At 67.6% G+C, this 54,329-nt stretch carries 49 protein-coding genes; 26 read left to right on the top strand and 23 right to left on the bottom strand.

Annotation, left to right across the window (positions count from 1 at the left end):
- Positions 1-122: 122 nt before the first annotated feature.
- Complete coding sequence (locus ACJH7A_RS22850; RefSeq protein ID WP_346415702.1) at positions 123-1,694, bottom strand: MFS transporter; 1,572 nt, start codon at positions 1,692-1,694, stop codon at positions 123-125.
- Between the two features lie 63 nt (positions 1,695-1,757).
- Between ACJH7A_RS22850 and ACJH7A_RS22855 the strand changes: the two genes are divergently transcribed.
- The gene (locus ACJH7A_RS22855) at positions 1,758-2,408 is read left to right on the top strand and encodes a helix-turn-helix domain-containing protein (RefSeq protein WP_212814862.1); all 651 of its coding nucleotides are present in this window, start codon (positions 1,758-1,760) and stop codon (positions 2,406-2,408) included.
- A gap of 7 nt (positions 2,409-2,415) precedes the next feature.
- On the opposite strand, the gene ACJH7A_RS22860 is transcribed toward ACJH7A_RS22855, so the two are convergent.
- Both ACJH7A_RS22860 and ACJH7A_RS22865 read right to left on the bottom strand, forming a co-directional pair.
- Positions 2,416-3,207, bottom strand: coding sequence for a thioesterase family protein (locus ACJH7A_RS22860; RefSeq protein ID WP_212811999.1), 792 nt, complete (start codon positions 3,205-3,207; stop codon positions 2,416-2,418).
- Entirely contained in the window at positions 3,204-4,040 is an 837-nt protein-coding gene (locus ACJH7A_RS22865; protein WP_406802759.1) for a RecB family exonuclease, read from the bottom strand. Before ACJH7A_RS22865 ends, ACJH7A_RS22860 begins: the two co-directional genes overlap by 4 nt.
- Positions 4,041-4,122: 82 nt before the next feature.
- On the opposite strand from ACJH7A_RS22865, the gene ACJH7A_RS22870 reads away from it, so the two are divergent.
- Positions 4,123-4,950: a tRNA (adenine-N1)-methyltransferase gene (locus ACJH7A_RS22870; RefSeq protein ID WP_406775945.1), complete on the top strand. Its 828-nt coding sequence runs from the start codon at positions 4,123-4,125 to the stop codon at positions 4,948-4,950.
- Here ACJH7A_RS22870 and ACJH7A_RS22875 read toward each other — a convergent pair.
- The 3 genes from ACJH7A_RS22875 to ACJH7A_RS22885 are packed head-to-tail and all read right to left on the bottom strand — an operon-like array spanning position 4,947 to position 6,309.
- Positions 4,947-5,240, bottom strand: a complete 294-nt coding sequence (locus ACJH7A_RS22875; protein ID WP_138248709.1) for a DUF503 domain-containing protein — start codon at positions 5,238-5,240, stop codon at positions 4,947-4,949. The genes ACJH7A_RS22870 and ACJH7A_RS22875 overlap by 4 nt on opposite strands.
- Before the next feature lie 8 nt (positions 5,241-5,248).
- Positions 5,249-5,785 (bottom strand): hypothetical protein, encoded by a 537-nt coding sequence (locus ACJH7A_RS22880; protein ID WP_061001619.1) that lies wholly within the window; start codon positions 5,783-5,785, stop codon positions 5,249-5,251.
- A gap of 17 nt (positions 5,786-5,802) precedes the next feature.
- Complete coding sequence (locus ACJH7A_RS22885) at positions 5,803-6,309, bottom strand: hypothetical protein (RefSeq protein ID WP_406802760.1); 507 nt, start codon at positions 6,307-6,309, stop codon at positions 5,803-5,805.
- 168 nt (positions 6,310-6,477) lie between these two features.
- On the opposite strand from ACJH7A_RS22885, the gene arc reads away from it, so the two are divergent.
- Positions 6,478-8,316, top strand: coding sequence for a proteasome ATPase (gene arc / locus ACJH7A_RS22890; protein ID WP_374704280.1), 1,839 nt, complete (start codon positions 6,478-6,480; stop codon positions 8,314-8,316).
- 57 nt (positions 8,317-8,373) lie between these two features.
- On the opposite strand, the gene ACJH7A_RS22895 is transcribed toward arc, so the two are convergent.
- Entirely contained in the window at positions 8,374-9,528 is a 1,155-nt protein-coding gene (locus tag ACJH7A_RS22895; RefSeq protein ID WP_061001616.1) for a hypothetical protein, read from the bottom strand.
- 43 nt (positions 9,529-9,571) lie between these two features.
- Here ACJH7A_RS22895 and dop point away from each other — a divergent pair, with 43 nt between their 5' ends.
- The 4 genes from dop (at position 9,572) to prcA (ending at position 12,953) form a co-directional block, all read left to right on the top strand.
- A complete protein-coding gene (gene dop / locus ACJH7A_RS22900) occupies positions 9,572-11,080 on the top strand; it encodes a depupylase/deamidase Dop (protein ID WP_061001615.1) in 1,509 nt (502 codons plus the stop codon).
- Between the two features lie 75 nt (positions 11,081-11,155).
- The gene (locus tag ACJH7A_RS22905) at positions 11,156-11,350 is read left to right on the top strand and encodes a ubiquitin-like protein Pup (RefSeq protein WP_064986355.1); all 195 of its coding nucleotides are present in this window, start codon (positions 11,156-11,158) and stop codon (positions 11,348-11,350) included.
- Positions 11,347-12,189: a proteasome subunit beta gene (prcB, locus tag ACJH7A_RS22910; RefSeq protein WP_244872592.1), complete on the top strand. Its 843-nt coding sequence runs from the start codon at positions 11,347-11,349 to the stop codon at positions 12,187-12,189. The genes ACJH7A_RS22905 and prcB overlap by 4 nt, the downstream gene beginning before the upstream one ends.
- Positions 12,189-12,953 (top strand): proteasome subunit alpha, encoded by a 765-nt coding sequence (gene prcA, locus ACJH7A_RS22915; protein ID WP_212811990.1) that lies wholly within the window; start codon positions 12,189-12,191, stop codon positions 12,951-12,953. The genes prcB and prcA overlap by 1 nt, the downstream gene beginning before the upstream one ends.
- Here the strand turns inward: prcA and ACJH7A_RS22920 are convergent, their stop codons facing one another.
- Positions 12,954-13,568, bottom strand: coding sequence for a TetR/AcrR family transcriptional regulator C-terminal domain-containing protein (locus ACJH7A_RS22920; RefSeq protein WP_212811989.1), 615 nt, complete (start codon positions 13,566-13,568; stop codon positions 12,954-12,956).
- Between the two features lie 83 nt (positions 13,569-13,651).
- On the opposite strand from ACJH7A_RS22920, the gene ACJH7A_RS22925 reads away from it, so the two are divergent.
- From ACJH7A_RS22925 to ACJH7A_RS22940, 4 genes are all read left to right on the top strand, one after another.
- Positions 13,652-14,635, top strand: coding sequence for a nitrilase-related carbon-nitrogen hydrolase (locus ACJH7A_RS22925; protein ID WP_053853861.1), 984 nt, complete (start codon positions 13,652-13,654; stop codon positions 14,633-14,635).
- A complete protein-coding gene (locus ACJH7A_RS22930) occupies positions 14,632-15,657 on the top strand; it encodes an agmatine/peptidylarginine deiminase (protein ID WP_406802761.1) in 1,026 nt (341 codons plus the stop codon). Before ACJH7A_RS22925 ends, ACJH7A_RS22930 begins: the two co-directional genes overlap by 4 nt.
- A gap of 153 nt (positions 15,658-15,810) precedes the next feature.
- On the top strand, positions 15,811-16,086 hold the full coding sequence (locus ACJH7A_RS22935; RefSeq protein ID WP_212811987.1) for a DUF3303 domain-containing protein: 276 nt from the start codon (positions 15,811-15,813) through the stop codon (positions 16,084-16,086).
- A gap of 65 nt (positions 16,087-16,151) precedes the next feature.
- Complete coding sequence (locus ACJH7A_RS22940) at positions 16,152-16,589, top strand: VOC family protein (RefSeq protein ID WP_061001608.1); 438 nt, start codon at positions 16,152-16,154, stop codon at positions 16,587-16,589.
- Here the strand turns inward: ACJH7A_RS22940 and ACJH7A_RS22945 are convergent.
- The 4 genes from ACJH7A_RS22945 to ACJH7A_RS22960 form a co-directional block, all read right to left on the bottom strand.
- Positions 16,576-19,158 carry an NAD-glutamate dehydrogenase domain-containing protein gene (locus tag ACJH7A_RS22945; protein WP_406802762.1) on the bottom strand — a complete coding sequence of 861 codons (2,583 nt, stop codon included), beginning with the start codon at positions 19,156-19,158 and terminating at the stop codon, positions 16,576-16,578. The genes ACJH7A_RS22940 and ACJH7A_RS22945 overlap by 14 nt on opposite strands.
- A 72-nt stretch (positions 19,159-19,230) precedes the next feature.
- Entirely contained in the window at positions 19,231-20,685 is a 1,455-nt protein-coding gene (locus ACJH7A_RS22950) for an NAD-dependent succinate-semialdehyde dehydrogenase (protein ID WP_293021221.1), read from the bottom strand.
- Positions 20,682-22,022: a 4-aminobutyrate--2-oxoglutarate transaminase gene (gabT, locus tag ACJH7A_RS22955; RefSeq protein WP_293021223.1), complete on the bottom strand. Its 1,341-nt coding sequence runs from the start codon at positions 22,020-22,022 to the stop codon at positions 20,682-20,684. The genes ACJH7A_RS22950 and gabT overlap by 4 nt, the downstream gene beginning before the upstream one ends.
- Positions 22,023-22,173: 151 nt before the next feature.
- Positions 22,174-23,187, bottom strand: a complete 1,014-nt coding sequence (locus tag ACJH7A_RS22960; protein WP_212814860.1) for an AraC family transcriptional regulator — start codon at positions 23,185-23,187, stop codon at positions 22,174-22,176.
- A gap of 120 nt (positions 23,188-23,307) precedes the next feature.
- Here ACJH7A_RS22960 and ACJH7A_RS22965 point away from each other — a divergent pair, with 120 nt between their 5' ends.
- A complete protein-coding gene (locus tag ACJH7A_RS22965) occupies positions 23,308-25,329 on the top strand; it encodes a fatty acid desaturase (RefSeq protein ID WP_212811983.1) in 2,022 nt (673 codons plus the stop codon).
- A 414-nt stretch (positions 25,330-25,743) separates the two neighbouring features.
- On the opposite strand, the gene ACJH7A_RS22970 is transcribed toward ACJH7A_RS22965, so the two are convergent.
- The 4 genes from ACJH7A_RS22970 to ACJH7A_RS22985 are packed head-to-tail and all read right to left on the bottom strand — an operon-like array spanning position 25,744 to position 31,566.
- Complete coding sequence (locus tag ACJH7A_RS22970) at positions 25,744-27,285, bottom strand: APC family permease (RefSeq protein WP_318985922.1); 1,542 nt, start codon at positions 27,283-27,285, stop codon at positions 25,744-25,746.
- Positions 27,278-28,129, bottom strand: a complete 852-nt coding sequence (locus ACJH7A_RS22975) for a universal stress protein (protein WP_406802763.1) — start codon at positions 28,127-28,129, stop codon at positions 27,278-27,280. The genes ACJH7A_RS22970 and ACJH7A_RS22975 overlap by 8 nt, the downstream gene beginning before the upstream one ends.
- Positions 28,130-28,132: 3 nt before the next feature.
- Positions 28,133-30,076, bottom strand: coding sequence for a primary-amine oxidase (locus ACJH7A_RS22980; RefSeq protein ID WP_318985924.1), 1,944 nt, complete (start codon positions 30,074-30,076; stop codon positions 28,133-28,135).
- A 59-nt stretch (positions 30,077-30,135) separates the two neighbouring features.
- Positions 30,136-31,566: an aminobutyraldehyde dehydrogenase gene (locus tag ACJH7A_RS22985; protein ID WP_406802764.1), complete on the bottom strand. Its 1,431-nt coding sequence runs from the start codon at positions 31,564-31,566 to the stop codon at positions 30,136-30,138.
- A 142-nt stretch (positions 31,567-31,708) separates the two neighbouring features.
- Here ACJH7A_RS22985 and ACJH7A_RS22990 point away from each other — a divergent pair, with 142 nt between their 5' ends.
- Positions 31,709-33,244 (top strand): PucR family transcriptional regulator, encoded by a 1,536-nt coding sequence (locus ACJH7A_RS22990; RefSeq protein ID WP_212814859.1) that lies wholly within the window; start codon positions 31,709-31,711, stop codon positions 33,242-33,244.
- Here ACJH7A_RS22990 and ACJH7A_RS22995 read toward each other — a convergent pair whose 3' ends face one another.
- Both ACJH7A_RS22995 and ACJH7A_RS23000 read right to left on the bottom strand, forming a co-directional pair.
- Complete coding sequence (locus ACJH7A_RS22995; RefSeq protein WP_406802765.1) at positions 33,245-36,091, bottom strand: RND family transporter; 2,847 nt, start codon at positions 36,089-36,091, stop codon at positions 33,245-33,247.
- Complete coding sequence (locus ACJH7A_RS23000; protein WP_212811977.1) at positions 36,088-36,519, bottom strand: MmpS family transport accessory protein; 432 nt, start codon at positions 36,517-36,519, stop codon at positions 36,088-36,090. Before ACJH7A_RS23000 ends, ACJH7A_RS22995 begins: the two co-directional genes overlap by 4 nt.
- A 438-nt stretch (positions 36,520-36,957) precedes the next feature.
- Between ACJH7A_RS23000 and ACJH7A_RS23005 the strand changes: the two genes are divergently transcribed.
- Positions 36,958-38,139, top strand: a complete 1,182-nt coding sequence (locus ACJH7A_RS23005) for an NAD(P)/FAD-dependent oxidoreductase (RefSeq protein ID WP_212811976.1) — start codon at positions 36,958-36,960, stop codon at positions 38,137-38,139.
- Positions 38,140-38,194: 55 nt separating this feature from the next.
- Positions 38,195-38,464: a metal-sensitive transcriptional regulator gene (locus ACJH7A_RS23010; RefSeq protein ID WP_212811975.1), complete on the top strand. Its 270-nt coding sequence runs from the start codon at positions 38,195-38,197 to the stop codon at positions 38,462-38,464.
- A 7-nt stretch (positions 38,465-38,471) separates the two neighbouring features.
- Here the strand turns inward: ACJH7A_RS23010 and ACJH7A_RS23015 are convergent, their stop codons facing one another.
- Positions 38,472-39,164: a cupin domain-containing protein gene (locus ACJH7A_RS23015; RefSeq protein WP_212811974.1), complete on the bottom strand. Its 693-nt coding sequence runs from the start codon at positions 39,162-39,164 to the stop codon at positions 38,472-38,474.
- A gap of 174 nt (positions 39,165-39,338) precedes the next feature.
- Here ACJH7A_RS23015 and ACJH7A_RS23020 point away from each other — a divergent pair, with 174 nt between their 5' ends.
- On the top strand, positions 39,339-39,545 hold the full coding sequence (locus ACJH7A_RS23020; protein ID WP_212811973.1) for a hypothetical protein: 207 nt from the start codon (positions 39,339-39,341) through the stop codon (positions 39,543-39,545).
- 70 nt (positions 39,546-39,615) lie between these two features.
- Here ACJH7A_RS23020 and ACJH7A_RS23025 read toward each other — a convergent pair whose 3' ends face one another.
- Positions 39,616-40,452, bottom strand: coding sequence for an alpha/beta hydrolase (locus ACJH7A_RS23025; protein WP_212811972.1), 837 nt, complete (start codon positions 40,450-40,452; stop codon positions 39,616-39,618).
- Between the two features lie 111 nt (positions 40,453-40,563).
- Here ACJH7A_RS23025 and ACJH7A_RS23030 point away from each other — a divergent pair, with 111 nt between their 5' ends.
- The 7 genes from ACJH7A_RS23030 (at position 40,564) to ACJH7A_RS23060 (ending at position 48,667) form a co-directional block, all read left to right on the top strand.
- Positions 40,564-41,130, top strand: a complete 567-nt coding sequence (locus ACJH7A_RS23030) for a TetR/AcrR family transcriptional regulator (RefSeq protein WP_212811971.1) — start codon at positions 40,564-40,566, stop codon at positions 41,128-41,130.
- 53 nt (positions 41,131-41,183) lie between these two features.
- Entirely contained in the window at positions 41,184-42,542 is a 1,359-nt protein-coding gene (pafA, locus tag ACJH7A_RS23035; RefSeq protein ID WP_212811970.1) for a Pup--protein ligase, read from the top strand.
- Between the two features lie 69 nt (positions 42,543-42,611).
- Positions 42,612-43,607 carry a YafY family protein gene (locus ACJH7A_RS23040; RefSeq protein ID WP_212811969.1) on the top strand — a complete coding sequence of 332 codons (996 nt, stop codon included), beginning with the start codon at positions 42,612-42,614 and terminating at the stop codon, positions 43,605-43,607.
- On the top strand, positions 43,604-44,584 hold the full coding sequence (locus ACJH7A_RS23045; RefSeq protein WP_212811968.1) for a YafY family protein: 981 nt from the start codon (positions 43,604-43,606) through the stop codon (positions 44,582-44,584). The genes ACJH7A_RS23040 and ACJH7A_RS23045 overlap by 4 nt, the downstream gene beginning before the upstream one ends.
- Before the next feature lie 31 nt (positions 44,585-44,615).
- Entirely contained in the window at positions 44,616-44,873 is a 258-nt protein-coding gene (gene tatA / locus ACJH7A_RS23050) for a Sec-independent protein translocase subunit TatA (protein ID WP_020100720.1), read from the top strand.
- Positions 44,874-45,006: 133 nt separating this feature from the next.
- Positions 45,007-45,894: a twin-arginine translocase subunit TatC gene (tatC, locus tag ACJH7A_RS23055; protein ID WP_244872591.1), complete on the top strand. Its 888-nt coding sequence runs from the start codon at positions 45,007-45,009 to the stop codon at positions 45,892-45,894.
- The gene (locus tag ACJH7A_RS23060; protein ID WP_346415711.1) at positions 45,878-48,667 is read left to right on the top strand and encodes an RNA helicase; all 2,790 of its coding nucleotides are present in this window, start codon (positions 45,878-45,880) and stop codon (positions 48,665-48,667) included. The genes tatC and ACJH7A_RS23060 overlap by 17 nt, the downstream gene beginning before the upstream one ends.
- A gap of 11 nt (positions 48,668-48,678) precedes the next feature.
- Here the strand turns inward: ACJH7A_RS23060 and ACJH7A_RS23065 are convergent, their stop codons facing one another.
- Entirely contained in the window at positions 48,679-49,557 is an 879-nt protein-coding gene (locus ACJH7A_RS23065; protein WP_318985930.1) for an MBL fold metallo-hydrolase, read from the bottom strand.
- 142 nt (positions 49,558-49,699) lie between these two features.
- Here ACJH7A_RS23065 and ACJH7A_RS23070 point away from each other — a divergent pair, with 142 nt between their 5' ends.
- On the top strand, positions 49,700-50,443 hold the full coding sequence (locus ACJH7A_RS23070) for a DUF4333 domain-containing protein (RefSeq protein WP_212811964.1): 744 nt from the start codon (positions 49,700-49,702) through the stop codon (positions 50,441-50,443).
- Between the two features lie 157 nt (positions 50,444-50,600).
- On the opposite strand, the gene ACJH7A_RS23075 is transcribed toward ACJH7A_RS23070, so the two are convergent.
- A complete protein-coding gene (locus ACJH7A_RS23075) occupies positions 50,601-51,551 on the bottom strand; it encodes a 5'-3' exonuclease (protein WP_212811963.1) in 951 nt (316 codons plus the stop codon).
- A gap of 52 nt (positions 51,552-51,603) precedes the next feature.
- Here ACJH7A_RS23075 and ACJH7A_RS23080 point away from each other — a divergent pair, with 52 nt between their 5' ends.
- Both ACJH7A_RS23080 and ACJH7A_RS23085 read left to right on the top strand, forming a co-directional pair.
- Positions 51,604-52,755 (top strand): M24 family metallopeptidase, encoded by a 1,152-nt coding sequence (locus ACJH7A_RS23080; protein WP_406775933.1) that lies wholly within the window; start codon positions 51,604-51,606, stop codon positions 52,753-52,755.
- A 43-nt stretch (positions 52,756-52,798) separates the two neighbouring features.
- Positions 52,799-54,124, top strand: coding sequence for an AarF/ABC1/UbiB kinase family protein (locus ACJH7A_RS23085; RefSeq protein ID WP_212811962.1), 1,326 nt, complete (start codon positions 52,799-52,801; stop codon positions 54,122-54,124).
- Here the strand turns inward: ACJH7A_RS23085 and ACJH7A_RS23090 are convergent.
- Positions 54,112-54,329, bottom strand: a 218-nt coding sequence (locus ACJH7A_RS23090; RefSeq protein WP_406802766.1) for a hypothetical protein, incomplete at its 5' end; no start/stop codon positions are given. The genes ACJH7A_RS23085 and ACJH7A_RS23090 overlap by 13 nt on opposite strands.

Below are 54,329 nucleotides of genomic sequence, written 5' to 3' on the forward strand. Positions count from 1 at the left end.
CGACAAGCCACACCTCACCCGGAGGTTCTCCCCACATCAAGCCAACACGCCCGCTACCAACGTCATGGCCGAGTACATCTAGCGCACAACAAACGGCGGCGCCGGCGCACGAACGCCAGGAGTCAAGCTTGCTGGGCCACCGGTGTGGTCGGCCCCGGTTGGTGTGACGCGCTCGGCGCGACGACCGGAGGCTGAAACCGTCGTCCGGGTAGCGCAAAGACGCCGGCGGCAGCCGCGGCGTAGCACAGCGCCGCGACGACGGCGCACGCCGCGGTGATGCCGCTGAGGAATGAATGTTGCACGGCGGCAAGGAGTTCGGGGTGTGCGGTGGCGATCCCGAACGCGGTCGGCACGGAGTCGCCGGCCTCCTCGGCTCTCCCGGTCGCCGCGAAGGCGCTGTCGGCGAGACGGGCGCTGAAGATCGACGAGAAGAGCGAACCGACGATGGCCACGCCGAGTGTGGCGCCCAGCTCGCGCGTGGCGTCGTTGACCGCCGAACCGATACCGGCGCGGGCCGGCGGCAGCACCAGCATGATGGATTCTGTTGCGGGAGTGGAGACCAGACCGATGCCCAGGCCCATGAGCACCATCTGCGCAACGATGGTGGCCCAGTAGGGGGTGTCGGTGTCGATGGTGCCGGCAATCCAGGCCATCGCGGTGCCGAAGGACGCCAGCCCGCTGACCACGACGACACGAGTACCGATACGCGGTGCGAGCAGCCCGCCGGCGATGGAGCCGATGGCGATGGACCCGGCGACGGGCAGGATGCGGGCACCGGTCGAGAACGGGCTGAATCCGCGCAGCACCTGGAAGTACTGCGTGATCAGGAAGATGAAGCCGGACAGTGCGAAGAAGGTGACGGCCACCGACGCACTGGCGGCGCTGAACCTGCGGTCGGTGAAGAGCCTGACGTCGAGCATGGGGTGCTCTGCGGCCTGCTCGATCGTCACGAAGGCCGGGGTCAGCGCCGCGGCAGCGACAAATCCGGACAGCGTCGCGGGGCTGTGCCAGCCGCGGGCGGGGGCTTCGATGATGGTGTAGACGAGCACCCCGAGGAGCGCGGTCGACGTGATCAGGCCCCGGATGTCGAGCGGTGGCACACCCGGGTCGCGCGATTCTGGCACCAGGAAGAACCCGAGAACCGCGGCCAGCAGCGCCAGCGGGATGAGCGCCCAGAAGACGCTGCTCCACGAAAAGTGTTCGAGCAGAAGGCCTCCGGTGACCGGTCCGGCGGCGACGCCGACGCCGACCACGGCGCCCCAACCGCCGAGTGCCGCCGCGCGTTGGCGGCGGTCGTCGAACGTGTTGGTGATGATCGACAGGGTGGTGGGGAAGATCAGCGCGGCGAAGACGCCCGTGCCGAACCGCGCCGCGACGAGGGCTTCGGTGCTGGTGGACGCCGCGCCGATGCCGCTGGTGACGGCGAATCCGAGCAATCCGATGAGGAGCGCCGGGCGGCGGCCGTAGCGGTCAGACAGGCCGCCTGCGGCCAAGACGAGGGCCGCGAAGGTCAGGGTGTAACCGTCGACGACCCATTGCAGGCCGCGGGTGTCGGCGTGCAGTTGGGTCGCGATGCTGGGCAGGGCGACGTTGACGATCGTCACGTCGAGGTTGATGGCCAGCACGGCGACGTAGACGGCGGCCAGGATGCCCGCCTTGCGGCGCGCAGGCCGAGTTGGTTGTTCGATGGTCATGGCCGCCGTCCCTCGAGATGGTTGATATAGTGAACTGTACTTTAAATTAGCAAGTGGGTGATGATGAGTCGAGACTACGGCCAGTACTGCGGTCTTGCCAGGGCGCTGGATGTGGTGGGTGACAGGTGGAATCTGCTGGTCGTCCGCCAGCTCCTGATCGGGCCGGCACGCTTCGGTGAGCTGCGGGAGGGGCTGCCGGGGATCGCGACGAACCTATTGACCGACCGGCTCCGCGATCTCGAATCCGCCGGCGTGGTGGAACGGCGCCTGTCCGGGGAGGCCAACGCGATCACGTACGCCCTCACCGACTGGGGTGCTCGGCTGCGGGAGCCGATCTACGCCATGATCCGATGGTCGACGCCGCTGATGATCCGCGGCCCGGAGGGCGATTCCTTCCGCGCCGACGGACTGCTCCTGGCGCTGCCGGCCTTGTTGTCCACGCGTGTGCCCGGCGATCGGCCGACCACGGTGGGAATCGTGGTGGACGGCGTCACCGTCCAACTGAGTGCGACCGAGTCCGGCATCGACGTCGGCTGGCCCGATGGCCGCCAGCTCGAAGCCGTGCTGACGGCCGAGGCTCAGATTGTGCTCGGGCTCGCGGCAGGCCTGCTCGCCCTCGATGACGTCGCGCCACTCGTGGACATCAGCGGCGACCTCGCGGCGTTGCGCGTTTTCTTCGACGCGCCCACGTCGGCGGTCGACGTCGGCAAGTGATCCCGACTCAGCGTCGCTGCACCAGCAGCGTCTGCGCTGACGTCCCGATGAAGCCCTGTTCGTCGAACAGCTCGGCGGTGGTCGACCCGAGACCGTCGGGCCCGATCGAACCACGCGCCCGCAGGCAGAACTCCGAGCCGACGGGCGCGCGGTGCAGGTGCACCGTGGTGTCGGTGTTCATGAACATGAACTCGTTCGGATCCAGCGCGGCGCCAACGCCATTCGCGGAGTCGACGACCATCGCCAGCCGTTGCAGGTCGGTCGGTTTCTCGTCGTCGACCAACGAGACCAGCGGCTGCATCCACACGACGGCCGCGCCCGCGTCGTCAGGCTGCGGAACCCAGGTGACCGTCTCCAGGTAGCCGGGCCGGCCCTGCCAGTGATGCCGGAAACCGGTGTCGGGCAACCGCTTCATCGGCGGGTAGCGGTCCAGGGCGGCGTCTCTCGTATCAGTTGTTGCCAACAACCAGGCCGACATCCGCGCGACCGCACGTTCGGAACCGTCGCGCTGCGCGGCCGTCATCTCCGCGGTCATCATGCAGATCCGCGAACCGGGCCGCGACACCCACGCCCGAACCGCAACCGGCGCAACCGGAATGGCGCCGAGGATGTCGAGAGTCAGCCGGCCGACCTGCATGCCGGTACCGGCGGCGAGCTCCTCGATCGACTTGGTCAGCAGCGCCAAGGGCGGTGATCCGTGCTGAATGCTCGAATCCCAGTTGCTGCCGGTGCCTTCGGTCGATTCGAAGCGTTGAACATCACCGTCGGCGTCGAGCCGACGGTAGTAGCAGTCGATCATGCGATTCCGAAACCGTCGGGCCAGCCCGGATAGGGCGGGGGAGTGCCGCCGAACGCGGGGCACAGGTCTTGGTGCGTGCACCAGGAACATAGCTTGGACGGGTTGGGCCGGAAGTCGCCGGTCTCGCCCGACTTCTGGATGGCGTGCCAGATGGCCATCAGGGTCTTCTCGAACCGCTCCAACTCGGCCAGGTCGGGGCTGTAGTCGAGGACCTGGCCGTCGGCGAGGTACAGCAGCCGCAGCCGCGCCGGCACCACGCCCCGCAGCCGGAGCAGCGCCACCGCGTAGAACTTCATCTGGAACATGGCCTTGAACTCGGCCAGTGCCCGCGCTTCCGGAGGGGCCTTCCCGGTCTTGTAGTCGACCACGCGGAGCTCGCCGGTCGGCGCGACGTCGATCCGGTCGACGAAACCGCGCAGCAGGGTGCCGTCGGACAACTCGACCTCGACGCGTTGTTCGCAGCTCTGCGGGTCGAAGCGCGTCGGATCCTCGAGCCGGTAGTAACCCGACAGCAGGGCCCGCGCTTCCTTCAGCAGCGTCTCCCGCAGCTCGGGCGCGATCTCCTCGGCCAACTCGGGCTTCTCTGCCACCACGGCGTCCCACGCCGGTGTCACCAGGGACAACGCGGTCTCCGGCACGCGGTCGGTGGCAGGCAGCGCGTACAGCTGCTCCAACGCGGCGTGCACCACCGAGCCGCGCAACTGCGCGGTCGACGGCGGCTCCGGCAGCCGGTCGATGGCCCGGAACCGGTACAGCAGCGGGCACTGTTTGAAGTCACCGGCCCGCGACGGCGACAGCGCCGGCCGCCGGGTGGGCGCAGTGGGGGTGGTCATGCCAGCAGCTTAAGTGGGGGCAACGACAAAGTTGCCGAACCCCGGCCGTCCGCCCGGGCGGGTCGGCTGGCAGGCTGGCCCGGTGAGAATCACCGGACCCTTCACCGTCGGCGACCGCGTCCAACTGACCGACGCCAAAGGCCGGCACTACACGATGGTGCTGGCGACAGGTGGGGAATTCCACACCCATCGCGGCATCATCGCCCACGATTCGGTGATCGACCAGCCCGAGGGCAGCGTCGTGAAATCCACCAACGGCGACCCGTTCCTGGTGCTGCGTCCGCTGCTGATCGACTACGTCCTCTCGATGCCGCGCGGCGCGCAGGTGATCTACCCCAAGGACGCCGCGCAGATCGTGCACGAGGGCGACATCTTCCCGGGTGCAAGGGTTTTGGAAGCCGGCGCGGGTTCCGGCGCGTTGACGTGTTCGCTGCTGCGCGCCGTCGGCCCGGGCGGCTCTGTGACGTCCTACGAAGTGCGCGACGACCATGCGGTGCACGCGGTGCGCAACGTCGAGACCTTCTTCGGCGAACGGCCGGAGAACTGGAACCTGGTCATCGCCGACCTCAATGACCACGACGGTGGCGAGGTCGATCGGGTGGTGCTCGACATGCTCGCGCCGTGGGACGTGCTGGAGACGGTGTCGAAGGCGCTGGTCCCGGGCGGCGTCCTGATCGTCTACGTCGCGACCGTCACGCAGCTGTCGAAGACGGTCGAGGCGCTGCGTGAGCAGCAGTGCTGGACCGAGCCGCGGTCGTGGGAGTCGCTGCAGCGCGGCTGGGACGTCGTCGGACTCGCGGTGCGCCCGCAGCATTCGATGCGGGGCCACACCGCGTTCCTGATCAGCGCGCGCCGCCTCGCGCCGGGGGCGGTGACGCCGCAGCCGCTGCGGCGCAAGCGCAACATCTAGTCCTCGCTGCTGACGAGGCCGCGCCGCGCGGACAGCAGCTCGATCTCCGGGCGTCCCGCAACCTGACGTTCGGCGGCATCGAGCACCTCGACGACGTGATGGCGGTCAGCCGCCACGACCGACACCCCGATGGCCGCCCGGCGGTGCAGATCCTGATTTCCGCTCTCGGCTGCGGACACGTAGAACTTGCGCTGCAGTTCGGCGATGATCGGCCGGATCACCGAGCGCTTCTCTTTGAGTGAGTGCACATCGCCCAGCAACAGGTCGAATTCCAGCCACCCGACCCACATTCGACAGCTCAGCGACCAGGCGTCGGTGCCGCGCCCGACGCGCCCGGTCCGCCGGGTTGTCCCAGCTTGAGCAGCAGGTTGGCGGTTTGCCGGTTCAGCTGCCAGGCGTCCCGGATGGGGCTGAATTCCATGGGGAACGTGAACTTGTTGTCCGGCGCGGCGACCGAACTGATGGTGATCGTGGCGATGATGTCGCCCGGCTGCCCGGCCGACCACAGCAGGTCGGTCGCCGTGACGTTCATCGGGTTGAAGCCGTTGTCGCGAAGCGCCCTGGTGAAGTTGTCGAGCCCGGCCTGGTCCTCGGCGGTGCCGTATTGGATCAGCCCGATCTTTTGTGCCGACGGCACCGCGGGGTCCGCGATCTTGTACAGCACCGCGGTGATCGCGTCGGGTGACGGCAGCGGCGCCGCCTCGGGCGCCTTGGCGTCGGTGGTCAGCAGTGAACGGGGCATCGGGTCGGCCGGCGGCTCGACATGCTCACTGCACCCGGCCAACCCGATCGCCGCCGCGACGACGGCGATCAAGGTCCCTCGGGTCGGATTCACCGGGCTGGTCCTGGCGCCTACTTAACCGACGACAGCAGGGCCATGGCCGAGCCCTTGGACAGTTGCCAGCCGGTGGGGCTGGAGCCGGCGACGAAGGTCAGCGGCTGGGCTGCGGTGGCGCCGGTGGCCGCGGTGGCGGTGACGTTGGCCGTCGCGGTGCCGTCTCCGAGGTCATCGATGTCGGCAACGGCGAAGCTCATGGGGAACACGCCCTGCTTCACGGCGTTGCTGTAGGCCCGGTCGGCGGTGATGGCCTCGAGCCGCCCCACGCCGCCCTGGATGTAGCTGCCCTTGGACCCGGCGAAGCTCCCGGCGGCGGTCAGCCCGTTGAGCGTCGAGACCAGCGACGACTGCAGGCCCGGCGCGGGCGCCTGCGGCAGCGGGACCTGGCGGACGACCGGCGCGACCGCGGTCGACGTGCCGGTGGTCGGGATGGCCGTCTGCGAAGCCACGGTCGTACCGACTGCTGCGGCGCCGACGAGGGCGGTGGCTGCGATGCCGGTGACGAGGGATTTGACGATCACTGCGGTCCTTTCGATGAGCCCGACTCGGGTATGAGGTTAACAGCGCGGTCAGAGGGACACCCGTGTGTCGCAATTCCTTCGACGCCCACGATCGGCAGATCGCCGGTAGCGTTGAGGTATCCGCCGCACCAACTTCCGGTGTGGGAAAGGAGCAGCAAGATGTCTGAAATGGATCGCCCGGACGCCTTCGGCAGCCCGGGCACATCTCGTCAGAACCCCATGTCCAGCACCGATGCCGCCGAGTTGGCGCGGCTTCGCAGCGAGACGGCGGCGCTGCGAGAGCAGCTCACGAACGCGGCCGCGACGCATCGCGGACCGCGTGACGTGCAGCAACTCGAAGCCCGCATCGATTCGCTGACGACCCGCAACGGCAAGTTGATGGACACGCTCAAAGAGGCGCGGCAGCAGTTGCTGGCGCTCCGTGAGGAAGTCGATCGGCTGGGGCAGCCGCCCAGCGGGTACGGCGTCCTGCTGCTCACCCACGACGACGACACCGTCGACGTCTTCACCTCCGGCCGCAAGATGCGGCTGTCGGTGTCGCCGAACATCGAGGTGTCCGAACTCAAGCAGGGCCAGACCGTCCGCCTCAACGAGGCGCTGACAGTGGTCGAGGCCGGGTCGTTCGAGTCGGTCGGCGAGATCAGCACCCTGCGCGAAATCCTGAACGACGGGAAGCGTGCCCTCGTCGTCGGCCATGCCGACGAGGAGCGCATCGTCTGGCTCGCCGAGCCGCTGATCGCGCTCGAATTCCTCGACCCCGAGGTCGCCGAGGTGCTCGAGGGCGTCGACGACCTGGCCGACGAGCGGGCGCGCAAGCTCCGCCCGGGCGACTCGCTGCTGGTCGACAGCAAGGCCGGGTACGCCTTCGAGCGCATCCCCAAGGCCGAGGTCGAGGACCTGGTCCTCGAAGAGGTGCCCGACGTCGCCTACAGCGACATCGGTGGCCTGACGCGGCAGATCGAGTTGATCCGCGACGCCGTCGAGCTGCCGTTCCTGCACAAGGACCTGTACCGGGAGTACGCGCTGCGGCCGCCGAAGGGCGTGCTGCTGTACGGCCCTCCTGGTTGCGGCAAGACGCTCATCGCAAAGGCCGTCGCCAACTCGCTGGCGAAGAAGATGGCCGAGCTGCGCGGCGACGACGCCCGGGAAGCGAAGAGTTACTTCCTGAACATCAAGGGTCCCGAGCTGCTCAACAAGTTCGTCGGCGAGACCGAGCGGCACATCCGCCTGATCTTCCAGCGCGCTCGCGAGAAGGCCTCCGAGGGCACCCCGGTGATCGTGTTCTTCGACGAGATGGACTCGATCTTCCGTACCCGTGGCACCGGCGTCAGCTCCGACGTCGAAACCACCGTGGTGCCACAGCTTCTCAGTGAGATCGACGGTGTCGAAGGCCTGGAGAACGTCATCGTCATCGGCGCCTCCAACCGCGAGGACATGATCGACCCGGCCATCCTGCGGCCCGGCCGCCTGGACGTGAAGATCAAGATCGAGCGGCCGGACGCCGAAGCGGCGCAGGACATCTTCAGCAAGTACCTCACCGAGGAACTGCCGGTGCACGCCGACGACCTCGCCGAGTTCAACGGCGATCGCGCGCTGACCATCAAGGCCATGATCGAGAAGATCGTGGACCGGATGTACGCGGAGATCGACGACAACCGCTTCCTCGAGGTCACCTACGCCAACGGCGACAAGGAGGTCATGTACTTCAAGGACTTCAACTCCGGTGCCATGATCCAGAACGTCGTGGACCGGGCCAAGAAGTACGCCATCAAGTCGGTGCTGGAAACCGGGCAGCGCGGTCTGCGGGTGCAGCATCTGCTGGACTCCATCGTCGACGAGTTCGCCGAGAACGAGGACCTGCCCAACACCACCAATCCCGATGACTGGGCACGGATTTCGGGCAAGAAGGGCGAGCGGATCGTCTACATCCGCACGCTGGTCACCGGCAAGAGTTCGTCGGCCAGCCGGGCCATCGATACCGAGAGCAACCTGGGGCAGTACCTGTAACAGGACAGCAGGTGTGGGGGCCGTGCGCGCAATACTCCGGAATTGCGCACATGGCCCTCACTCATGTCTGAGGTCGGCGAGGTAGCGGTCCCGTGCGTCGAGCCGGCGGCGCAGGCTGTCGACCTGTGGGTCGACGAACTCGGCGCGGTACTCGGCATCGGTCGTGGTGCGCGCCGTGATGTACATGAAGGTCAGGGCGCCCAGGAAGAGCGTCGTCTGGATCAGTGACTCCGGAATGGGCAGTGTCATGCCGAAGATGGTGCCGTCGGGCGAGCCGTTGCCCCGCGTCCATTCCGCCAGCAGCTTCGGGCTGATCAGGATCAGGCCGAGCACCAGGAAGATGAAGGCCGTCACCAGCGCGACGATCAGCAGTTGCAGCACCTGCGACATGGCCAGGACGAACACGACGTTGACACGTTCGATGCGCGACAACGGGATTCGGTGCGCGGGCGCGGGCAGGTGCACGAACGGGGTGTCGGCCAGTACCGCGTCCTGGGCCTCGGGTGCGTCAGGCGCCGACGCCGTCAGGATCGGCCGGACCCGGTCGATGGTGGTCGCGATGACGAACGCCACGGCGATCAGCGCCAGGAAGCCCAGCGCGGACCACAGCCGGGCCCGGCTGACGATGGCCGCCATCAGCCAGACGTAGGTGTTGAAGAACACCAGCACCGTCAGCAGCATGATCGGCAGGGCCCGCACGAAGAGGCTGCCCACGAGCGTCAGGTTGTGCGCCGTGGTGTCCAGGGCCCAGCCGAGAATCGAGCCGATTCCGGTCGCGGTACAGACCAGGATGACGGCGACGATCACGCCGACGTAGATCAGGTTGCCGCCGACTTTCGGACCGGGACCGCCGAGCACCGTGCCGACGGCACACACGGCCACCGATACCGCGGCCACGCCGGCACGATTGCGCCACGACGCGATGCGCGACACCAGCCAGCCCGCCAGCGCGGCCACCGGCGCCACCAGCAGGAGTAACGCCAGGACGAACCACTCGGTCCGGGTGGGCTGCCCCTCGATGTTGATGGTGTGTTTGCCGGTGACGGCGGTGACGAGGATCGAGTTGGCCATGAACACCGCGAACGCGGCCAGCGCCGGGGCCGAGCGTTGCCACAGCCGCCGTACCAGCGCCCCCGGACGCAGTACCGCGGGCAGCCCGCGGCGCAGAAACCAGGTCTCGGCGGCGACCCGGTCTGCCGGTGATGTGGTCATGCGGCTAATCGTCGCGTATCGACAGCCGTCTAGTCTTGGCGGCATGCAACGGATCATCGGAACTGAGGTCGAATACGGCATTTCGTCGCCGTCTGATCCGACCGCGAACCCGATCCTCACGTCCACCCAGGCGGTGCTGGCGTACGCGGCGGCCAGCGGCATCCAGCGGGCCAAGCGCACGCGGTGGGACTACGAGGTGGAGTCCCCGCTGCGCGACGCGCGTGGCTTCGACCTGAGCCGCTCCACGGGCCCGGCTCCGATCGTCGACGCCGACGAGATCGGCGCGGCGAACATGATCCTCACCAACGGCGCGCGCCTGTACGTCGACCATGCCCACCCGGAGTACTCCGCTCCCGAGGTCACCGACCCGATGGACGCGGTCATCTGGGACAAGGCCGGCGAACGCGTCATGGAGGCCGCTGCGCGCTACGTCGCCAGCGTCCCGGGTGCGGCCCGGCTGCAGCTGTACAAGAACAACGTCGACGGCAAGGGCGCGTCGTACGGCACGCACGAGAACTATCTGATGAGCCGGCAGACGCCGTTCAACTCGGTGATCGCCGGCCTGACGCCGTTCTTCGTGTCCCGCCAGGTCGTGACGGGTTCCGGCCGGGTCGGCATCGGGCAGTCGGGGGACGAGCCGGGGTTCCAGCTGACGCAGCGCGCCGACTACATCGAGGTCGAGGTGGGGCTCGAGACGACGCTCAAGCGCGGCATCATCAACACCCGCGACGAGCCACACGCCGACGCCGACAAGTACCGCCGGCTGCACGTCATCATCGGTGACGCCAACCTGGCCGAGACGTCGACGTACCTCAAGGTGGGCACCACGTCGCTGGTGCTCGATCTGATCGAGTTCGGGCCGGCCGAGGGCATCGAGCTGTCCGACCTGGCGCTGGCGCGCCCGGTGCACGCGGTGCACGTCATCAGCCGGGACCCGTCGCTGCGCGCGACCGTGGCCCTGGCCGACGGCCGCGAGCTGACCGGCCTTGCGCTGCAACGCATCTACCTGGACCGGGTGGCCAAGCTGCAGGAACGCCGCGATCCGGACCCGCGCGCGGACCACGTCCTGGAGACCTGGGCCCACGTGCTGGACCTGCTGGAACGCGATCCGATGGAATGCGCCGACCTCCTGGACTGGCCGGCCAAGCTGCGCCTGCTGGAGGGCTTCCGGCAGCGGGAGAACCTGAGTTGGAACGCGCCGCGCCTGCACCTGGTGGACCTGCAGTACTCCGATGTGCGGCTGGACAAGGGTCTGTACAACCGCCTGGTGGCGCGCGGCTCGATGAAGCGGCTGGTCACCGAGCAGCAGGTGCTCGACGCGGTGGAGAATCCGCCCACCGATACCCGCGCCTACTTCCGTGGTGAGTGCCTGCGCCGGTTCGGCGCGGACATCGCCGCGGCCAGCTGGGACTCGGTGATTTTCGATCTCGGCGGCGAGTCGCTGGTGCGGATTCCGACGCTGGAACCGCTGCGTGGAAGCAAGGCTCACGTCGGTGCGTTGCTCGATTCGGTGGACAGTGCGGTCGAGTTGGTGGAGCAGCTCACGACGTAACTGGTTGTGTTCCCGGGGAACCCGGGCGCGGACCGGTAGTGTGAAGTCAGAGAATCGAGCAATCAGGAGGCGGCGATGGCTCAGGAACAGACCAAGCGCGGCGGTGGCGGCGGCGAGGACGACGACCTCTCCGGCCCGTCCGCAGCAGGTCAGGAACGTCGCGAGAAGCTCGCTGAGGACACCGACGACCTGCTCGACGAGATCGACGACGTGCTGGAAGAGAACGCTGAGGACTTCGTGCGCGCGTACGTCCAAAAGGGCGGCCAGTGACGGCAGCGTTCGGGCCTTTCTCTGATCGACTGGATGTCAACTCACCCCACCTGAACCTGTCCTCGTTTTCGGACTTCCTCAGCCGGCAGGCGCCCCACCTGCTGCCGGTGGTGGGTGATTCTGTGACCAGCGGTGCCGACTTGCCCCACGGCACGACGATCGTCGCGATCAAGTTCCCCGGTGGCGTGCTGATCGCGGGTGACCGCCGCGCCACCCAGGGCAACATGATCGCCAGCCGCGACGTGCAGAAGGTGCACATCGCCGACGATTACACCGCGACCGGTATCGCCGGCACCGCGGCCATCGCCGTGGAGTTCGCACGGCTGTACGCCGTCGAACTCGAGCATTACGAGAAGCTCGAGGGCGTGCCGCTGACGTTCCGCGGCAAGGTCAACCGGCTCGCCATCATGGTGCGCGGCAATCTCGGTGCGGCCCTGCAGGGCTTCGTCGCGCTGCCGCTGCTGGTGGGCTACGACCTGGACGACTCCGACCCGGGCAATGCCGGTCGCATCGTCTCGTTCGACGCCGCGGGTGGCTGGAACATCGAGGAAGAGGGCTACCAGTCGGTGGGCTCGGGTTCGCTGTTCGCCAAGTCATCGATCAAGAAGCTGTATTCGCATGTGACCGACGCCGATTCGGCGCTGAAGGTCGCCATCGAGTCGCTGTACGACGCGGCCGACGACGATTCGGCCACCGGCGGACCGGATCTGACGCGTGGCATCTATCCGACCGCGGTACTGATCGGTGCCGAGGGCGCCGAAGAGGTCACCGAGGAGCGCATCGCCGCGCTGGCCCGGGAAGTCATCGCCAACCGGACGCGCGCGAGAGGTAATGCCTGATGAGCTTTCCGTATTTCATCTCGCCCGAACAGGCGATGCGGGAACGGTCCGAGCTTGCGCGCAAAGGTATTTCGCGGGGTCGCAGCGTTGTCGTGCTGGCCTACGACGGGGGCGTGCTGTTCGTGGCGGAGAACCCGTCGCGGTCACTGCAGAAGGTCAGCGAGCTGTATGACCGCGTCGGTTTCGCCGCGGTCGGCCGGTTCAACGAGTTCGACAACCTGCGTCGTGGCGGCATCCAGTTCGCCGACACCCGGGGCTACGCCTACGACCGGCGCGACGTCACCGGCCGCCAGTTGGCCAACGTGTACGCCCAGACCCTCGGCACCATCTTCACCGAGCAGGCCAAGCCCTACGAGGTCGAACTGTGCGTCGCCGAGGTGGCGCACTACGGCGAGACGAAAGCCCCTGAGCTGTACCGGATCACGTACGACGGGTCCATCGCCGACGAGCCGCATTTCGTCGTCATGGGTGGTACCACCGAGCCGATCATTGCCGCACTCAACGACTCCTACCAGGAGAACGCGAGCCTGGCCGACGCGGTGAAGATCGCCGTCGACGCGCTGCACGCCGGGGCCGGCGACCGCGTGTTGGGGGCCGCGACGCTCGAGGTGGCGATCCTCGATGCCAAGAAGCCGCGCCGCGCGTTCCGCCGGATCACCGGGGCGGCGCTGGACGCGGTTCTGCCGAAGGTTGAGGTGGAGGCCAAGGACGGCGACAAGGCCGCCGAGGGCGAGGGCAAGCCCGAGGGCGACGCCGCCGAGTAGTCACTCGGCCGAGGGGACCGCCGCCAGTCCGCGCAGTAGCACCGTGATGCCGAATTCGAAGGCATCGTCGGCGCGTTCGGGTTTGGTGCTGCCGGTGGCCAGTGCGGCCGCGAACTCCGGACCGACATCGGCACCGGCCTGCCAGGGTTCGTCGGGCGCGGCCACGTCGAGTGCCGAGCCCAGCACGAACGAGTCGATCAGGGTGATGGCCCGTAGCGTGTCCGCGGGATCGAACCCGGCCCGGTCGAACGCCACAGCCAGCACGTTGTACATGGTGAGGGCGTGGTCGCTGTTCACCGCGTGCGACGTCAGCAGGGGGATGAGCCGCGGGTAGCGGGCGTAGCTCTGGCGGTAGGACCGCATGATGTCGGCGACGACGTCGGTCCACGGGCGCTGCGGGTCGTCGGCGGGCAGTGCGACCCCGGACATCGCCCGTTCACGCAGCAGCTCGACGATCTGTTCACGTCCTGCGACGTGGTTGTACAGCGATGACGGGCTGACCTTGAGGGCCCGGGCCAGTTCCGGCACGGTGAAGCCGCCGGTCTTGTTGACCAAATCCATTGCTGCGCCGGCGATGCGATCCGTGGAAAGCAGCGGTTTGGAGGGGCGGCCCATGGCATATGTCTACTACCTCTTTACAAGCGGGGGTAAGTGGGGCCAGAATAAAACGAATCTAATTCGTTTTAGGAGTCGAGCTGATGATCACCCTGACCGCCACCGCACCCGAGTCGCTGTCCCGCAGCACCGAGTCGACGCGCCCGCCGGTGCGGGTCGGCCTGGTGCAGCACCGCTGGCGTCCCGATGCCGATGAGCTCGCCAAGGTGCTGCGTGACGGCATCGACCGCGCGGCCGGAGAGGGCGCCGCGCTGGTCTGCCTGCCGGAGATCACCCTGCTGCGGTATCCCGCCGACACCCCGGCCGGCCCGAACCCGGGGGATACCGCCGAAGATCTCCTCGACGGACCGACGTTCGCACTCGCCGCCGAGGCGGCCCGCGCCAACGGCATCTTCGTGCACGCGTCGCTTTACGAAAAGTCGCCGGCGGCAGACGGTTTGGGCTTCAACACGGCGATCCTGGTCTCCCCGTCGGGCGAGCTCGCCGGCCGGACCCGCAAGATGCACATCCCGATCTCGGCGGGCTACTACGAGGACACCTACTTCCGGGCCGGTCCTGCCGAGGGCAACCCGTACCCGGTCTACGAGCCGGAGGGACTCGGCGCCAAGCTCGGAATGCCGACGTGCTGGGACGAATGGTTCCCCGAGGTGGCTCGCAACTACTCGCTCGGCGGTGCGGAGATCGTCGTCTACCCGACGGCCATCGGATCCGAACCGGTCTTCCCGGCGTTCGACACGCAGCCGCTGTGGCAGCAGGTCATCGTCGCCAACGGCATCAACAGCGGCCTTTTCATGGTGGTGCCCAACCGAATTGGCGACGAGGGCACCGTGACCTTCTACGGCTCGTCGTTCATCTCCGACCCCTATGGCCGGGTGCTGGTGCAGGCGCCGCGCGACGAGGAGGCGGTGCTGGTCGCCGATCTGGACCTCGACCAGCGCCGCGACTGGCTGGAGCTGTTCCCGTTCCTGCTGACCCGCCGGCCCGAGAGCTACGGCGCGCTGACCGCACCGGTCGACGCGCAACGTCCGTACGGCGCCGGCCACGAGGCCACCGCGGTGGTGAAATGACGAACTACGTGATGCCTGCGGAGAGCGCACCACAGGACCGGGTGTGGATGGCGTTCCCGTCCGAAGGATATTCCTTGGGGGACAACGAAACCGAACACCACGAGGCGCGCTCGACATGGGCTGCCGTGGCCCACGCGGTGCTGGAGTTCGAGCCGGTGACCGTCGTGGTTGACCCCGCGGAGACGGCTGCCGCGCGGCGGTATCTGTCCGCCGAGGTCGACATCGTCGAGGCGCCGCTCAACGACGCCTGGATGCGCGACATCGGCCCGACCTTCGTGCACGCCGCCGACGGTTCGGTGGCCGCGGTGGACTGGGTGTTCAACGGCTGGGGCGGCCAGGACTGGGCACGCTGGGATCGTGACGCGAAAATCGGTGCCGCCGTGGCTGGTTGGGCCGGCGTTCCGGTGATCAGTTCGGCGTTGGTCAACGAGGGCGGCGGTATCCAGGTCGACGGGCAGGGCACGGTGCTGGTCACCGAGACCGTCCAACTCGACCCCGGCCGCAATCCCGGCGCCACCAAGGCCGACATCGAGGCCGAACTGGCCCGCACCCTCGGCGCCACCCACGCCGTGTGGTTGCCGCGTGGTCTGACACGCGACTCGGAGCGCTTCGGCACCCGCGGACACGTCGACATCGTCGCGGCCATCACGTCACCGGGGCGCCTGCTGCTGCATGCGCAGCGCTCCGATGTGCATCCGGACCACCTGGTGTGCAAGGAGATTCGCGAGGCCCTCGCCGAGACCTGTGACGCCGCGGGCCGGCCGTGGGAGATCATCGAACTTCCCGCACCGGACCTGCTGACCGATGCCGAGGGCTACGTCGACTACAGCTACATCAACCACCTGGTGGTCAACGGCGGCGTCATCGCGTGCGCGTTCGGTGATCCGCGCGACGCCGACGCGGCGGCGATCCTGGCCGAGCAGTATCCCGGCCGGCGCGTGGTCAGCGTCGATGCCCGGCCGCTGTTCGAGCGCGGCGGTGGCATCCACTGCATCACGCAGCACCAGCCGTCGGCGCAGTGATCTGATCTCAGCCATTTGGCTGATGACCCAGCTGCCCGGGTGGTGCTTTATTGAAGTCATCGCCCCATGGACGCCGCTGATGTTCGGGAGGTCGCGACGGCTCCTCGGCCGCGACCCGCAGTGCCCGACAACTGACTTCAAAGGCGGCTTCTCATGAAATATCTGGTGCAATGGCATGCCATCGATCCGGCTCGGATGCGGGCGACGGCCGAACACTTCCTGCAGACGGGTGCGAAACCGCCCGACGGAGCGACCCAACTCGGCAGGTGGTTCGGCCTCAACGGCAGCGGCTGCTCGGTGATCGAGGCTGCTGACGCCAAGCCGGTGTTCGAGCTCATCTCCGAATGGCAGGAGTATCTCCAGATCGAAGCCACCCCGGTACTCGAAGACGACGAGTTCGGCGCGATCGTCGCCAAGCTGTACAGCTAGCGGCGGTGTCACGGCGACCGACGGTCCCGGGTTTGGTCAGTGCCCTGCTGGGTAGCATCCGGGATATGGCCATCAAACTCGAGAACGTCGGCATCGCCGTGCGCGATCTCGACGCGACCATCGCGTTCTTTACCGACCTGGGGCTGACGGTGGTCGGCCGTGCCACGGTCAGCGGCGAATGGACCGAAACCGCGGTGGGTCTCGACGGTAACCACGCCAACATCGCGATGCTCGAGACGCCGGGCGGTCACGGCCGCATCGAGCTCTTCGAGTACATCCATCCCGAGGCCATCGAGTCGGAGCCCATTCTGCCCAACGTCATCGGCATGCACCGCGTCGCGTTCTCGGTCGACGACATCGACGCTGCCCTCGAGATCGCCGCGCGGCACGGCTGCCATCCGCTGCGCGGCGTGGCGACCTACGAAGACATCTACAAGCTCACGTATGTCCGTGGGCCCAGCGGCATCATCGTGATGCTCGCCGAGGAGCTCAAGAAGAGCTGACCGCCATCAACCGGCTGACCGCGGCGCTCACCCGGTCGCGGTTGCCCGCGCCGTTGCGCACCACCCACGACGTCAGGTGCTCAAGCAGTTCCCGGATCTCCAGCAGCGCCTGGATGCGCCCGCTCTCATCGGTCTTACCGGTCAGCACCTCGGACCACAGGTTGTCGAGATCGAGGATGTCGCGCACCGTCGCGTATGCCATCGCCACGTCGGCCGTACTCACCGATAGTCGCTCCTGCATGCGGTAGATGGTGCCGGGACCGACGCGGTTGATCAGCTCACCGGCGACCGAGGTCGCGACGATCTCGCGCCGCAGCGGGTGGTTCGCGATCTCTGCCCGGACGTGCTCGGCGATGCCGGCCGGGAAGTACTGCACCAGGCGGCCGACGAACATCTCGTGATCCGGCACGTCGGAGGCCAACAGCTCCTGCGACACCAGATTCTTGGATTGTGCCAGTAGCACGGCGATTTCGGGACGGGTGAGCCCGAGTCCGACGAGACGGCGGCGATCCAGTTCCTGCTTCGACGGCAGTCCCTCGACATCGGGGTCGACGCCGGCCACGTCCTGTAGGTTGCCGATGAGCCGGACGTGCCGCTCCAACAGTGAGCCGGCCTCGGCGGCAGCCATGCTGATCGCGAGGATCTGGTCGGCGTTGTCGGCCAGGACCCGTGCGGCGACGTCGTCGGTGGCACCGGCGAGCAGCGCATTGCGTCGGGCGGTGGCGATGGTGCCGGAGTCCAGTGCGATCTTGAGGTTGACCTCGAGGTCGGAGGTGGCGACCCCGGCGGCGTTGTCGATGAAGTCGGCGTTGACCCGGCCGCCGCGAAGCGCGAACGCGATCCGGGCCTGTTGCGTCAGCCCGAGGTTGCCGCCCTCGCCGATCACCTTGCAGCGCAACTGCGATGCGGTGACCCGTACACGGTCGTTCGCCTTGTCCTGGGCGTCGGCGTCGGTCTCGTCATCGGCGCGAACATACGTGCCGACGCCGCCGTTCCACAGCAGATCGACCGGTGCCCGCAGCACCGCGCTGATCAGCTCGTCGGGCGTGCATTCGGCGGCTGTGATGCCCAGGCGGGCCCGGACCTGATCCGACAGCGGAATCGACTTGGCGGTGCGTGACCACACGCCGCCGCCCGACGAGATCAGCGCCGGGTCGTAGTCCTGCCAGCTGGATCGGGGGAGCCGGAAGAGGCGGTCGCGCTCGGCGTACGAGGTCTCCGTATCCGGATTCGGATCCAGGAAGATGTGCCGGTGGTCGAACGCGGCGACCAGTTTGATGTTGCGGGACAACAGCATTCCGTTGCCGAACACATCACCCGACATGTCGCCGATGCCGGCCACGGTGAACGGTTCGACGTCGATGTCATGGCCGGCCTCGGCGAAGTGCCGCCGCACCGACAACCACGCACCGCGGGCGGTGATGCCCATGGCCTTGTGGTCGTACCCGGCCGACCCGCCCGAGGCGAAGGCGTCGCCCAGCCAGAAGTCGTATTCGGCGGCAATGGAATTGGCCAGGTCCGAGAACGTGGCGGTGCCCTTGTCGGCGGCCACGACGAGGTAGGCGTCGTCGCCGTCGGGGCACACGGTGCAGTCGGGATGGCGGACGGTGCCGTCGACGATGTTGTCGGTGACGTCGAGCAGGCCGCGGATGAAGGTGCGGTAGCCCGCTGCAGGATCAACGGAAGTGGGATCGGCCGCAGTCGACCGCAAGACGAAGGCGCCCTTGGCGCCGGTCGGCACGATCGGGGCGTTCTTCACGGCCTGCGTCTTCATCAGGCCCATGACCTCGGTACGGAAGTCCTCGGCCCGGTTGGACCAGCGCAGGCCGCCGCGGGCGATCGCGCCGCTGCGCAGATGCACACCCTCGACGGTGTCGGAGTGCACGAAGATTTCGCGGTAGGGCACAACAGGTCCGGTGATCGACAGGCGCGCCGAGTCGATCTTGAACGACACGTAGTCCTTGGGTAGGCCGTCGGCGCCGACCTGGAACCAGTTGGTGCGCAGTGTCGCCGCCACGAAGGCGTGCAGTGCCCGCCGGATCCGGTCGTCGTCCAGCGAGGTGGCGGCATCCACGAGACCGGCGACCTCTCGATCCGCCTGCTCGACGTCAGCGGTGGCGTCCGGGTTGAACCGGGCGTCGAACAGCGCCAGCAATGCGTTCACGAAACCGGTTGCGGCGACCAGGGATTCGATGATGTAGTCCTCGGAGAATCCCAGGCCCGTCTGCCGGAGGAACCGGCACGCCGCGCGGATCAGCACCGCGCGGCGCCAGTCGATGCCGGCCGCGACGATGAGCATCGCGTACCGGTCGACGCTCCAGCGCCCCGCGATGGCGGCCTCACAGGCCTGCGCGACCAGGTCACGTGTCGCCTCGGACAGCGAGAGATCGCCGAACTCGTAGCAGTGCCCGGCATCGTCGGAGTGGTGGTACGAGGCGACGCGCAGGCCGAAGGACTCGAACATCGCGCAGACGTCGGCCAGGAACGGCGGATGCCCGGGCCACTGGATTTGGGCGTGGTTGTTCAGCCCGTCGGCGTCGAAAGACACCCGGGCAGCGGAATTCTGCATGGGAGGACTACTCCGGTCTATTTAATTGGATGTCTGTGTGTGGAGGGAGAGGGGAAAGTTGTTGCGGCGCAACTACTGAAGGGCGATGTACTTGGTCTCGAGGTACTCCTCGATGCCCTCGCTGCCGGCTTCACGGCCGATGCCGGATTCCTTGATACCGCCGAACGGCGCGGCCACGTCGGAGATGACGCCGCGGTTGACGCCCACCATGCCGGCCTCGACTGCCTCGGCGACCCGCAGTGCCCGGTCCAGGCCCTGCGTGTAGACGTACGCGGCCAGGCCGTATTCGGTGTCGTTGGCGGCATCGATGCCGGCCTGTTCGCCGTCGAATCCGATGATCGCGGCGACCGGTCCGAAAATCTCCTCGCGCAGGAGGCGGGCGTCGGTCGACACGTCGGCGAGCACCGTCGGCGGATAGAAGAAGCCTTCGCCTTCAACGGGTTTGCCGCCGGTGGCCACCGTCGCGCCCTTGTTGACGGCGTCCTGCACCAGCTCGTCGACCGTCGCCCGCTGCTTGGCGGTGATCAGCGGACCGACCTGGCTGCCCGCCTGGTCGCCCGGGCCGGTGGCCAGTGCCGCCATGCGGGCGGCGAGCTTCTCGGTGAACTCGGCACGGACCGCGTTGTCGACGTGGATGCGGTTGGCGGCGGTACATGCCTCACCCATGTTGCGCATCTTGGCGGCCATGGCACCGTCGATCGCGGCGTCCAGGTCGGCGTCGTCGAACACCACGAACGGGGCGTTGCCGCCGAGTTCCATCGAGGTGCGCAGCACCCGGTCTGCGGACTGTGCCAACAGCTTTCGTCCGACACCGGTCGAGCCGGTGAACGTCAGCTTGCGCAGCCGCGGGTCCGTCAGCAGCGGGCCGGTCAGACCGGCGGCATCGGTGGTCGGCAGGATCGACAGCACGCCGGCGGGCAGGCCGGCGTCGGCGAACACCTGGCCCAGCAGCAGCATGGTCAGCGGGGTCTCGGCCGCGGGCTTGACGATCATGGTGCAACCGGCAGCCAGCGCCGGGCCGATCTTGCGGGTACCCATGGCCAGCGGGAAGTTCCACGGTGTGATGGCGAGGGTCGGGCCGACGGGCTGCTTGGTGACCAGGATGCGGCCGGTGCCGGTGGGCGACTGCGTGTAGCGGCCGTTGATCCGCACCGCTTCTTCGGCGAACCAGCGCAGGAACTCGCAGCCGTAGTTGACCTCACCCTGGCTCTCGGCCAGGGGCTTGCCCATCTCGAGGGTCATGGTCAGGGCGAAGTCGTCGCGACGCTCCATGACCAGTTCCCAAGCGCGGCGCAGGATTTCGGCGCGTTCCCGGGCCGGGGTGGCGGCCCACGATGCCTGCGCGGCGACCGCGTCGTCGAGGGCGCGGGCACCGTCGGCGGGCGAGGCGTCGGCGACCTCGATGAGCACGGCGTCCGTAGCCGGGTCGTGCACGGCGAACCGCGCTCCAGTGGAAGCGGGGACCTGCAGGCCGCCGAGCCACAGCTCGGTGGGCATGGACTCCAGCAGCGTGGTGCGGTCGATCATCGGGCTGCCGCCATTTCGCGCACGATGTCTACCAGGACGGCGATGCCCTCGTCGAGCAGCTCGTCGCTGATGACCAGCGGCGGGAGCAGGCGGATGATGTTTCCGTACGAGCCGCAGGTCAGAAGGATGACGCCGCGCTTGAAGGCCTCTGCCGCAATGGCTTTCGTGAGAACCGGATCCGGCTCATTGGTACCCGGTTTGACGATCTCGATGGCCAGCATGGCGCCGCGGCCACGGACGTCACCGATCACTCCGGTGTCGGTCAGGGCCTGCAGCTTGGGCACGACCGCGGTTTCGATGGCGCGGGCGCGGGCAGGCAGGTCCATCTCGGCCATGGCGTCGAGCGTGGCGAGCGCCGCGGCACAGGCGACAGGGTTACCGCCGTACGTGCCACCCAGGCCACCGGGGTGCACGGCGTCCAGCAGGTCGGCGCGGCCGGTGATGGCGGCCAGCGGCATGCCGCCGGCGATGCCCTTGGCCATGGTGATGATGTCGGGGACGATGCCCTCGTGGTCGGAGGCGAACCAGGATCCGGTGCGGGCGAAGCCCGTCTGCACCTCGTCGGCGATGAACACGACGCCGTTGGCCTTGCACCAATCGACAATGGTGGCAAGGAATCCCGGCGCGGGCACGATGAAGCCGCCCTCACCCTGGATGGGCTCGATGATGACCGCGGCGAGCGACGCGGCGCCGATCTGGGTCTCGATGCGGCTGATGGCGGCCTTGGCGGCGGCCTCGCCGGTCAGGCCATCGCGGTACGGGTACGACGCGGGCATGCGGTAGATCTCGGGCGCGAACGGACCGAACTGCGTCTTGTAGGGCATGGCCTTGGCGGTCAGGGCCATGGTCATGTTGGTGCGGCCGTGGTAGGCGTGGTCGAAGGCGACGACGGCCTGCCGGCCGGTGGCCAGCCGCGCGACCTTGACCGCGTTCTCGACGGCTTCGGAGCCCGAGTTGAAGAATGCGGTGCGCTTCTCGTGATCGCCGGGGGTCATGGCGTTGAGCCGCTCGGCGAGCTCCACGTAGCCCTCGTACGGGGTGATCATGAAACAGGTGTGCGTGAAGCGGGCGGCCTGCTGGGCCACTGCCGCGGCGACACCGGGGTGCGATGCGCCGACGCTGGTGACGGCGATGCCCGAACCCAGGTCGATCAGCGAATTGCCGTCGATGTCGACGATGACGCCGCCGTCGGCGTCCGCGGCGTAGACCGGGGCCGAGGAGCTGACGCCGCCGGCCACGGCGGCCTGGCGGCGCGCCGACATCTCGGCCGATCGCGGACCGGGCAGCGCGGTGACGATGTTGCGCTTCTGCGCCAGTCGATAGGTGATGTCGGTCATCGGTTGCTCCTGGTGATCGAACGGCTTGTGTACTGCTGATTCTCTGCGGTTGTGGCGCGGATAACTATGTCCACTTTGTCGATTTCGAGCGCATCAAGCACGCCATTTTGTCGTGGGGTACGAGCGCTTGCGGAAGCCGACCAGAGCGGGGCTAACGCGGCCTGCGGAAGTAGCTCGGTGCCGTGCCTTCCCAGCGCTTGAAAGCGTGGGTGAAATTGGCCGTTTCGGCGTACCCCAGGTGCCGGGAGATCTCCTCGACCGAAAGGTCCTGTTGGAGCAGCTCGAGGGCCAGCTGGCGGCGGACCTCGTCGAGCAACGCGCGGTAGGAGGTGCCCTCGGCAGCGAGCCGACGGCGCAGCGTGCGCTGGTCGATGTGCAATTCGTCGGCGATGGTCGGCATCGACGGCAGTTCGCCGGGGTTGTGCAGCAGCCGGCTGCGGACCTGGCCCGCCACGCCGACGCGAGAGAGCCTGCGCTCGAGCAGGTCCCGGCATTGCTGCTCGATCTTGCGTGCCGTATTGGCGTCGGCGAGCGGCGACGGCATCTCCAGTACTTCGTGTGTGGCGGCGATTCGGTTGGTGCACTGGCCGGAACGTACAGCCGATACCGGAAGCCCCCACAGTTCGGCGAGCTTTTCGGCGCGATCGGCGTCGAGTGTCGTGTCCGCCCAGGCCGGTGTCAGCGCCAAATTTGCGCCCTGTGTCGCGGCGACGAATCCGGCCAGGTCCCGCTCGACGATGAATGACCTGACGTCCGTGGGCAATTCGCTGTCATCGGCGACGAGGTATCCGTACTGGTCGTCGGTCTCCACCGAGAACCGCAGGTGCGTGGGGGACAGCGCGAGATAAGGCAGGATCAGTTCCACCCCCTGCCGCAGATTGGGGCTGGCCAGGATCAGGAAGCCGAGCAAGCCGGCCCGTCCCAGAGTGGAGTGCACTCCCACCTCGATGCCGACACCCGGTCTGTCGCCAAGTTCCGCAATGAGATTGCGGATGACGTCGAATTCCTGATGCGCCCAGATTTCGGCGTTCTCGTCGTCCAGGTCGGCTTCGGTCAGTCCGCTACCTGCCAGACATTCGGCGGCTGTCATCCCATGCGCGATGGCGCCCTGCACCATGATGCGGACGCCTTCGGTGCCCCGCGGCACCGCCCAGACCGGGGCCATTCCCACTGTCCGAAAATACCAAATCGACGTCCCGTTGGAACATTCAGTCGCGTCGGCCCCGTCCGTAGCGTTTTTCGGCAGACGCAACCAACGAGGGTTGCCCGAAAGACGGAGTGTCGAATGTCGTCAGTCGAAGTGGCCGACCGGGCAGAAAGCCAACCCGCCGCGCGAACGGCGTTGCCCGATCCGGGCGAGCAGGTGCCGAAGTTGGCATGGCCGACTGTCGCGCTGTTTCTCGCGGGAGCCGCGGCATTCGTCACGTCGACCGTCGCTTATCTGGGCGGCGCCGCTCCGATGTGGGTGCCCATCGTGGTCAACGCGGTGGTGACCTTCACGATGTTCACCGTCGTCCACGACGCCGTGCACTATGCCATCAGCTCGACGCGCTGGGTCAACGGCTTGTTCGGACGGCTGGCTGTGCCGTTCGTCCAGCCGCTGATCTCGTTCCCCTCTTTCGGGTTCATTCACATTGAGCACCACCGGCATTCGAACGACGACGAGAACGATCCGGACACCTTCGCCTCCCATGGGCCGGCGTGGCAACTGCCGTTCCGCTGGGCCGTACTCGACGTTTCGTACGGCACTTATCTGATCCGCAAGGTTCGCGGTCGTCCCAAGGCCGAGGTCGCTGAAACCCTGGCATGCGTGGCCATTTCGGTGGCCGGGTTGATCGTCGCGATCATGTCGGGCCACTTCTGGACGCTGGCCGTCGTCTTCGTCATTCCGCAGCGCATCGCGGTGGTCGTCTTGGCGTGGTGGTTCGACTGGATGCCGCACCACGGGTTGGCGGACACTCAACGCAGTGACCGCTACCGGGCGACCAGAACCCGCGTGGGGATGGAGTGGCTCTACACCCCGTTGATGCTGTCGCAGAACTACCACCTGGTGCACCACCTGCACCCGTCGGTGCCGTTCTACCGCTATACCAAGACCTGGCGCCGCAACGAGGAGGCCTACCTGGACCGGAACGCCGCGATCTCCACGGTGTTCGGGCAGGGGCTCGACTCCGGCGAATTCCGGGAGTGGAAGCAACTGAACGGCAAGCTCGGTCGGCTGCTGCCGGTGCGGATGCCGGCGCGCTCGAGTTCATCGCACGCGGTGTTCCACCGGATCCCGGTGGCCGCGGTCGACCCGATCACCGCAGACAGCACATTGGTGACCTTCGCCGTTCCCGAGGCACTGCAGGACCAGTTCCGGTTCGAACCCGGCCAGCACGTCTCGGTGCGCACCGACCTGGGGGGCGAGGGCGTGCGCCGCAGCTATTCGATCTGCGCGCCGGCCACGCGGGCCCAGCTGCGGATCGCGGTGAAACACATTCCGGGAGGGACATTCTCGGGATTCGTGGCCGAGCACCTCAGGGCCGGCGACGTCCTGGAGGTGATGACTCCGGCCGGCAGCTTCAGCTCTGCCCTGCATCCGCTGCACCGCAAGCATTACGTCGGGCTGGTGGCCGGCAGCGGCATCACCCCGGTGCTGTCGATCCTGGCGACCGTCATGGAGCTCGAAACCGAGAGCCGGTTCACGCTCATCTACGGCAACCGCACCAAAGAGTCGACGATGTTCCGCGCCGAACTCGACCGTCTCGAATCCCGCTATGCCGACCGCCTCGAAATCCGGCACGTGTTGTCGGCCGAGCCGCGGCATACCCCGGAGCTGTCCGGCCGCATCGATGCGCAACGCTTGGCCCACTGGCTCACGGGCGACCTTCATCCCGAGAGCGTGGACGAGTGGTTCCTGTGCGGCCCGGCCGCGATGTCCACCGGTGCGCGCGAGACGCTGATCGAGGGTGGCGTCGAACCCGAGCGGATCCATCTGGAATTGTTCACCGGCTTCGACCGCGGCGACGCGCCTGCGCGCGACCACCAGTCGGCCACCGTCACCGTCCAATTGTCCGGAAAGAAGCAGACTTTCGGTCTCGCCGCCGGCGACACGATCCTGGAAAGCGCACTGCAGGCGGGAATCGGCGCGCCCTACTCGTGCATGGGTGGTGCGTGCGGCACCTGCCGGGCCAAACTGCTTGGCGGCACGGTCGAGATGGACCAGAACTTCGCCCTCGGGCGCGACGACCTCGACGCCGGCTACATCCTCACCTGCCAGTCACATCCGACCAGCCCGACGGTGTCGGTCGACTACGACGGCTGACCGGGTACTTGTCTGGCCGGTTTCGCGCCGGCCTGGGCGTTGATCCTGCGCCTACGTACATGGTTACTCGGCAATTCGCGCCCAGGTTGCAGGGTCAACAGGGGCATGCTCGGCCTGGGCGTCGACTCTGCACCCTGGCACATGGTTACTCGACAATTCGCGCCCAGGTTGCAGGGTGAACGTCGGATGGCGTTGATCCCGCGCCTACGTACACGCTTACTCGGCAATTCGCGCCCAGGTTGCAGGGTCAACAGGGGCATGCTCGGCCCGGGCGTTGACTCTGCGTCTACGCACATGGCTACTCGACAATCCCCGCCCAGACCGCAGAGTCAACCGGCACAGGGCAATTGGCCGGCCAAAAGAGAAGCGCCCCGCCACGCCGAAGCGTGACGGGGCGCGTCAGATCGAGCCGCCTCAGGGCAGCGGGGGTGTGTCCATCGTCAGCGTCTCACCGCGGAAGAACGCCGGCTGGGACGCGCGCATCACGAGCATCAGCACCGCGCCGAAGATCAGGATGCCGAAGCCCAGATAGAACACGAGGCCGATGCCGCCGATCTCCGCGCCGCTGCCGCTGGCCGTCGGATCCATGCTGACGAGCACCGATTTGACGAACACGGACAGCAGCATGATGCCACCGAGCAGGGGGAACACCAGCTTGTAGATGACGTTGTGCGCGTTGAGGAACAGTTCCTTGCGGAAGAACCAGACACAGGCGAACGCCGTGATGCCGTAGTACCAGCAGATCATGATGCCAAGGGCGGCAATGGTATCCAGCAGCGTGCGTTCGGACAGCAGCGTCACGATGGTGTAGAACGCGGCGGTCACCACGCCGGCGACGACGGTGCTGTACACCGGTGACAGGGTGCGCGGGCTGACGCTGGCGAACCGCTTGGGGAAGGCCCCGTAGGTGCCCATGGCCAGCATGGTGCGGGCGGCCGGCAGCACGGTGGTCTGCAGGCTGGCGATCGACGAGGCGAACACCGCCAGCAGGAGCAGCGGCCCGCCCCATTCGCCGAGGACCGGATAGGCCAGCGCGCCGAAGACGTTGGCCGCGTTGTCCTTGTTGCCCAGCCCGAGGCCGGTGTCGCCGATCCCGGCATACATCATCACGGCGACGGCGACCAGGAGGTACGTCAGCAGGATCGACAGGACGCAGAGCAATCCGGCACGACCGGGCACCTTGGTGGGGTCCTTGCATTCCTCACCGAGGGTCAGACAGGTGTCCCAGCCCCAGAACGCGAAGATGGAGCCGATGAGCCCGATCACGAAGGCGCTCATGGTGAGTCCGGTGAACGGGTCGAACCAATCGATGTCGAAGCTCAGGTGCCCTTCGGCCCCGCCGGACCGCACGATCGCGACGATCGAGAACGTGATGAGCACGATCATCTGGAAGCCGACCAGCACGTACTGCACCTTCTCGCTGGTCGTGATGCCGCGACACGAGATGTAGGTGGCGATGGCCAGCAGCGCGACGGTCGAGCCGATGTTGACCCAGACGTTGTCGGCGGAGAGCGTGGCGAGACTCTCGTTGTGGAGCACCTTGCCCAGGAACTCGTAGCCGAACTGGACGCCGATCGACGCGAGATTGGACAGCACGATGATGGTGGCGATCACCATGCCCCACCCGCACATCCAGCCGACGTACGGGCCGAAAGCCTTGGTGGACCACGTGAATGACGCGCCGCAGTCGGGTGCCCGCGAGTTCAGTTCGCGGTATGCGTAGGCGGTCAGGAACATGGGGATGAAGCCGGCGATCAGGATGGCGGGCATCTTCAGCCCGACCGCCGCGACGATCAGCCCGATGCTGGCGGTGAGCGTGTAGCCCGGTGCCACGGTCGAGATACCGAGGATGGCCCCGGTGAAGGTGCCGATTCTGCCTGCGGCGAGGCCCTTGGCGACGAGGCCTTCTTCCCGCTCTACGCGAGCGAGGTCGGAATCGGCCAGTTGTTCAGTCATTATCAGCCCCTTCATCTTTCGGAACCACGATCATGGGGACCTGCAGGACGCGCAGCATTTTTGCTGCGGTTGATCCCAGGAAGAGCCGGCGGGGCTGTGCGAGCCGGCTGGACCCGACCATGATCACGTCGCCGTCATGCCAGCCGAGCTTGTTGACGGCGTCCTCGACGCCGGCGCCGGTGGCCACGCGCGAGCTGACCGGAATACCTTCCGGCAGAAATGCTTTCGCTTGGTCGAGGGCCTTCTGTGCGTGCTGCTGTGCCAGCTCCAGATCATCGGCGTCGTCGACGGCGACCAGCGACACCAGACGCAGGGGCGTCCCGGTGTCCCGGCAGAGCCGCAGCGCGCTGTCCAGGAGCGCCTTGGCGCCCGGCCGGGTGCCGACGGCGCACGTGACTTCCCGAATCCGGTCATTGTGCTTCAGACGGGCGCCGCGCGGCGCGATGACCACGGGAATCGGCGACGCGTGGACCAGGTCGTTGACCACCGAGCCGAGGGACAACGAGCCGGCGATACCGCCGCCCGCGCCGCCGACCACGAGGGCCTCGGCCCCGGCGGCTTCTGCCGCGGCGATCAGGCCCGCGGTGCTGGACTCGTCGAAGCTCAGGTGGGTCGTCACCTTGAGGTCGCTGGGGACGCCGGCCGCGGCTGCGGCGAGCCAACTTTCGGCTTCGCGCTGCAGGATGCCGCCGGGCGTGGTGGCCAGCGCCGACCGGTCGCTGGGCAGCACCATGCACAGGTCGATCTCGGCGCCGAGGGTGCGGGCGATCTGCTCGCCGACGGCGACGGCGTCGTCACCGCCGGGTGTCGCGAGATACGCGACGGCGATTCGCGGAGTGGTCACGGCTCAGCCTTCTTCACAGTTGGAGGACATGTGGCAGGCCTTCGGCGGCGTCGGTGCGACGTCGATCGACGGGTTGCGATCGAAGAAGCCGACGGGCTTGAGCCAGAAGTTGACGGTGTCGACCGGCATGATCGGCCAGTCTTCCGGCCGGGTGATGTGGTGGATGCCGAACACGTACCACAGCACCACGTCGGTGTTCTCGATCGAGCGGTTCGCCTCGGTCCACATCGGCAGGCCGGTGTCTTCCTTACTCTGTGTGACGAATTCACCCGCGGGCCAACGCTCTTCGGGAGAGTTGGGGGTGACCCACACGGTGTGCTCGATGGCGCGGCAGCGTGCCAGAACCGGGGAGTTCGGATCGAACATGGCGGGGAAGGCGCCACCGGGCACCAGCTTGTACGCCGGTGGGGTTCCGATGCCGTTGCGGACGTTGTCGTTGACGACCTTCCATGCCCGCTGGGTCTGGAAGTTCATGTCCTGCTTGCCCTCGGCCTCGGTGCGCAGCGGGGTGTTGCGCTGCCGCAGCGACAGTCCGTAGGGATTGTCCGGTCCCATCGGTTCGATCTCGGTCTCGCTGGCGTACACCGTGTTCTCGGTGCCGTCGATGTCGAGGTCGAGCCGGGCGACGAGGAAGTGCTGGTGGTACGGCGCATAGGTGCGGTTGTCGACCAGCGTGCCGTGCGGGTGGGCCTGGCCCTCCGGGAAGTTGCTCACCACCATGATTCCCGTTGCGCGGACCTCACATTCGATGTTGCCGTCCTGGTAGAACCGCCAGTAGGTGAGGTACTCGTAGTTGGCGACGGTGACGTGGAACGACACCGTGAGCCGGCGCATGCGGCGCACCTCGGCGCCGTGGTGGTGGTCGACGTGCTTCCACAGCACGGCGTTGTCTTCTTCGTGGATGCAGATGGCGTTCTTGATGGTGTAGGGCTCGCCCTTGCTGTTGTGCAGCACGGCGTCCAGGTACCGGATCTCGCCGAGACAGTCACAGCCCAGCTCCAACGAGGTGGTCATGAAGCCGATGCCCCACTCGCCGATGTCGAAAGCCGTTCGGCGGTAATGGTCGGTGCAGTGGTCGCGGTAGGGGACCATCATCTCGGCGAACGACATCCGGTTGGCCACCGACCGCACGTTGCCGTTGTCGTTGTAGCTCACCGCGTGCAGCGTCATGCCCTCGCGGTAGTTGAACCCGACGCGCAGCGACCAGTTCTGCCACTTCAGCAGATTGCCCTCGAGGGTGAACGAAACGCCTTCGGGCTGAGTGATGTTCAGCGGCTGCAGCGGCTCCCGGGTGCCCACATTGCGGATGCGCTCGGGAATGTGCTGCGGCACATACTCACCCATCATGTCCGGCCGATCGACGGTGAAGGTGTCCTCGATCTCCAGCAGTTCCATGGTGTTCATGTCGATGACACAGTGGAATCCGTTGACAGGGCCGGCGTAGGGGTTCGCGCCGTCAGCGGCCCGTACCCAGGTGTCGGTCCAGCCCAGGCGGCGGTCCTTGTACTGCTCCGGCATCACGACGTCGCCGTAGGTCCAGGTGTCCATGAACACCAGGTCCATGTCGGTGATGCCGCGCTTCGCCAGGGCCGCAATGACATCCGGGTGCTTGCGCAGCACCTCGTCGGCCTCTTCCCACTCGTCGACGGTGAAGTTCGGCTGCACGCCCGGGATGTGGTCCCACGACTGCACCGATTCGTCGGTCAGCGACACCACGCTCTTGTAGGTGCGGTTGTTCGCGGTGTCGAGCAGCGTCGCCAGCGCACGCCGGTCCGGCTTGGCGCCGGTGGCGTCGAATGCGGCCACCTCGGCCTTGGCGGGTTCGATCATCTCGACGGAGGTGTACCGCCAGCCGTCCCCGACGCCGTGTGCCGCCGCGAGAATCTCGGCGACCTTGGTGAATTCGGCTGCGGTCAGTGGGTCGAGGGGGTGGAAGGTGTCGGGCATCGGTGCAACTCCTGTCGGCACGGGTCGAGTCGGTGGGGTGAAAAGGGGGAGAAGACGGATCAGTCGTGGGCGCTCATGACGTGCTTGATCCGGGTGTAGTCCTCGACGCCGTAGATCGACAGGTCCTTGCCGTAGCCGGAGTACTTGAAGCCGCCGTGGGGCATCTCGGCCACGAGCGGGATGTGGCAGTTGATCCACACGGCACCGAAATCAAGTGCGCGGCTGAACTTTTCCGCAGTCGCGTGGTCCTTGGTCCACACGCTCGAAGCCAGGGCGTAGCGCACGTCGTTCGCGTAGTCGATGGCCTCCTCGTCGGTGCTGAACGACTGCACGGTGAGGATGGGGCCGAACGTCTCGTCCTGGACGATGGGGTCGTCCTGGCGCACGCCGGTGATCACGGTCGGTTCGAAATAGAAGCCCTTGTCGCCCAGCTGCTTTCCGCCGGTGACGATGGTGGCGTGGTCCGGCAGTGCGGCGATCTTCTGGCTGACCGCCGTGAAGTGGTTGACGTTGTTCAGCGGCCCGTAGAACGCGTCGGCGTCATCGGGCAGGCCCGGGCGCAGCGTCTGCGCGGCCTCGACCAGGGCGTCGACGAACTGGTCGTGGATGGACTCGTGGACGATCGCGCGGGTGGCCGCGGTGCAGTCCTGCCCGGCGTTGAAGAAGGCGGCCTGGGCGATTCCCGTTGCGGCCTTCTTGATGTCGACGTCACCGAACACCACCGCGGGCGCCTTGCCACCGAGTTCGAGGTGGCTGCGCTTGAGCTGCTGGGCGGCTGCCGAGGCCACGGCGATGCCGGCGCGGACCGAGCCCGTGATGGAGACCAGTCCGATGGCCGGATGGTCGACCAACTCGGCGCCCGTCGCACCGGTGCCCAGGACGACGTTGAACACGCCGTCGGGCAGGATGCCCTTGCTGATGCGGGCCAGCACCAAGGTGCTCTCCGGGGTGGTGTCGCTGGGCTTGAGGACGACGGTGTTGCCGGTGGCCAGGGCCGGACAGATCTTCCAGATCGCCATCATGAACGGGTAGTTCCACGGCGTCACCTGACCCACGACGCCGATCGGCTCGCGTCGCACGTAGGAGGTGAAGCCCTCCAGGTACTCGCCGGCGGACAGCCCTTCGACCATGCGTGCGGCGCCTGCGAAGAATCGCACCTGGTCGGCACTGACGGCGACTTCCTCGGCGGCGATCATCGACTTGAGTTGGCCCGTGTTGCGGCACTGTGCCTCGACGATCTCGTCACTGTGCGCCTCGATCGCGTCGGCGAGCTTGAGCAGTGCCTGCTGACGCACGCTGGGTGTGGTGCGGCCCCAGGTGACGAAGGCCCGCTCGGCGGCGGCCACTGCGGCGTCTACGTCGGCGCGGTTCGATACCGGAGCCTGCCCGACCACCGAGCCGTCGACGGGGCTGATCAGGTCGATGGTCTCCGACGATGACGATTCGACGAACTGGCCGTCGATGTAGTTCTGCAGTAGGCCGTCGGGCATCTCGTACCGCCGCTCTCTCGTGAAGTTCAGAAGTGTCTGGCGGCCTTAGTGTGCGCCAGGACACACCCCTCAGCATCGGACAATCCGGGGATTTTCGGCGGAGTTTTTCGACATTCTGTACATTCAGGCGGTGACTGTTCCGGTGCGATGGGTGCTGGACCAAGCTGATCTGCGGATCCGGCTGCGTGGCGGCGCCGTCGGCGTCGGTGGTGAGATCAGTCTGGTCCTGACCACCGAGTTGGCCGACCCGGCCAAATGGCTGTCCGGTGGTGAGCTGGTGCTGACCACCGGGATCAGTCTGCCGCCGGCGTCTGCCGACCGGCGGGACTACCTCCGCCGCCTCCACGAAAGTGGCGTCGCCGGTGTGGGATTCGGTATCGGGCTGACCTTCGACGAGGTGCCGGAAGAACTGGTGTCCGCCGCGGAGGAGTTGGGGCTGCCGCTGCTGGAGATTCCGCTGCGGACGCCGTTCGCGGCCGTCGTGCAGCGGGTCAGCTCGCGTATCGCGGCACTGCAGTACGACGCGGTGCTGCGGGCGTCCCGCGCACAGCCGCGAATCACCCGGGCTGTCGTCAGTGGTGGCCCGCAAGAGGTTGCCGCCGAACTGGGGCGAGCGCTGCGCGCCAGCGTGGTGGTGCTGGATCCGTCCGGCACGGTGATCGCTTCCCACCCGCGCAATCTCAACGTCACCACGGTCAACCTGGTGCGTGATGCCATCGAGCCCGGGGCCGCGTCGGCCGTCGCGGTGCTGGCCGAAGGTGTCACCGTCGCGCAGCAGTCCATCCGCGTCGGCGGCCGTTCACACGGGGTGCTCGGCGTGGTCAGTGAAACGGCATTGAGTCCGGTCGATCAGGTGCTGTTGGGCCACGCAAACTCGTTGCTCGCCTTGGATTTCGAGAAACCGGTGCGCTTGAAGGAGGCGCAGCAGCGGCTCAACGAGCAGGCGCTCGGCCTCATCCTCACCGGTGAGGCCAACCTGGAACCGGCCTGGGCGCAACTGTCGCAGGCCGCCGATCACCGGGGCCGGATCAGGGTGCTGGTCGCGCAGGCGGACTCGGACACGAACGCCGACGCCGACACCGCCAACCTGCTCAAGAAGGTGAGCGCGGCGATCCATGAGCAGTTGGACCAGGCGGGTCAACCCGCATTCGTGCACGGCGCCGACACGTGGCTCGCGGTGCTGTTGCCGGGAGCGGAGGCCGAGGAGATCGCCGCTGCCCTGGTGTCCCGGATCGATGCGTCGTTGCGCCGGACCATCCGCCTGGGGCTCAGCGGAATTCAGCCGCTGGCCAAGCTCGCCGAGGCCGTCGACAACGCCCGGTTGGCGGCCTCCGTCGCCGAATGCGGCCGGCCTCCGCTCGAATTCTCGGCGCTGGCCGGCAGCGCGCTGCTGGCATTCGGGGAGAGTCGCGACGTGCTGGTTGCCCTCGGCGCGGCGGTACTGACTCCGGTCCTCGACCACGACGCCGAGTTCGGTTCGGGATTGCTCACCTCGCTGCGTGCATTCCTGGAAGCCAACGGCCACTGGGAATCCGCGGCCGCGGCCGTCGGCGTGCATCGGCACACCATGCGCAAGCGCATCGAGACCGCCGAGGCGCTGCTCGGCGTCGACCTCGCGATCGCCCGGGTCCGCGCCGAACTGCTGCTGGCGATCCTGGCGCGGACGCCGGGCGACTGATCAGCCCACCGGCGCAGGGGAGTGCTGCTCGGTTGCCGCCGCCGTGCGGCGGGGCCGCAGCGGCCACCAGAACCACCGGCCGAGGAGCGCCGCGACGGACGGCGTCATCAATGACCGAACGATCAAGGTGTCGAACAACAATCCGAGTCCGATGGTCGTGCCGGCCTGACCGATGGAGCTCAGATCGCTGGCGGCCATCGACATCATGGTGAAGGCGAACACCAGGCCGGCTGTGGTCACGACACTGCCGGTCTCGCCCATCGAGCGGATGATGCCGGTTTTCAGTCCGGCGCCGATTTCCTCCTGGAACCGGGAGACCAGCAGCAGGTTGTAGTCGGAGCCGACCGCCAGCAGGATGATCAGGCCGAAAACCGGTGCGATCCAGTTCAACTCGAGGCCCAACAGGTTCTGCCACACCAGCACCGAGAGTCCGAACGCCGCACCGAGGGACAGCAGCACGGTGCCGACGATGACCAGCGATGCGACCAGCGCCCGCGTGATGAGCAGCATGACGACGAAGATCAGGGTCAGTGCGGCGGTGCCGACGATCAGCAGGTCGTACTGCGAGCCCGACTGGATGTCTCGATAGATCGCGGCGGTGCCGGCGAGGTAGAACTTGGCACCGGTGAGGGCCGATCCCTTCACCGATTGATGCGCGGTCTCGAGCGTCGGCAGGACCGCGGCGATGCCGTCCGGGGTGGCCGGATCTTCGGCGTGCGTGATGATGAAGCGCGCGGCCTTGCCATCGGGGGACAGGAACAGCTCCAGGCCGCGCTGAAAGTCCTTGTTGTCAAAAGCTTCTGGCGGCAGGTAGAAGAAGTCCCCGCTGCGGGACGCGTCGAAGGCCTGGCCCATGGCCCCGGCGGTGTCGGTCATGGCGGACATCTGGGTGACCAGCCCGGAGAAGCTGCTGTGCAAGGCGAGCAGCGTGCCGCGCATGGACTCCACCGTGGCGATCATCGGTGGAAACTGCGCCTTCATCTGCGGCAGCAGCGCCACGGTGCGGTCCATGTCGGCGCCCAGCGCGGCCATGTCGGAACTGAACGTGTCGACGTTGTCGATCGCGTCGAAGACGGATCTGGTTGCGGCGCAGACCGGGATGTCGGTGCAGTGCTGTTCCCAGTAGAAGTAGTTGCGCAGCGGCCTGGCGAAATCATCGAAATCCGCGAGATTGTCACGCAGTTCGCCCATCGTCGTGTGCATCTGGTGCACGTCCGCGGCCAGGTGCTGTGTTGCGCCACTCATCTGGTCGACCAGGACCTGCAGCCGCTTCATCGGTCCGATCAGACCGCCGAGATCGTCACTCATCCTCAGGATGTCGCCCATCCGGTCCTTCATGATCTGAAGGTTCTGCTGGATCGGAATCGATTGGGCACTGACCTGGAAGGGGATCGACGTGTGCTCGGTCGGGCCCCCGTATGGCCGAGTGATGCTCTGCACCATCGCGATTCCCGGCAGCTTGAAGATGTCCTTGGCCAGCTTGTCCAGAACGATCATGTCGCCGCTGTTGCGCATGTCGTGGTCCGTTTCGATCATCAGAATGTCGGGATTCATCGTGGCGGCGCTGAAATGGCGCTCGGCAGCGTCGTATCCGGCGTTCGACGGCAGATCGCGGGGGATGTAGAAGCGGTCGTCGAAGCTCAGTTTCATGCTGGGCATGAACATGATCCCGACGAGGGCGACCAGCAGGGACGCCACGAAGATCGGCGCCGGCCACCGGACGGTGGCGGTGCCGATGCGCCGCCAGCCCTTGGTCTTGGTCATCCGCTTCGGTTCGAGCAGGCCCCGCCGGGTGGCGACCGCCACGACGGCCGGCGCCGCGGTCAGCGCGCCGGCGACGACCACGACGAGCCCCAGCGCGGACGGAATACCCAGCGCCTTGAAGTACGACAGCCGCGCCAGGTGCAGGCACAGTGTCGCGCCGGCGATGGTCAGTCCGGAACCCAGGATGATGTGGGCGGTGCCGCGAAACATGGTGTAGTAGGCGGCTTCCGGGTCCTGTCCGGCCTGGCGGGCCTCGTGATAGCGGCCCACGAGAAAGATCGCATAGTCGGTTCCCGCGGCGATGGCGAGCGACGACAGCATGGCGACCACGAACGTCGAGAAGCTCAGCAGGCCATGGTCTCCGAGCAATGCGATCAGGCCTCTGGCGGTACCCATCTCGAACCCGACCATGATCAGCACGAGCACCACGGTGGCGGCGGAGCGATAGGCCACGGCCAGCATCACGATGATGACGACACCCGTAACGCCCATCATCGTGAGCATGCTCTTGTCGGCGGCCTCGTTCATGTCGGTGGTCAGCGGCGCGGGCCCGGTGACATACACCTTCAGGCCCGGGGGAGGCGGCTGCCGCTCGACGATCTCCCGAACCCGATCGACCGATTCATTGCCCAGCGTGCTGCCCTGGTCGCCGGCGAGATTCAGCTGCACGTAGGCCGCCTTGCCGTCACGGCTCTGCACGCCCGCCGAGGTCAGTGGGTGGCCCCAGACGTCCTGGACGTGTTGCACGTGCGCGGGATCCGATCGCAGCGCCCGCACCAGGCCGTCGTAATAGCGGTGCGCCTCGGAGCCGAGTTTCTCCGCGCCCTCGAGAACGATCATCGCGATGCTGTCGGAATCCGACTCGCGGTACGTCGCACCGATCTTCTTGGCGGCGATCAAAGCCGGGGCGTCCTGCGGCGACATCGTCACCGCGTGTTCGCGGGCCACCGACTCGATCTGTGGCACAAGGACATTCAGGGCGACGGTGAGCAGCAGCCAGCCGATGACGATGGGCCAGGCGAACCGCCGGATGAATCGCATGTACGCCGGGCGGGTGTCGTGGTCACTGTTGTTGGCGCTCATGCGTTCTTGACCAGACACGAGGTCTGGGCATCACGCCCGAGGGCGGACTGCTCCTGGCGGGCCTCGCCATCCACGGTGATACGACATCCGAGCCGGTCGCCGTCGCCCTGCGCGACGATGCTCGCGATCGTCGCCGGTGCGGTCGTGGTGATCTCCACGGTCCACGGCAGGGCGGCGAAACTTGCCTGCACCGGCTGGGCGTTCTCATCGAGGTAGTTGACGCTGCCCGCGGTGCCGGTGGGGCCGAAAACCTCATAGACCACATGCTTGACATGCGTCGGCTCGAGTGGCTCGGCAGTGCGGCCGGTGGCGGTGAAGATCGGTTCGGAGCCGAACGCGCCGCGCAGTTGCGTGACTGCCGTCGCGCCCAGCGCGACGGCGACCACGGTCACCGCAGGCACCCAGATTCTCGCCAGGACAGGTGGCATCGTTGTCTCCCCTCACAGCGCACGACGCAGGCTGTAGCCCGTGGACGCGCAATATGCGATACCCCTCGGGGTATTGAATCAAGCCAAACGTACCATACCCCCTAGGGTATGGCTGTCAGTGTGAGATCTCCGACAAGTTCGTTGGCGCATACCCCAGGGGGCATGCTATGAAGGAATGGTACGAGCCGCGGCGGAGAGCCTGATCGGATCGAATCGCCAAGGAGCACAACATGGCTCACCGGCTCGATCATCCGCGCGGCCACCGGAGGGAGTGAATCATGTGCCAGGCCAAGCGTTGTTCGCAATGCGGCAAGACCACCTGGTCGGGCTGTGGGATGCACGTCGACGCCGTCAAGGCCACGGTACCCGCCGGCCAGTGGTGCGACGGGCACCCCAAATCCGATCGACCGTCCCGCATGAAGTTCTGGAGGTAGGAACGTGAAAGACACGAAGCTCGTCATCCTCGGCGCCGGTATCGGCGGTCTGTCGGTCATCAAGGAACTCGCCGAATCCGGAGTGGCCCTTGACGATCTCGACCTGACCATCGTCGACGAGGACTTCTCGCACTTCCTAGGCTTCACCCTGCCCTGGGTACTGCGCGGTTGGCGCGAGGAGGGCAGCGTGCCCATCGAGCCCACGGTCTCCGCCCTGCGCGGCGTCAACACCGTCACCGGGACCGTTGCCGACATCGATCATTCGGCTCGCGTCGTGACGCTGGCCGACGGCGACGAGATCGGGTTCGACGCATTGATCATCGCCACCGGTGCCCGCAACGTCATCGACAAGGTGCCGGGGCTGCGTGATTCCGTCGATGCCGGGTCCGCTGTGCACTACTACAGCGCCGAGGCTGCCGCGGCCGCGCACGCCGCGTTGCAGCAGTTCTCCGGTGGCAGGCTCGTCTTCCTGGTCACCTCGTTGCCGTACCGCTGTCCGGTCGCCCCCTACGAGGGTGCGCTGCTGGCCGCGGACCTGTTGCGGGACAACGGTCACCGGGAGGCCACCGACATCGCGGTGTACACCCCGGAGAAGCAGCCCATGCCCTCGGCAGGGCCGTACGCCGGGCTGGAACTGGTGGAGATGCTGGGCGCCAACGACATCGGCTTCCATGGCGAGCATGCCGTCGAGCGCATCGACGCCGAGCACAAGGTGATCCACTTCGCCGACGGCACCGCCACCGAGTTCGATCTCCTGGTGTTCGTCCCGCCCCACGAGCCGGCCGTGACGATCGACGGCGCGGGTTGGATCACCGTCGACGCCGAGATGGCCACCGGGTACCCGGGCATCTTCGCCATCGGTGACGCGGCCGCCGTGACCGCCGAGTCGGGGCGACCGCTGCCCAAGGCGGCGATCTTCGCGAAGAACGGGGCGAGGGCGGCGGCCCGCAACGCGCTGCGCTACCTCGGGCGGGTCGGCGACGGTGCGGCGATGTCGGGCGAGGGCTACTGCTACATCGACGTCGGCGGCCATGTCTCGGCGCAGGGCAAGGGCAACTTCTTTGCGACGCCGCACCCGACGATCCATCTGACCGAGCCGTCCGAACTGCTCCACCGCGACAAGCAGACCGAAGAGAACGAGTGGCGGGCGCTGTGGGAGCGCGCTGCCGTCCCGGCCGGCCGCTGATACCCTGAGGGGTATAGCGGGCTCGGACCGTGAACCAAGGAAAGGCAGGTGCGACATGGTCGGCGATGAAGAGGCCATGGCCGCCGTTCTGGCCCGGTTGCGCCGCGCGCAGGGACAGCTGGCCGGTGTCATCTCGATGATCGAGCAGGGCCGCGAATGCAAGGACATCGTCACGCAGCTCGCGGCGGTGTCGAAGGCACTCGACCGGGCGGGATTCAAGATCGTCGCCACGGGCCTCCGCGAGTGCCTGGCCGGCAACGCCGCGGAGGGCCGTGACCCGATGACCGAGGCCGAGTTGGAGAAGCTGTTCCTGTCGCTGGCGTGAGGCCGGCTCAGTGGGCCGGCCGCTTGATGATGGTGAGCGACTGGTCGATCTTCTTGAACTTGGTGAAAGTGTCTGCGGGAACGCCGAACACGGCGCCGAGAACATCGGGCGGCAGCTTGCTGATGGACGCTCCGATGCCGATGTCGTCTTCGCCCTCCTGGGTGCTGGCGTTGAACACGATCAGCAGACTCAGATTCTGGGTGCCCTTGTTCTCGAAGTAGTGCAGTGAGCCCTGCGGCGCGAACACCACGTCGCCGACGTTGGCCTCGAACTGCTCGGAGTGCCCCATCGGATCGAGCAGGGTCCAGGTCGCCACACCGCTGGTGATGACATTGATCTCCCAGGCGCTGGGGTGCCAGTGCGGTTCCCGGATGCCACCGGGCTCCAGGGTGACCATCACCACGCTGGCTTCCTGTCCGGTGAGTATCGGCCAATTGCCTTCGTAGGCTTGGCGCAGCGTGCCGCCCTCGAACTGGGTGGGCGCCAGGGCGCCGAGGTGGAACATGTGCGGCTGTGCCGTGTTCAGCTCGGCCGGGATGCGCGGGTTGCCGAACCGGGCGGCGTTGTCGGTCATGGTGTTTTCCTGAGTTTCCTTGCGGGGCAGAGGGGTTGAGAACGCGCGGTCGGCGCCGGCGCCGGCGATCGCCGCAACCCCGACTGCGCCCGCACCGCCGAGCATCGTCCGTCGATTGATCATCATGTGGACAGATTCACCGGCGTCCGGGCCGTTGTCGTCAGCGCTGGCACCCAACCGCGTCTTCCTGCTGGCTGCAATACGGAATTGATGCCTGCGGTAGCGACTTTTGCCTGGTCAGGGCCGACGATTGAGGCAGTCCGAAAGCGGACGAGCCCTTCGACAGAAAGCGCACCGATCATGAAGAACCCGATCAAGTTCATCGCTCCCGCAATGGCCGTGGCCGGTATTGCCGGTGCCCTCCTGCTGGCGCCGATCGCCAGCGCCGACACCGATCCGCTGATCCCCAACGGAACCGACCCGCACTCGTCGTACGTGTTGGGCGAGCACTTCTCCAACCATGACGAGGCCAACCAGAGCGCCGGCTACCTGGATACGTCGTTCTGATCCCCGCCGAACCGGCACGGCTCCGTCCGCCACCCACCTCGGGTGGCGGACGGAGCCGTTTCTGGATGTGTCAGAAGCGCCGGACGAAATCCAGTGCGGTGGCGGCGACGTCGCGCCACCCACTGTCGATGACGAGGGAGTGGCCGCGTCCCGGGATTTCGACGATCTCGGTGACGTTCGGGTTCTTCTGCTGCCGCTTGTACGACGCGTTGGCGATGGCCCACGGCACGGTGTGGTCCTTCTCGCCCGAGATGATCAGCAGCGGACCACGTTCCGGATTCCGGGTGTCGACCTTGGCCTCGGTGCTCGAATGGAAGTTGGCGGTGGCGGCCTGGAACAGCGGCAGGCCCGAGCCGGCGACCGAGTAGTTCTCGTACAGCTTTGCCGACTCCTCTTCGGACACGGCATTGCCGAACCCGAACCGGAACTGCTTGGGGGTCAAGGCGACCGCGCGGTCACGGTTGAGCGGGTTGCCGAGGACGGGGAACGCCGAGCGCAGGGCCGCGATCGGCAGCGGCAGCACGCCGCGGAACGGCGCGGGATCGATCGCGACCGCGACCTTGGCCAGGCCGAGGCCCGCCAGCTTCTGGGTGATCAATCCGCCGAACGAGTGGCCGATGACGATCGGCTTGCGGTCGAGTGCGCCGATGACGTCGACGTAGTGCTGCGTGATGTCACCGATGCTCTTGCGGGCGAACACCGACGGATCGCGACGGGCGTCCTCCACTGTCGCCGGATCGTCGGGCCAACCGGGGGCGAGGGTCACGAAACCCTGTTCCTCGAACAACGTCCGCCAGCTGTCCCAGCTGTTCGGCAGCAGCCACAGGCCGTGTACGAACACGACGGGCTGCCGTCCGGTGCGGTTGGCGCGGTCGATGTCGGCCTGTTCGGTCCGGGTGATGGTCATGGCGTCTCCTCAAAGTAGAAAGAACGGTCGTTCTGCCTCTGTAACCGGCGACGCGCGGGATGTGTTCCCGAAATCAGAAAGAACGTTCTAGCTCGCGAGTACGCTGGGGTCATGGACAGTGCCGAAGCGGCTCTGCGACCACGCGAGCGGCTGCTGCGGGTCGCGGCGGAGCTGTTCTATCGCGAAGGAATCCACGCCGTCGGCGTCGACCGGATACTCGCCGCGGCGGGCGTCACGCGCGCCACCATGTACCGCCACTTCAAGGGCAAGGAAGGGCTCGTCGAGGCGTACCTCGGGCTCGAGGACGAGACCATCCGCGGCTACTTCCGCGACGCCGCGGCCACCGCCGGCCCGGATGCCGACATGCTCGAGCTGGTGATCGACGGCATCGCCGAAGACATCGCGAGGTACCACACCCGCGGTTGTCCGTTCATCAACGCCGCCGCCGAGTACCCCGCGCCGGACAGTCCGGTGCGGCAACTCATCGCCCGGCACCGCAACTGGTTTCGCGGTGCGCTGCAGGACGCGGCCGGCGCTTGCGACGACGCCGAGCAGGTCGCGGCATCGCTCGTGCTGCTGCGGGACGCCGCGCTGGTCGGCGGATACCTCGACGGAATCGACTCGACCCAGACCGCCTTCGTCCGGGCCGCCCGGCAGGCCGCGGGTATCTCTCGGTGATGCGCGGCCTGTTGCCCACCTAATACCCATGCCCAACCCGTAAGCTCGATTGTGTGCAGCGACGGATCATGGGAATCGAGACCGAGTTTGGCGTGACCTGCACTTTTCATGGTCACCGCCGGCTCAGCCCTGACGAGGTAGCGCGGTATCTGTTCCGGCGAGTGGTGTCGTGGGGCCGCAGTTCCAACGTCTTCTTGCGAAACGGTGCACGCCTGTACCTCGATGTGGGCAGCCACCCCGAGTACGCGACCGCCGAATGCGACAACCTCGCGCAGCTGGTCACCCACGATCGCGCGGGTGAGCGCGTGCTCGAAGATCTGCTGGTCGACGCCGAGCAGCGGCTCGCCGACGAGGGCATCGGCGGCGACATCTACCTGTTCAAGAACAACACCGACTCGGCGGGCAACTCCTACGGCTGCCACGAGAACTACCTGATCGTGCGGGCCGGGGAGTTCTCCCGGATTTCGGACGTGCTGTTGCCGTTCCTGGTCACCCGCCAGCTGATCTGCGGCGCGGGCAAGGTGCTGCAGACGCCGAAGGCCGCGACGTTCTGTCTGAGCCAGCGCGCCGAGCACATCTGGGAGGGTGTCTCCAGCGCGACCACCAGGTCACGGCCCATCATCAACACCCGCGACGAGCCGCACGCCGACGCCGAGAAGTACCGCCGGTTGCACGTCATCGTCGGCGACTCCAACATGTGCGAGTCCACCACCATGCTCAAGGTGGGCAGCGCCTCGCTGGTGCTGGAGATGATCGAGGCGGGCGTGCCGTTCCGGGACTTCTCGCTGGACAACCCGATCCGGGCCATCCGTGAGGTCAGCCATGACCTGACCGGCCGGCGCGCCGTGCGGCTGGCGGGCGGGCGGCAGGCCTCGGCGCTGGACATCCAGCGCGAATACCATTCGCGCGCCGTCGATTACCTGCAGACCCGCGAGCCCAACGTGCAGCTCGAGCAGGTCGTCGACCTGTGGGGCCGCCAGCTCGACGCCGTCGAGAGCCAGGACTTCGCCAAGGTCGACACCGAGATCGACTGGGTGATCAAGCGGAAGTTGTTCCAGCGCTACCAGGATCGCTACAGCATGGAGCTGTCCGACCCCAAGATCGCGCAGCTGGACCTGGCCTACCACGACATCAAGCGCGGACGCGGCGTGTTCGATCTGTTGCAGCGCAAGGGCCTGGCCGCCCGCGTCACCACCGACGAGGAGATCGACGCGGCGGTCAACACCCCGCCGCAAACCACCCGGGCCAAGCTGCGCGGCGAATTCATCACCGCCGCACAGGAAGCCGGGCGCGACTTCACCGTCGACTGGGTGCACCTGAAGCTCAACGACCAGGCGCAACGCACGGTGCTCTGCAAGGACCCGTTCCGGTCGGTCGACGAGCGGGTGAACCGGCTGATCGCCAGCATGTGACGGGCGCGTCCGTCACCGCGGGCGCGCCGGTAACCGGGTGGCGCACAGCAACCACTTAGTCTGTTGGACGTGGCGACGTCCAAGGTTGAGCGGTTGATGAACCTCGTCATTGCGCTCCTGTCCACCCGTAGCTACCTGTCCGCAGAGCAGATCCGGGCCAACGTCACGGGCTACCAGGACCCGCCGACCGACGAGGCGTTCTCCCGGATGTTTGAGCGCGACAAGAACGAGCTGCGCGACCTCGGCATCCCACTGGAGACCGGGCGCGCCTCGATGATGGACGTCAATGACGGCTACCGCATCAACCGCACCGCCTACGAGCTGCCGCCCGTCGAGCTGACGGGCGACGAGCGCGCCGTCGTCGCGATCGCCACCCAGCTGTGGGAATCGCAGGAGATGGTCACCGCCACGCAGAGCGCGCTGCTCAAGCTGCGGGCCGCGGGCGTGGACGTCGACGCGCCCGACGCGGGCGTCGCGATCACCACCGGAACCACGCAGGGGCTGCGCGGTTCCGAGGAGGCCCTGGGAATTCTGTTGTCGGCCATCGACTCCGGCCGTGCCGTGCAGTTCGCGCACCGTCCCAATCGGAGTTCGCCGTACGTCGACCGCACCCTCGAGCCCTGGGGCGTGGTCACCTACCGCGGCCGGTGGTACGTCGTCGGTCACGACCGCGACCGCAACGACGCGCGCACCTTCCGGGTGTCGCGCATCGCCGGTGAGGTGCGCGCCGTCGGACCCGACCACGCCGTCACCCGGCCCGAGGGCGTCAACCTGCGGGACATCGTGCACCGTGCGGTCTCCGAGTGGCCGGCCGGCGAGCAGGCCCGGATCTGGGTCGCCGAGGGGCGGGCGACGGCGTTGCGCCGGCAGGCCGTCAGCTCCTCACCCAGCACGCGCGGCGGGCGCAGCGGCGACGAGATCGTCGTCGACATCGGCATGGTCGACCGGCTGGCCCGGGAGATCGCCGGCTACGGCGCCGACGCGGTCGCGCTGGAGCCGAAATCTTTGCGGGACAACGTGATCGGACGGTTGCGTGCGCAGGCGGGGGAGAGCCTTCACAAGTGAGCAACGTATCCACCCGCCTCGTGCGGCTGTTGAACATGGTCCCGTATTTCCAGGCCAATCCGCGGGTCAGCCACACCAAGGCCGCCGCTGATCTGGGCGTGACACGCAAGCAGCTGGAAGCCGACCTCTGGCAGCTGTTCGTCTGCGGGCTGCCCGGCGGAGGCCCCGGGGAACTGATCGACCTCGACTTCGAGGGCGACACCATCGAGGTGATCTTTTCCGCGGGCATGGACCGCGCACTGCGGCTGACGTCGCCGGAGGCCACCGGTGTGCTGATGGCGCTGCGCGCGCTGGTCGACGTACCCGGTGTGGTGGATCCCGACGTGGCGCGCAGCGTGATCGCCAAGATCGAGGCCGCTGCCGGGACCGCCGGCGCGACGGCCGCGGCGGTGCCGGCCCCGGACGTCACCGGCGACGTCGAGAACAAGGCGACGGCGACGGTGCGGGCCGCGGTGCGCGACAAGCGGGCGTTGTCCCTCGAGTACTACTCCGCTTCGCACGACACCGTCTCGCAGCGCGTCGTCGACCCGATCCGGGTGGCCCTGATCGGTGACCACAGCTACCTCGAGGCGTGGTGCCGCACCGCCGAGGGGGTGCGGCTGTTCCGCTTCGACCGCGTCGTCGACGCCACCGCGCTGGACGAACCCGCCGCGCCGCCGGCACCCGCGGTGCAGGCCGGACCGGACACGTCGCTGTTCTCCGCGGAGACCGCGGACCCGACACTCCCGGTGGCGACGCTGCTGATCGACGAGTCCGCGGCGTGGATGTTCGACTACTACCCGCTGGCGGTGCAGCGCGAGATTCCCGACGGCAGCTGGGAAGCCACCATGAGTTACGCGTCGACCGACTGGATGGCCCGGTTCGTCCTCGGTTTCGGTTCGGCGGTCCGCGTGCTGGACCCGCCCGAACTCGCCGACCGCGTGCGGGAGTCCGCGGTAGCGGCGCTGGCGGCGTATGAACCCGGCCCTGGCGAGTAGACTCGGCCTCAACTTCTGGAGGTGACCCAAATTGGGCGGTTTGCAACCGTGGCACTGGTTGATCGTCATCGCGGTGTTCGTGCTGCTCTTCGGCGCGAAGAAGCTGCCGGACGCCGCGCGTTCGCTCGGTAAGTCGATGCGCATCTTCAAGTCCGAGTTGAAGGAGATGCAGTCGGACGGTACGACGGAGCAGCAGCCTGCGCCGCGTCCCATCACTGCTGAGCGCGTCGAGAACCCGGCACCCGCACCGCAGGCGGCGCCGGACGCCGCGGACAAGCACCCGGCCTGACCTTTGCCGTGATCCCGCCGCGGGCCCAGCGCACGCGGCGGTCGGCGTCTTTCACACTCACGTGCCAGTAACCGCAATTTTCCGAAAGCTCGACCCGCGCCGCCGACGGTCGCGGGTCAATCCTGACGGCACCATGTCGCTCGTCGATCACCTCGAGGAGCTCCGGACCCGGCTGCTGATCGCGGTCATCGCGGTCCTGTTGACGACCGTCGTCGGCTTTCTCTGGTACGGCCACAGCTTCTTCGGATTCCCCAGCCTCGGTGACTGGCTGCGCGGCCCGTACTGCTCGCTGCCGGCGTCGTCGCGGGCATCCATTGCGCCGGACGGGGAGTGCCGGCTGTTGGCCACCGCGCCCTTCGACCAGTTCATGCTGCGTCTGAAGGTCGGTATGGCGGCGGGCATCATCCTGGCCTGCCCGGTGTGGCTCTACCAGATCTGGGCGTTCATCACCCCGGGCCTCTACAAGAAGGAACGGCGCTTCGCGTCGTTGTTCGTCGGCGTCGGCGCGCTGCTGTTCGTGTCCGGTTCGATCTTGGCCTACGTGGTGCTGTCCACGGCCCTGTCGTTCCTGTTGACCGTCGGCAGCGACGTACAGATCACCGCGCTGTCCGGTGAGCAGTACTTCGGCTTCCTGATCAACCTGCTGATCGTGTTCGGCATCAGCTTCGAGTTCCCGCTGCTGATCATCATGCTGAACCTGGTCGGGGTGCTCACCTACGAGAAGCTCAAGGCCTGGCGCCGCGGGCTGATCTTCGGCCTGTTCGTGTTCGCGGCGTTCGTGACGCCCGGCTCCGATCCGTTCTCGATGCTGGCACTGTCGCTCGCGCTCACCGTGCTGCTGGAGATGTCGATCCAGGTGGCGCGGCTGCACGACCGGCGCAAGGCCCGGCGCGAGGCCGAGCTCGAAGCCCAGGCCGTTCCCGACGACGAGGCCGCCCCGATCGGGTCGGTCGAGCCCATCGATGCGCCGGCTGCCGTGCCCACCCCGACCCGGCTGACCATCGATGACGACGCCACCTGACCCGCAGGACGTGACTCCGGCCGAACCGGGGCCACAGCTCCGCGACTTCGCCGCCGGTCTGTCGTTCACGCTTGACCCGTTCCAGACCGAGGCCTGCGTGGCGCTCGAGAACGGGCGCGGCGTCCTGGTGTGCGCCCCGACCGGCGCCGGCAAGACCGTCGTCGGCGAATTCGCGGTACATCTGGCGCTGGCGGCCGGGCGCAAGTGCTTCTACACCACCCCGATCAAGGCGCTGAGCAACCAGAAGCACAACGATCTCGTGGCCCGCTACGGCGCCGAACGTATCGGCCTGCTCACCGGTGACCAGGCGATCAACGGTGACGCCGACATCGTCGTGATGACCACCGAAGTGCTGCGCAACATGCTGTACGCCGATTCGCACGCGCTGCACGGCCTGGCGTACGTCGTGATGGACGAGGTCCACTTCCTGGCCGACCGCATGCGCGGCGCGGTGTGGGAGGAAGTGATCCTGCACCTGCCCGACGAGGTCCGGCTGGTCAGCCTGTCGGCGACCGTGAGCAACGCCGAGGAGTTCGGCGGCTGGATTCAGACGGTTCGCGGTGACACGACCGTCGTCGTCGACGAACACCGCCCGGTGCCGCTGTGGCAGCACATGCTCGTCGGCAAGCGGCTGTTCGATCTGTTCGACCTGTCGAAGGGGACATCGGGAGCCAAGGGCAAGGCGCGCGTCGACCCGGAGTTGTTGCGGCACATCGCGCATCGCCGCGAGGCGGACCGGCTGATGGACTGGCAGCCCCGCGGGCGCGGCCGCGACGGGCACCGGGGCCGGCCTGCCATGTACCGGCCACCGAGCCGTCCCGACGTCATCGGCACGCTCGACCAGGCCGGCCTGCTGCCGGCCATCACGTTCGTGTTCTCCCGCGCCGGGTGCGACGCCGCGGTCAAACAGTGTCTGCGGTCCGCGGTGCGGCTGACCAACAAGGCCGAGCGCGAGCGGATCGCCGAGATCGTCGACCGGCGCTGCGCCGATCTGGCCGAGTCCGATCTGGCGGTGCTCGACTACCACGAGTGGCGCGAAGGCCTGCTGCGCGGCCTGGCTGCCCACCACGCCGGCTTGCTGCCGGTGTTCCGGCACACCGTCGAGGAGCTGTTCACGGCCGGCCTGGTGAAGGCCGTCTTCGCCACGGAGACACTGGCTTTGGGCATCAACATGCCCGCCCGCACCGTGGTGCTGGAACGGCTGGTCAAGTACAACGGCGAGCAGCATGCCCCGTTGACGCCGGGGGAGTACACGCAGCTGACCGGCCGCGCCGGGCGCCGCGGCATCGACGTCGAGGGCCACGCCGTGGTGCTGTGGCACGCCACCGACGAGATGGCCGATCCGGCCCAGGTCGCCGGCCTGGCGTCGACCCGAACGTTCCCGCTGCGCAGTTCCTTTGCGCCGTCGTACAACATGACTATCAACCTGGTGCAGCACATGACGCCGGCTGCGGCGCACCGGCTGCTCGAGCAGTCGTTCGCGCAGTACCAGGCCGACCGGTCGGTCACCGGGCTGGTGCGCGGCATCAGGCGCGGTGAGCGGATGCTCGCCGAGATCGCAGCCGAGCAGGGGGACGACTGGGAGTCGGTGCTCGAGTACGCCCGGCTGCGGGCGCGCATCACCGAACGCGAACGGGCGCAATCCCGGGCCGGTCGCCTGACGCGGCGCAAGGGCATCAACGACGCGCTGGCCGCGCTGAAGCGTGGCGACGTCATCGCCATCGGCCTGGGCCGCCGCAGCGGGCTGGCCGTGGTGCTGGAGCCGGCGTACGACGCAGACGATCCCCGCCCGCTGGTGCTGACCGAACACCGTTGGGCGGGAAGGATTTCCGCGGCCGACTACGCGGGGACGTCGCAGCGCCTGGGCAGCATGTCGCTGCCCAAGCGGGTGGAACACCGGCAACCCAAGGTGCGCCGTGACCTGGCGTCGGCCCTGCTGTCGGCGGCCGAAGCGCTCGACGTGCCGTCGGTGCGGCGCAGTCGCGGATCCGCCGAGGCGACGCCGGACATCGACCCGGAGCTGGCCGGCCTGCGGGAACAGATGCGCCGTCACCCCGCGCACCAACTGCCCGACCGCGAGGCCAGAGTGCGCGCCGCCGAGCGCTACCTGCGCATCGAACGCGACAACGACCAGACCCAGCAGAAGGTCGCGGCGGCCACCAACTCCCTGGCCCGCACCTTCGACCGCATCGTGTCGCTGTTGAGCGAGCGGGGCTTCATCGAAGGCGCCGAAGGCGAGCCGGCGGTGACCGAAGACGGACGGCTGCTGGCCCGGATCTACAGCGAGAGTGACCTTCTGGTCGCCGAATGCCTGCGCGGCGGGGTGTGGGATGACCTGAACCCTGCCGAACTGGCTGCCGTCGTCTCGGCGGTGCTGTTCGAATCGCGCGGTGACGGCCCGTCGGTACCGCCGGGCTCCGAGCAGGTCACCGACGAGGTGCGACGGGCACTGGCCAAGACCCGCAGGTTGTGGACCGACATCCGGGGCGACGAGCGCCGGCACCGGTTGCCGTTCAGCAGGGAACCCGACGCCGGGTTCGCCGCGGCGATGTACAGCTGGGCGACCTATGGCGACCTGACCGCGGCGCTGTTGATGTCCGACAACGGCAACGGAAATGCGCTTCCCGCAGGTGATTTCGTGCGGTGGTGCCGTCAGGTGCTGGACCTGCTGGACCAGGTGCGGCTCGCTGCGCCGGCGCCGCAGCTGAGGGTCACGGCCAAACGTGCCATCGGGGCCGTGCGTCGCGGCGTCGTCGCCATCGACACCATGTGACCTGCCGCGCCTCAGGCCAGGCCGAGATCCAGCCAGTCGTCGACCATGAACCGGTCGCCGCGCGCCACGATGGTGGCGCCGCCATGGCCGGCGTAGTGCGCCGGCACCACGGCCGCCCGGCGCCGCGATGCCTCGGTGAACACCCGCTTGCGGGTGACGGTCGCCTCGGCCGCGTCGACGTCGAAAGCGCACGGATCATCCGGCCGGGGAATCTGGATCGGACAGTGCGTCAGGTCGCCGACGAACACCGCCGGCTTGCCGGCATCGAGCCACAGCACCGACGATCCGGGCGTGTGGCCGGGGGCCGGGCGCAGCCACACCGAGTCACTCAGCTGATGGTCGCCGGAGAACTGCACGGTCTGGTCGGCCACCGGGATGACGCTGTCCTCGAACACCGTTCGCATCTCGTCGGTGGTCTCGGGGTTGTCGGGCGCGAAGAACCGGTAGTCGGCCTCCGGCATCAGGTAGCGGGCGTTGGGGAAGGTGGGCACCCAGGCGCCGTCGACCAGTTGGGTGTTCCAGCCGACGTGATCGGTGTGCAGGTGCGTGTTGAGGACGACGTCGACGTCGGCCGGGTCGATGCCCGCGGCCCGCATGTTGTCGAGGAATGGCGTGTCGAGGTGGTCGAGCGGCAGCATGTGCGGCCGGTGCCGGTCATTGCCCGCGCCGGTGTCGATGACGATGGTCAGCCCGTCCACCTGCAGCACCCAGCTCTGGATCGCGATCCGGAACAGGTCGGTCTCGGGGTTCCAGAATCGCGGCGCCAGCAGCTCGGCCTCGGCGTGCCAGGCCTCCGGCGGTGTCGACGGCCACAGCGTGGTGGGGATTTGCACCTGGGTTTCCGCGACGCGCGTCAAGACGGCGTTGCCGAGCCGGATTCGGTCCGTCATACCGCGAGACTAAGGCCGGCCGTGCCAGGTGATGCCCAGACACGCGCCCCGCGTGCGGGTCATCCAGGAACGGTGACACCGGTAGTGTGGTTGACCAGCAGCTCGGATGACGTCCGGGCAGTAGAGCACCGAGGGAGAGACGATGAGCGGTCCAGAGGGAACTGATCCGTCACAGCAGTGGCAAGGTCAGCAGCCCGCTTGGGGTCAGCCGGCGTCCGGCGCCGAGCAGCCGACCACTGCCGCCCCGGCGTGGGGGCAGCAGCCGGCCTACAACCCGGAGCAGTACCAGCAGCAGTACCCGGCGGTGCAGCCGGGCGCCGCGCAGCCTGGGGCACAGCAGGTTCCGGGCTACCCCCAGCAGCAGTACCCCGGTTACCCGCAGCAGGGTTACCCGCAGCAGGGCGCCTACGGTCAGCCGCAGTACGGCCAGCCGGGTCAGTACGGTCAGCCCCAGTACGGCCAGCCGGGTCAGTACGGCCAGCCGCAGTTCGGTGAGGGTGCCGCGGGTCAGCAGTTCGACCAGCAGTTCGGCGCCCCGGCTGCCAAGAAGGCCAGCAGCAAGACGCTGATGATCATCGGTGGGGTCGTGGCCGCGGTTGTCGTCGCGGTCGTCGGTGTCCTCGGTTTCCTGTGGCCGGGCTTCTTCGTCACCACCAAGCTCGACATCAACGCCGCGCAGTCGGGCGTGCAGAAGATTCTGACCGACGAGACCAACGGCTACGGCGCCAAGAACGTCAAGGACGTCAAGTGCAACAATGGCACCGACCCTGAGGTCAAGTCCGGGCAGACGTTCGACTGCGACGTGAACATCGACGGCACCAAGCGCACCGTCAAGGTCACCTTCAAGGACGACAAGGGCACCTACGAGGTCGGCCGCCCGAAGTAGTTCCACTCAACTCTCACCAGGCCCAGGCCGGAACCTCTACGTCATATGTGACACGAGGGTTCCGGCCTGAGTCGTTTACGCCGTCGAGCGTGCGGCTGGATCGCCCCACCGAGCAGATCTGCGATCTGACGGCACACTCGTCGCATGAACCGGCGGATTACAGCTTGTCGAGCGCCTTCTGCAGCCGCGCGATGGAATTGGTGATGCCGTACTTTCCGGCCAGGTCGGCCACGCGCTGCGGGTCGCGGGCCGCGAGCGGCAGGGCGTCGGACTCCGTCGACAGGGACACCGGCGCATCGGTCGCGACGAGGACGACGGGCAGCGCGGCCGTGATGTAGTCCGCCGCGGCCAGGATTTTCTTGCGTTGCGCCGCAGCCATTTTGGAGGTCGGGTCCTGGGCGGCCGCCTCGATGGCGGCCAGTGAACCGTAGGTCTGCAGCAGGGTTGCCGCCGTCTTCTCGCCGATGCCGGCGACGCCCGGCAGACCGTCGGACGCGTCGCCGCGCATCAGGGCGAGTTCGGCGTATGCCGCGCCCGCGCGATCCAGCGGGACGCCGTAGGTCCCGGCGACCTCGGCAGGCCCGTACAGCACCGCCTTGGCCAGGCCGCGGCCGATATAGAACACCCTGATTCCAGGTCCGTCATCACTGGCCAGCTGCAGCAGGTCGCGGTCACCGCTCACCACGATCGCGGGGTCGGTCTGTTCCCGGGTCGCCAGCGTGCCCAGCACGTCGTCCGCCTCGAAACCTGGTGCGCCCGCGGTGGCGATGCCGAAAGCGTCGAGCAGCTCCATGATCACGGCGACCTGGGGTGTCAGATCGTCGGGCACCTCCTCGATATCGGGCTCGCCGTCCGGGTTCTCCTCGAGCACGCGGTGCGCCTTGTAGGACGGGATCAGGTCGACGCGCCACTGCGGCCGCCAATCCAGATCCAGGCACACCACCAGGCGGCCGGGACGGTGCTGGGTGACCAGGGCCGCGATGTTGTCGATGAAGCCGCGGACCGCGTTGACGGGGCGGCCGTCCGGCGCGGTGATCGAGGACGGCACCCCGAAGTACGACCGGAACCACATGCTGGCTCCGTCGAGCAGGAGGATCGGCTGGTTCATGCTCAGGCCCGCCTGTCGCGGATGTCGGTCGGCATCGCACTAGCCTATTGCTATGCGGGCGAGCGAAGTGACGGGGAATGTGACAGCAGGTCGATTCAACACCGACGTCTATGCCGCGCGTCTGCGCTCGGCCGCCGCGGCCGCCCAGGCCGCCGGCCTGGCGGGACTCGTCATCACCCCGGGGTACGACCTCCGGTATCTGGTGGGGTCGCGGGCGCAGACATTCGAGCGGTTGACGGCACTCGTGGTGCCCGCCGACGGTTCGACGCCGACGGTCGTGGTGCCGCGGCTGGAACTGGCGTCGCTGAAGGAGTCGGCGATCCTGGAACTGGGCCTGGCGGTGCAGGATTGGGTCGACGGCGACGACCCCTACGCGCTGGTCGCCGCGGCGCTGCCGGGCAGTGCCGTCGCGGTGACCGACGCGATGCCCGCGCTGCACCTGCTGCCGCTGGCATCGGTGCTCGGCGCGGTGCCGGTACTCGCCACCGACGTGCTGCGGCAGTTGCGAATGATCAAGGACGCCAGTGAGATCGACGCCCTGACGAAGGCGGGCGCAGCCATCGACCGCGTCCACGCGCGGGTGCCCGAATTCCTGAAGCCGGGCCGCACCGAGGCCGACGTCGCCGCGGACATCGCCGAAGCGATTGTCGCCGAAGGGCATTCGGAGGTGGCATTCATCATCGTCGGCTCCGGACCGAACGGTGCCGACCCGCACCATGAATGCTCGGACCGTGAATTGCAGGTGGGGGACATCGTCGTCGTCGACATCGGCGGGCCCGTCGAGCCCGGCTACAACTCGGACTGCACCAGGACCTACAGCATCGGCGAGCCCGATCCCGCGGTGGCACAACAGTATTCGGTGCTGCAGCGGGCGCAGGCCGCGGCGGTGGCCGCGGTCCGGCCCGGGATGACGGCCGAGCAGATCGACGCCGCGGCCCGCGACGTGCTGGCCGCCGAAGGGCTGGCCGAGGTGTTCGTCCACCGCACCGGTCACGGCATCGGCCTTTCGGTCCACGAGGAGCCGTACATCGTGGCGGGCAACGCATTGCCGCTCGAGCCCGGCATGGCGTTCAGCGTCGAGCCCGGTGTGTACTTCGCCGGGCACTGGGGCGCCCGGATCGAGGACATCGTCGTCGTCACCGACGACGGCTGTGTGTCGATGAACAACCGGCCGCACGATCTGGTGGTTGTCCCGGTTTCGTAGCGGGCTGTTGTCAAGATCGGCTAAGAAAGCCAAGATCGAGGCCATGGCTGAAATCCGCCGTGGCCGCACGGGACGTGCCGCCAAGCTGGCAACCCTTCCTGCCGGGATCGCGGGCCGCGCCGTCCTGGGCGTCGGCAAGCGCATGGCCGGCAAGTCGAAAGAGGACGTCAACGCCGAGCTCGTCGAGAAGGCCGCCGAACAGCTCTTTCAGGTGCTGGGGGAGCTCAAGGGCGCGGCCATGAAGCTGGGGCAAGCACTTTCGGTCATGGAGGCCGCGATCCCGCCGGCGTATGCCGAGCCCTACCGCGAGGCCCTGACCAAGCTCCAGAGCGACGCCCCGCCGCTGCCCGCCGAAAAGGTGCACCGCGTGCTCGATGCCCAGCTGGGCACCAAGTGGCGTGAGCGTTTCCAGTCGTTCGACGACACGCCCGTCGCCTCCGCCAGCATCGGGCAGGTGCACAGCGCGGTGTGGAGCGACGGCCGCCGCGTTGCGGTCAAGGTGCAGTATCCGGGCGCCGATGAGGCCGTGCGCGCCGACCTCAAGACGCTGCGCATGCTGACCACACTGTTCAAGCAGGTGGTTCCGGGCGCCGACGTCAAGAGCATCATCGACGAGCTCATCGAGCGCACCGAGGAGGAACTGAACTACCGCATCGAGGCGGACTATCAGCGGGCGTTCGCCAAGGCCTTCGCGGGGGACCCGCAGTTCTACGTCCCGGCGGTCGTCGCGTCGTCACCGAAGGTCGTCATCACCGAATGGATGGAGGGCCGCAAGCTCTCCGAGATCATCGCGGGTGGCACGGAAGACGAACGCAACCGGTGCGCGCACCTGCTGCTGGAGGTCACCATCAGTGCTCCGTACCGCTGCGGGCTGCTCCACGTGGACACCCATCCCGGCAATTTCATGCTGCTCGACGACGGCCGGTTCGGTGTCATGGACTTCGGTGCCGTTGCGGTTCACGAAGGCGGTCTGCCGCGCGCGACCGGCCCCATCCTGCGGCTCGCGCGCGACGAGAAGTGGGAGGAGATGACGGCGTATCTGCGCGAGGAAGGCTTCATCCCCGCCGGGGCCACCGTCTCGCACGAAGAGATCAACGCTTATCTGCTGCCGTACATCGAGCCGTTGCGCCACGAGAGCTTCCACTTCAGCCGCAGATGGCTGCAGGGCATCGCCGCCACCGCCGCGGACATCCGCAGCGAGCAGTTCGCCGCCACTTTCAAGACCAGCCGCCAGCTGAATCTGCCGCCCAACTATCTGATGATGTTCCGGGTGCTCGGCGGTCTACTCGGGATTGCCGCACAGCTGGACGCGACCATCAACTACGCCGAGATCGTCGACAAGTGGGTGCCCGGCTTTCACGAGGACTGAAGATCGCGCGGTAACTCCGGAGTCGTTGCGGCTGGTGGAACACCTTGCTGGGCAAGATGTTTGACCTCATTGGTCACTTTCGGCACAGGCGTCCCAAACTGCGGAAACTTGTCGGTGATTCGAACTAGTGTGGCGCTCCACGGGTTTTCGTGGGCGCCTTTGCGCTGTTCAGGGGCTATTTTAGGTTGTGCGCCTGGGGTTTTGA

The organism is Mycobacterium sp. SMC-17, assembly GCF_045310915.1.
In the GTDB taxonomy this organism is placed as follows: Bacteria; Actinomycetota; Actinomycetes; order Mycobacteriales; family Mycobacteriaceae; genus Mycobacterium.

Bases quoted from the DNA above. Each gene is read 5' to 3' on its own strand.
- ACJH7A_RS22850 (WP_346415702.1), bottom strand. From the start codon at position 1,694: ATGACCATCGAACAACCAACTCGGCCTGCGCGCCGCAAGGCGGGCATC.
- ACJH7A_RS22855 (WP_212814862.1), top strand. From the start codon at position 1,758: ATGAGTCGAGACTACGGCCAGTACTGCGGTCTTGCCAGGGCGCTGGAT.
- ACJH7A_RS22860 (WP_212811999.1), bottom strand. From the start codon at position 3,207: ATGATCGACTGCTACTACCGTCGGCTCGACGCCGACGGTGATGTTCAA.
- ACJH7A_RS22865 (WP_406802759.1), bottom strand. From the start codon at position 4,040: ATGACCACCCCCACTGCGCCCACCCGGCGGCCGGCGCTGTCGCCGTCG.
- ACJH7A_RS22875 (WP_138248709.1), bottom strand. From the start codon at position 5,240: ATGTGGGTCGGGTGGCTGGAATTCGACCTGTTGCTGGGCGATGTGCAC.
- arc (WP_374704280.1), top strand. From the start codon at position 6,478: ATGGATCGCCCGGACGCCTTCGGCAGCCCGGGCACATCTCGTCAGAAC.
- ACJH7A_RS22895 (WP_061001616.1), bottom strand. From the start codon at position 9,528: ATGACCACATCACCGGCAGACCGGGTCGCCGCCGAGACCTGGTTTCTG.
- dop (WP_061001615.1), top strand. From the start codon at position 9,572: ATGCAACGGATCATCGGAACTGAGGTCGAATACGGCATTTCGTCGCCG.
- ACJH7A_RS22905 (WP_064986355.1), top strand. From the start codon at position 11,156: ATGGCTCAGGAACAGACCAAGCGCGGCGGTGGCGGCGGCGAGGACGAC.
- prcA (WP_212811990.1), top strand. From the start codon at position 12,189: ATGAGCTTTCCGTATTTCATCTCGCCCGAACAGGCGATGCGGGAACGG.
- ACJH7A_RS22920 (WP_212811989.1), bottom strand. From the start codon at position 13,568: ATGGGCCGCCCCTCCAAACCGCTGCTTTCCACGGATCGCATCGCCGGC.
- ACJH7A_RS22925 (WP_053853861.1), top strand. From the start codon at position 13,652: ATGATCACCCTGACCGCCACCGCACCCGAGTCGCTGTCCCGCAGCACC.
- ACJH7A_RS22930 (WP_406802761.1), top strand. From the start codon at position 14,632: ATGACGAACTACGTGATGCCTGCGGAGAGCGCACCACAGGACCGGGTG.
- ACJH7A_RS22935 (WP_212811987.1), top strand. From the start codon at position 15,811: ATGAAATATCTGGTGCAATGGCATGCCATCGATCCGGCTCGGATGCGG.
- ACJH7A_RS22940 (WP_061001608.1), top strand. From the start codon at position 16,152: ATGGCCATCAAACTCGAGAACGTCGGCATCGCCGTGCGCGATCTCGAC.
- ACJH7A_RS22945 (WP_406802762.1), bottom strand. From the start codon at position 19,158: ATGCAGAATTCCGCTGCCCGGGTGTCTTTCGACGCCGACGGGCTGAAC.
- ACJH7A_RS22950 (WP_293021221.1), bottom strand. From the start codon at position 20,685: ATGATCGACCGCACCACGCTGCTGGAGTCCATGCCCACCGAGCTGTGG.
- gabT (WP_293021223.1), bottom strand. From the start codon at position 22,022: ATGACCGACATCACCTATCGACTGGCGCAGAAGCGCAACATCGTCACC.
- ACJH7A_RS22960 (WP_212814860.1), bottom strand. From the start codon at position 23,187: ATGGCCCCGGTCTGGGCGGTGCCGCGGGGCACCGAAGGCGTCCGCATC.
- ACJH7A_RS22965 (WP_212811983.1), top strand. From the start codon at position 23,308: ATGTCGTCAGTCGAAGTGGCCGACCGGGCAGAAAGCCAACCCGCCGCG.
- ACJH7A_RS22970 (WP_318985922.1), bottom strand. From the start codon at position 27,285: ATGACTGAACAACTGGCCGATTCCGACCTCGCTCGCGTAGAGCGGGAA.
- ACJH7A_RS22980 (WP_318985924.1), bottom strand. From the start codon at position 30,076: ATGCCCGACACCTTCCACCCCCTCGACCCACTGACCGCAGCCGAATTC.
- ACJH7A_RS22985 (WP_406802764.1), bottom strand. From the start codon at position 31,566: ATGCCCGACGGCCTACTGCAGAACTACATCGACGGCCAGTTCGTCGAA.
- ACJH7A_RS22995 (WP_406802765.1), bottom strand. From the start codon at position 36,091: ATGAGCGCCAACAACAGTGACCACGACACCCGCCCGGCGTACATGCGA.
- ACJH7A_RS23000 (WP_212811977.1), bottom strand. From the start codon at position 36,519: ATGCCACCTGTCCTGGCGAGAATCTGGGTGCCTGCGGTGACCGTGGTC.
- ACJH7A_RS23010 (WP_212811975.1), top strand. From the start codon at position 38,195: ATGGTCGGCGATGAAGAGGCCATGGCCGCCGTTCTGGCCCGGTTGCGC.
- ACJH7A_RS23015 (WP_212811974.1), bottom strand. From the start codon at position 39,164: ATGATGATCAATCGACGGACGATGCTCGGCGGTGCGGGCGCAGTCGGG.
- ACJH7A_RS23020 (WP_212811973.1), top strand. From the start codon at position 39,339: ATGAAGAACCCGATCAAGTTCATCGCTCCCGCAATGGCCGTGGCCGGT.
- ACJH7A_RS23025 (WP_212811972.1), bottom strand. From the start codon at position 40,452: ATGACCATCACCCGGACCGAACAGGCCGACATCGACCGCGCCAACCGC.
- ACJH7A_RS23030 (WP_212811971.1), top strand. From the start codon at position 40,564: ATGGACAGTGCCGAAGCGGCTCTGCGACCACGCGAGCGGCTGCTGCGG.
- tatC (WP_244872591.1), top strand. From the start codon at position 45,007: ATGTCGCTCGTCGATCACCTCGAGGAGCTCCGGACCCGGCTGCTGATC.
- ACJH7A_RS23060 (WP_346415711.1), top strand. From the start codon at position 45,878: ATGACGACGCCACCTGACCCGCAGGACGTGACTCCGGCCGAACCGGGG.
- ACJH7A_RS23065 (WP_318985930.1), bottom strand. From the start codon at position 49,557: ATGACGGACCGAATCCGGCTCGGCAACGCCGTCTTGACGCGCGTCGCG.
- ACJH7A_RS23070 (WP_212811964.1), top strand. From the start codon at position 49,700: ATGAGCGGTCCAGAGGGAACTGATCCGTCACAGCAGTGGCAAGGTCAG.
- ACJH7A_RS23075 (WP_212811963.1), bottom strand. From the start codon at position 51,551: ATGAACCAGCCGATCCTCCTGCTCGACGGAGCCAGCATGTGGTTCCGG.
- ACJH7A_RS23080 (WP_406775933.1), top strand. From the start codon at position 51,604: ATGCGGGCGAGCGAAGTGACGGGGAATGTGACAGCAGGTCGATTCAAC.
- ACJH7A_RS23085 (WP_212811962.1), top strand. From the start codon at position 52,799: ATGGCTGAAATCCGCCGTGGCCGCACGGGACGTGCCGCCAAGCTGGCA.